The 57,530-nt window shown below is 73.2% G+C and carries 48 protein-coding genes, 2 pseudogenes and 1 riboswitch; of the genes and pseudogenes, 19 read left to right on the top strand and 31 right to left on the bottom strand.

The genetic code is table 11. The features are described from left to right. The first annotated feature begins 30 nt into the window (after positions 1-30). The gene (locus tag ACOTKD_RS32100; protein ID WP_424892512.1) at positions 31-1,956 is read left to right on the top strand and encodes an AAA family ATPase; all 1,926 of its coding nucleotides are present in this window, start codon (positions 31-33) and stop codon (positions 1,954-1,956) included. A 154-nt stretch (positions 1,957-2,110) separates the two neighbouring features. Here ACOTKD_RS32100 and ACOTKD_RS32095 read toward each other — a convergent pair whose 3' ends face one another. Next, positions 2,111-3,508 carry a uracil-xanthine permease family protein gene (locus ACOTKD_RS32095; RefSeq protein WP_424892511.1) on the bottom strand — a complete coding sequence of 466 codons (1,398 nt, stop codon included), beginning with the start codon at positions 3,506-3,508 and terminating at the stop codon, positions 2,111-2,113. Positions 3,509-3,729: 221 nt separating this feature from the next. Here ACOTKD_RS32095 and ACOTKD_RS32090 point away from each other — a divergent pair, with 221 nt between their 5' ends. Continuing rightward, positions 3,730-4,188, top strand: coding sequence for a hypothetical protein (locus ACOTKD_RS32090; protein WP_424892510.1), 459 nt, complete (start codon positions 3,730-3,732; stop codon positions 4,186-4,188). 239 nt (positions 4,189-4,427) lie between these two features. Here ACOTKD_RS32090 and ACOTKD_RS32085 read toward each other — a convergent pair whose 3' ends face one another. Both ACOTKD_RS32085 and ACOTKD_RS32080 read right to left on the bottom strand, forming a co-directional pair. Next, positions 4,428-5,645, bottom strand: a complete 1,218-nt coding sequence (locus tag ACOTKD_RS32085) for an MFS transporter (protein ID WP_424892509.1) — start codon at positions 5,643-5,645, stop codon at positions 4,428-4,430. Between the two features lie 74 nt (positions 5,646-5,719). Further along, entirely contained in the window at positions 5,720-8,086 is a 2,367-nt protein-coding gene (locus ACOTKD_RS32080) for a chitinase C-terminal domain-containing protein (protein ID WP_424892600.1), read from the bottom strand. Positions 8,087-8,457: 371 nt separating this feature from the next. Then, a riboswitch (FMN riboswitch) is annotated at positions 8,458-8,588 on the top strand. 164 nt (positions 8,589-8,752) lie between these two features. Here ACOTKD_RS32080 and ribD point away from each other — a divergent pair. The 15 genes from ribD to ACOTKD_RS32005 all read left to right on the top strand — a co-directional run bounded on the left by ribD (position 8,753) and on the right by ACOTKD_RS32005 (position 22,630). After that, positions 8,753-9,883 (top strand): bifunctional diaminohydroxyphosphoribosylaminopyrimidine deaminase/5-amino-6-(5-phosphoribosylamino)uracil reductase RibD, encoded by a 1,131-nt coding sequence (ribD, locus tag ACOTKD_RS32075; protein ID WP_424892508.1) that lies wholly within the window; start codon positions 8,753-8,755, stop codon positions 9,881-9,883. 2 nt (positions 9,884-9,885) lie between these two features. Further along, complete coding sequence (locus tag ACOTKD_RS32070; RefSeq protein ID WP_424892507.1) at positions 9,886-10,503, top strand: riboflavin synthase; 618 nt, start codon at positions 9,886-9,888, stop codon at positions 10,501-10,503. Continuing rightward, positions 10,500-11,150, top strand: a complete 651-nt coding sequence (locus tag ACOTKD_RS32065; protein ID WP_424892506.1) for a nicotinamide mononucleotide transporter family protein — start codon at positions 10,500-10,502, stop codon at positions 11,148-11,150. Before ACOTKD_RS32070 ends, ACOTKD_RS32065 begins: the two co-directional genes overlap by 4 nt. Continuing rightward, on the top strand, positions 11,147-12,460 hold the full coding sequence (locus ACOTKD_RS32060; RefSeq protein WP_424892505.1) for a bifunctional 3,4-dihydroxy-2-butanone-4-phosphate synthase/GTP cyclohydrolase II: 1,314 nt from the start codon (positions 11,147-11,149) through the stop codon (positions 12,458-12,460). The genes ACOTKD_RS32065 and ACOTKD_RS32060 overlap by 4 nt, the downstream gene beginning before the upstream one ends. Before the next feature lie 43 nt (positions 12,461-12,503). Further along, entirely contained in the window at positions 12,504-12,989 is a 486-nt protein-coding gene (gene ribH / locus ACOTKD_RS32055) for a 6,7-dimethyl-8-ribityllumazine synthase (RefSeq protein ID WP_106675004.1), read from the top strand. A 34-nt stretch (positions 12,990-13,023) separates the two neighbouring features. After that, a complete protein-coding gene (locus ACOTKD_RS32050; RefSeq protein WP_106675003.1) occupies positions 13,024-13,293 on the top strand; it encodes a phosphoribosyl-ATP diphosphatase in 270 nt (89 codons plus the stop codon). A 74-nt stretch (positions 13,294-13,367) separates the two neighbouring features. Continuing rightward, positions 13,368-14,216: an ATP phosphoribosyltransferase gene (hisG, locus tag ACOTKD_RS32045; RefSeq protein WP_424892504.1), complete on the top strand. Its 849-nt coding sequence runs from the start codon at positions 13,368-13,370 to the stop codon at positions 14,214-14,216. Between the two features lie 35 nt (positions 14,217-14,251). After that, positions 14,252-14,716 carry a PH domain-containing protein gene (locus tag ACOTKD_RS32040; protein ID WP_424892503.1) on the top strand — a complete coding sequence of 155 codons (465 nt, stop codon included), beginning with the start codon at positions 14,252-14,254 and terminating at the stop codon, positions 14,714-14,716. A 206-nt stretch (positions 14,717-14,922) separates the two neighbouring features. Continuing rightward, positions 14,923-16,260 (top strand): hemolysin family protein, encoded by a 1,338-nt coding sequence (locus ACOTKD_RS32035; RefSeq protein ID WP_424892502.1) that lies wholly within the window; start codon positions 14,923-14,925, stop codon positions 16,258-16,260. Next, positions 16,257-17,360, top strand: a complete 1,104-nt coding sequence (locus ACOTKD_RS32030; RefSeq protein ID WP_424892501.1) for a hemolysin family protein — start codon at positions 16,257-16,259, stop codon at positions 17,358-17,360. Before ACOTKD_RS32035 ends, ACOTKD_RS32030 begins: the two co-directional genes overlap by 4 nt. 118 nt (positions 17,361-17,478) lie before the next feature. Further along, on the top strand, positions 17,479-17,784 hold the full coding sequence (locus ACOTKD_RS32025; protein ID WP_424892500.1) for a CU044_2847 family protein: 306 nt from the start codon (positions 17,479-17,481) through the stop codon (positions 17,782-17,784). 10 nt (positions 17,785-17,794) lie between these two features. After that, positions 17,795-18,703 carry a S1 family peptidase gene (locus ACOTKD_RS32020; RefSeq protein WP_424892499.1) on the top strand — a complete coding sequence of 303 codons (909 nt, stop codon included), beginning with the start codon at positions 17,795-17,797 and terminating at the stop codon, positions 18,701-18,703. Next, entirely contained in the window at positions 18,700-21,102 is a 2,403-nt protein-coding gene (locus tag ACOTKD_RS32015) for a tetratricopeptide repeat protein (protein WP_424892498.1), read from the top strand. Before ACOTKD_RS32020 ends, ACOTKD_RS32015 begins: the two co-directional genes overlap by 4 nt. Continuing rightward, positions 21,099-21,941, top strand: a complete 843-nt coding sequence (locus tag ACOTKD_RS32010) for a polysaccharide deacetylase family protein (protein WP_424892497.1) — start codon at positions 21,099-21,101, stop codon at positions 21,939-21,941. Before ACOTKD_RS32015 ends, ACOTKD_RS32010 begins: the two co-directional genes overlap by 4 nt. Continuing rightward, positions 21,938-22,630, top strand: a complete 693-nt coding sequence (locus ACOTKD_RS32005) for a DUF5995 family protein (RefSeq protein ID WP_424892496.1) — start codon at positions 21,938-21,940, stop codon at positions 22,628-22,630. Before ACOTKD_RS32010 ends, ACOTKD_RS32005 begins: the two co-directional genes overlap by 4 nt. 46 nt (positions 22,631-22,676) lie before the next feature. Here the strand turns inward: ACOTKD_RS32005 and ACOTKD_RS32000 are convergent, their stop codons facing one another. The 10 genes and pseudogenes from ACOTKD_RS32000 to fmt all read right to left on the bottom strand — a co-directional run bounded on the left by ACOTKD_RS32000 (position 22,677) and on the right by fmt (position 35,848). After that, the gene (locus ACOTKD_RS32000; RefSeq protein WP_424892495.1) at positions 22,677-24,377 is read right to left on the bottom strand and encodes an FAD-dependent oxidoreductase; all 1,701 of its coding nucleotides are present in this window, start codon (positions 24,375-24,377) and stop codon (positions 22,677-22,679) included. A gap of 61 nt (positions 24,378-24,438) precedes the next feature. Next, entirely contained in the window at positions 24,439-25,248 is an 810-nt protein-coding gene (locus ACOTKD_RS31995) for a carbon-nitrogen hydrolase family protein (RefSeq protein WP_424892494.1), read from the bottom strand. Positions 25,249-25,646: 398 nt separating this feature from the next. Next, positions 25,647-26,597 carry a LysR family transcriptional regulator gene (locus ACOTKD_RS31990; RefSeq protein WP_424892493.1) on the bottom strand — a complete coding sequence of 317 codons (951 nt, stop codon included), beginning with the start codon at positions 26,595-26,597 and terminating at the stop codon, positions 25,647-25,649. 8 nt (positions 26,598-26,605) lie between these two features. Beyond that, positions 26,606-27,061 carry an Lrp/AsnC family transcriptional regulator gene (locus tag ACOTKD_RS31985; protein ID WP_030365350.1) on the bottom strand — a complete coding sequence of 152 codons (456 nt, stop codon included), beginning with the start codon at positions 27,059-27,061 and terminating at the stop codon, positions 26,606-26,608. Positions 27,062-27,554: 493 nt separating this feature from the next. Further along, a pseudogene (locus ACOTKD_RS31980) lies at positions 27,555-29,069 on the bottom strand (amino acid permease); the annotation flags it as partial. A gap of 333 nt (positions 29,070-29,402) precedes the next feature. Further along, a pseudogene (locus ACOTKD_RS31975) lies at positions 29,403-30,846 on the bottom strand (GuaB1 family IMP dehydrogenase-related protein). A gap of 386 nt (positions 30,847-31,232) precedes the next feature. Next, on the bottom strand, positions 31,233-32,222 hold the full coding sequence (locus tag ACOTKD_RS31970) for a sugar-binding transcriptional regulator (RefSeq protein WP_189382563.1): 990 nt from the start codon (positions 32,220-32,222) through the stop codon (positions 31,233-31,235). 152 nt (positions 32,223-32,374) lie between these two features. Further along, entirely contained in the window at positions 32,375-33,061 is a 687-nt protein-coding gene (rpe, locus tag ACOTKD_RS31965; protein ID WP_030365344.1) for a ribulose-phosphate 3-epimerase, read from the bottom strand. Between the two features lie 341 nt (positions 33,062-33,402). Further along, a complete protein-coding gene (locus tag ACOTKD_RS31960) occupies positions 33,403-34,827 on the bottom strand; it encodes an RsmB/NOP family class I SAM-dependent RNA methyltransferase (RefSeq protein ID WP_424892492.1) in 1,425 nt (474 codons plus the stop codon). Between the two features lie 85 nt (positions 34,828-34,912). Continuing rightward, on the bottom strand, positions 34,913-35,848 hold the full coding sequence (fmt, locus tag ACOTKD_RS31955) for a methionyl-tRNA formyltransferase (RefSeq protein WP_424892491.1): 936 nt from the start codon (positions 35,846-35,848) through the stop codon (positions 34,913-34,915). A 269-nt stretch (positions 35,849-36,117) separates the two neighbouring features. Here fmt and ACOTKD_RS31950 point away from each other — a divergent pair, with 269 nt between their 5' ends. Further along, positions 36,118-36,624 carry a hypothetical protein gene (locus ACOTKD_RS31950; RefSeq protein WP_359108581.1) on the top strand — a complete coding sequence of 169 codons (507 nt, stop codon included), beginning with the start codon at positions 36,118-36,120 and terminating at the stop codon, positions 36,622-36,624. A 338-nt stretch (positions 36,625-36,962) separates the two neighbouring features. On the opposite strand, the gene ACOTKD_RS31945 is transcribed toward ACOTKD_RS31950, so the two are convergent. The 14 genes from ACOTKD_RS31945 to pyrR form a co-directional block, all read right to left on the bottom strand. After that, entirely contained in the window at positions 36,963-39,119 is a 2,157-nt protein-coding gene (locus ACOTKD_RS31945) for a primosomal protein N' (protein ID WP_424892490.1), read from the bottom strand. A gap of 105 nt (positions 39,120-39,224) precedes the next feature. Next, positions 39,225-40,433, bottom strand: a complete 1,209-nt coding sequence (gene metK / locus ACOTKD_RS31940; protein WP_424892489.1) for a methionine adenosyltransferase — start codon at positions 40,431-40,433, stop codon at positions 39,225-39,227. A gap of 176 nt (positions 40,434-40,609) precedes the next feature. Further along, a complete protein-coding gene (gene coaBC, locus ACOTKD_RS31935; RefSeq protein WP_424892488.1) occupies positions 40,610-41,818 on the bottom strand; it encodes a bifunctional phosphopantothenoylcysteine decarboxylase/phosphopantothenate--cysteine ligase CoaBC in 1,209 nt (402 codons plus the stop codon). A 123-nt stretch (positions 41,819-41,941) separates the two neighbouring features. Next, entirely contained in the window at positions 41,942-42,214 is a 273-nt protein-coding gene (rpoZ, locus tag ACOTKD_RS31930) for a DNA-directed RNA polymerase subunit omega (RefSeq protein WP_004948662.1), read from the bottom strand. Positions 42,215-42,248: 34 nt separating this feature from the next. Continuing rightward, a complete protein-coding gene (gene gmk / locus ACOTKD_RS31925) occupies positions 42,249-42,839 on the bottom strand; it encodes a guanylate kinase (protein WP_078660007.1) in 591 nt (196 codons plus the stop codon). 38 nt (positions 42,840-42,877) lie between these two features. Then, entirely contained in the window at positions 42,878-43,201 is a 324-nt protein-coding gene (locus ACOTKD_RS31920; RefSeq protein WP_030365336.1) for an integration host factor, read from the bottom strand. A gap of 265 nt (positions 43,202-43,466) precedes the next feature. After that, positions 43,467-44,345 (bottom strand): orotidine-5'-phosphate decarboxylase, encoded by an 879-nt coding sequence (pyrF, locus tag ACOTKD_RS31915; protein ID WP_424892487.1) that lies wholly within the window; start codon positions 44,343-44,345, stop codon positions 43,467-43,469. A gap of 131 nt (positions 44,346-44,476) precedes the next feature. After that, positions 44,477-45,580, bottom strand: coding sequence for a quinone-dependent dihydroorotate dehydrogenase (locus tag ACOTKD_RS31910; protein WP_424892486.1), 1,104 nt, complete (start codon positions 45,578-45,580; stop codon positions 44,477-44,479). Between the two features lie 84 nt (positions 45,581-45,664). Continuing rightward, the gene (gene carB / locus ACOTKD_RS31905; RefSeq protein WP_424892485.1) at positions 45,665-48,973 is read right to left on the bottom strand and encodes a carbamoyl-phosphate synthase large subunit; all 3,309 of its coding nucleotides are present in this window, start codon (positions 48,971-48,973) and stop codon (positions 45,665-45,667) included. Then, the gene (gene carA / locus ACOTKD_RS31900; RefSeq protein ID WP_424892484.1) at positions 48,966-50,108 is read right to left on the bottom strand and encodes a glutamine-hydrolyzing carbamoyl-phosphate synthase small subunit; all 1,143 of its coding nucleotides are present in this window, start codon (positions 50,106-50,108) and stop codon (positions 48,966-48,968) included. The genes carB and carA overlap by 8 nt, the downstream gene beginning before the upstream one ends. After that, entirely contained in the window at positions 50,105-50,686 is a 582-nt protein-coding gene (locus tag ACOTKD_RS31895; RefSeq protein WP_424892483.1) for a hypothetical protein, read from the bottom strand. The genes carA and ACOTKD_RS31895 overlap by 4 nt, the downstream gene beginning before the upstream one ends. Beyond that, the gene (locus ACOTKD_RS31890) at positions 50,683-51,972 is read right to left on the bottom strand and encodes a dihydroorotase (protein WP_424892482.1); all 1,290 of its coding nucleotides are present in this window, start codon (positions 51,970-51,972) and stop codon (positions 50,683-50,685) included. Before ACOTKD_RS31890 ends, ACOTKD_RS31895 begins: the two co-directional genes overlap by 4 nt. Then, complete coding sequence (locus ACOTKD_RS31885; protein WP_106675761.1) at positions 51,972-52,952, bottom strand: aspartate carbamoyltransferase catalytic subunit; 981 nt, start codon at positions 52,950-52,952, stop codon at positions 51,972-51,974. Before ACOTKD_RS31885 ends, ACOTKD_RS31890 begins: the two co-directional genes overlap by 1 nt. Positions 52,953-53,046: 94 nt before the next feature. Further along, positions 53,047-53,616: a bifunctional pyr operon transcriptional regulator/uracil phosphoribosyltransferase PyrR gene (pyrR, locus tag ACOTKD_RS31880; protein ID WP_030365328.1), complete on the bottom strand. Its 570-nt coding sequence runs from the start codon at positions 53,614-53,616 to the stop codon at positions 53,047-53,049. Between the two features lie 234 nt (positions 53,617-53,850). Here pyrR and bldD point away from each other — a divergent pair, with 234 nt between their 5' ends. Beyond that, positions 53,851-54,351: a transcriptional regulator BldD gene (bldD, locus tag ACOTKD_RS31875; protein ID WP_004948690.1), complete on the top strand. Its 501-nt coding sequence runs from the start codon at positions 53,851-53,853 to the stop codon at positions 54,349-54,351. A 135-nt stretch (positions 54,352-54,486) separates the two neighbouring features. Here bldD and nusB read toward each other — a convergent pair whose 3' ends face one another. The 4 genes from nusB to ACOTKD_RS31855 form a co-directional block, all read right to left on the bottom strand. Continuing rightward, positions 54,487-54,921 (bottom strand): transcription antitermination factor NusB, encoded by a 435-nt coding sequence (nusB, locus tag ACOTKD_RS31870; protein ID WP_424892481.1) that lies wholly within the window; start codon positions 54,919-54,921, stop codon positions 54,487-54,489. 2 nt (positions 54,922-54,923) lie between these two features. Continuing rightward, positions 54,924-55,490 (bottom strand): elongation factor P, encoded by a 567-nt coding sequence (gene efp / locus ACOTKD_RS31865; RefSeq protein ID WP_106675758.1) that lies wholly within the window; start codon positions 55,488-55,490, stop codon positions 54,924-54,926. Positions 55,491-55,540: 50 nt separating this feature from the next. Then, the gene (locus ACOTKD_RS31860; protein WP_424892480.1) at positions 55,541-56,647 is read right to left on the bottom strand and encodes an aminopeptidase P family protein; all 1,107 of its coding nucleotides are present in this window, start codon (positions 56,645-56,647) and stop codon (positions 55,541-55,543) included. A gap of 82 nt (positions 56,648-56,729) precedes the next feature. Then, complete coding sequence (locus tag ACOTKD_RS31855; RefSeq protein WP_424892479.1) at positions 56,730-57,518, bottom strand: AAA family ATPase; 789 nt, start codon at positions 57,516-57,518, stop codon at positions 56,730-56,732. Between the last annotated feature and the right edge of the window lie 12 nt (positions 57,519-57,530).

Below are 57,530 nucleotides of genomic sequence, written 5' to 3'. Positions count from 1 at the left end.
GCTACGGGGGCACGGTTTGTGGGGGACGTGATGGATTTCGGCATGCAGGGCTCACCCGCCCCGGCCGATCTCGCCTGGCTGCGCGCCGTCGACGCCTACACCATGGGCGCGTACGCACAGGCCGAGGAGGAGTTCCGGGCGGCGGTCCGGGCGGATCCCGGCATGGCCGACGCCTGGCTGGGCCTGCACGCGCTGCGCGCCGACACCACGACCGCACTCCTGCGCATGTACCGCCACCGGGACCGCTTCGGCGAGCAGCGCACGCGCCACCGCCGCACCCTCAACTCCTGGTACTGGCTGGGCTGGTGGGTCCAGCCCGTGCTGGAGACCGGCCGCGACCTGCTCCTCGCGCACGCCTCGCACTGGCTCGACGGCCGGCACGTGCCCGAGCTGGACCGCGCGCTGGCCGGCTGCCCGCCCGTCGAGACCGACCCCCAGGCCCGCTTCCTGCACGCGTGCCGCGCCTATCTCGTCAAGGACTGGGAACAGCTGCTGCGGCACACCGAGCCGCTGCTGGACGATCCGCTGCTCGGCATCGAGGCCGGCCTGTTCGGCGGCATGGCCCGGGTGCGGCTGGAGATGTACGGGCAGGCCGAGCCGCTGCTGGCCGCCGCGCTGATGCGGTGCCGCAGCGAGCAGCCCCAGCGCAAGGAGCTGCGCTACTGGCTCGCGCGCGCCCACGAGGGCACCGGCCGCAGCGCCGCCGCGCTCCCCCTGTACCGCGCCGTGCACCGCGTCGACCCGGCGTTCATGGACACCTCGGCACGGCTCACCGCCATCGCCGACGGGGACGGCCTGGACCAGGAGCTGGGCCTGTCGCCGGTGCCGCTGGGCGGGCCCGGCGAGGAGCCGGCCGCCCCGCCCCCGCCCGCCGCCTCCGCCGACGCGGCGGCCGACGCCCCGGACGTCCTCGACGGCCGCGACGTGCTCACCGGCACGGACCCGGAGCCCGCCGGCACCGCGCAGGCGGACGCCGGGCCCGACGACGCGCGCCGGACGGCCCGGGTGCCCGCCCAGCCCACCGGGAAGGCCGTGGCCGGCCCCTCCGACCCCGTCCTGCTGGCCAAGGCCCTCGCCGAACTGGAGCGGATGGTCGGTCTCGAACCGGTCAAACGGCAGGTGCGGGCGCTCTCCGCGCAGCTGCACATGGCCCGGCTGCGGGCCGTCCAGGGCCTGCCCGTGCAGCCCCCCAAACGGCACTTCGTCTTCTCCGGCCCCTCGGGCACCGGCAAGACCACCGTCGCCCGGATCCTCGGCCGGGTCTTCTACGCCCTGGGGCTGCTCGGCGGGGACCACCTCGTGGAGGCCCAGCGCGCCGACCTCGTCGGCGAGTTCCTGGGCCAGACCGCGGTCAAGGCCAACGAGCTGATCGACTCCGCGCTCGGCGGCGTGCTCTTCGTGGACGAGGCCTACAGCCTCTCCAACTCGGGCTACACCAAGGGCGACGCCTACGGCGACGAGGCGCTGCAGGTGCTGCTCAAGCGCGCCGAGGACAACCGCGACCGCCTGGTGGTGATCCTCGCCGGCTACCCCGAGGGCATGGACCGGCTGCTGGCCACCAACCCCGGCCTCGGCTCCCGCTTCACCACCCGCGTCGACTTCCCCAGCTACCGCCCCGCCGAGCTCACCAGCATCGGCGAGGTGCTGGCCGCGGAGAACGGCGACAGCTGGGACGAGGAGGCCCTGGAGGAGCTGCGCAGCATCAGCTCCCACGTGGTCGCGCAGGGCTGGATCGACGAGCTGGGCAACGGCCGCTTCCTGCGCACCCTGTACGAGAAGAGCTGCGCCTACCGCGATCTGCGGCTGTCGGGCTATCCCGGCACGCCGACGCGCGACGACCTGGCCACGCTGCGGCTGCCGGACCTGATGCAGGCTTACGGGGAGGTGCTGTCGGGCCCGGGCTGGGGCGCGCGGCGGGACGGGTCTCGCGACCCGCAGGATCCGTCCGCCACGTGACGGTGGCGGCCGCCTCCGATTCCGCCGGACCCTCGCCGTGGGGGCGAGCCGCCGTGGCGGCGGGGGCAGTCCTGTTGCCGTCGCGGCCGGCACTTTTCTGCCGCCGCAGCGGCGAGGAACCACAACGGCGCAGACCGGCGGTGCCGGAACCGCCTTATCCGGCGTCCTTCTCCCCCGCGACAGCGGAGTCGTAGCTGCTCGTCCCCTCGTCCAGCAGGGGCTCCTGCGCCTTGAGGTGGGCCGGGGCCAGGGCGCGCAGGACGTGGTAGCCGGAGAGGACGACGATCGTGCCCAGGGCGATGCCGCTGAGCTCGAAGTTGGCGCTGATCTTCAGGCTGACGCCGCCGATGCCGATGATGACCCCGGCCGCGACGGGCACCAGGTTCAGCGGGTTGCGCAGGTCGACCTTGTTGTGGACCCAGATCTGCGCGCCGAGCAGGCCGATCATGCCGTAGAGGATGACGGTGATGCCGCCGAGCACACCGCCGGGGATCGCGGCGACGACGGCGCCGAACTTCGGGCAGACGCCGAAGAGCAGGGCGAAGCCGGCCGCGGCCCAGTACGCCGCGGTCGAGTAGACGCGGGTGGCCGCCATGACGCCGATGTTCTCGGAGTACGTGGTGTTGGCGGGGCCGCCGACGGCGGTGGAGAGCATGGTCGCGAAGCCGTCCGCGGAGATCGCCGTGCCCAGCTGGTCGTCCAGCCGGTCGCCGGTCATCTCGCCGACGGCCTTGACGTGGCCCGCGTTCTCGGCGATCAGTGCGATGACGACGGGCAGCGCCACCAGGGCGGCGGACCAGCCGAAGCTCGGCGCGTGCAGCGACGGCAGGCCGATCCAGTCGGCCTTGGAGACGCCGGACAGGTCCAGGCGCCAGTGGTCTGTGGCCTCCGGGCCGCCGTTCACCGAGTGGATCTTTCCGAAGACGCGGTCGAAGAGCCATGAGATCGCGTAGCCGAAGACCAGGCCGAGGAAGATCGCGACGCGCGACCAGAAGCCGCGCAGGCACACCACGGCGAGGCCGGTGAAGAGCATCGTCAGCAGCGCCGTCCACTGGTCCTGCGGCCAGTACGTACGGGCCGTGACCGGAGCCAGGTTGAAGCCGATCAGCATGACCACGGCGCCGGTCACCACCGGCGGCATCGCCGCGTGGATGATGCGCGCTCCGAACTTCTGTACGACCAGGCCGCTCAGCAGGAGCGCCACGCCGACCACGAAGATCGCGCCGGTGACGGCCGCACTGCCGCCGCCCTGCGCCCGGATGATCGCGGCGACGCCGACGAAGGAGAGGCTGCACCCCAGGTAGCTGGGCACCCGGCCGCGGGTCGCGAGGAGGAACAGGATCGTGGCGACGCCCGACATCATGATCGCGAGGTTCGGGTCCAGGCCCATGAGGACCGGGGCGACGAACGAGGCGCCGAACATCGCGACCACGTGCTGCGCGCCGAGGCCGGCGGTGCGCGGCCACGAGAGCCGCTCGTCGGGCCGGACGACGGCCCCAGGGGCGGGGGTGCGCCCGTCACCGTGCAGGGTCCAGCGCACGCCGAGGCCCATGGAAGCTCCCGAAAGGTCGTGTGGGGGGTGATGATCCGGTTCATGCTAAGCCGGGCCGGACGGTGCTCCGGTCCACACAGGCCCGGCCGCCGCCGCGGGGGTTTGCTGCAACCGGCGCAATCGGTCGCCCGTAGGACTGTATGACCGACTTCTCATGCTTTTCTCAGCTCTCCACACGGTATCGGTCTCATTGTCCGATTCCTGCAACTCAGGAGACACATATGCGTAAGCTCGCCGGCCGCGCAGCGGCCGCTGCCGTCATCGCCGCAGTCGCCATCGTCCCGGCCGCCGGGGTGGCGCAGGCCGCCCCGGCCACGCCGGCGGTCCAGGCCTGGGACCACGACCACGACCGCGACGATGACGACCACGGGCGCGACCACGGCCGTGACCACGGGCGCGACCACGGCCGCGACCGTGACTGCGACCACGGCCGCGACCACCACGGCCGAGGCCACGACCACCACGGCTGGGGCCACCACCGCGACTGCGACGACGACTGCGGCTGGGGCTGGGACGACTGGGGCTGGGGCGGCGGCTGGGGCGGCGGCTGGGGCCACCACCGCGGCGGCCACGGCGGCTGGGACGACTGCCACCGCAGCTGCGGCTGGGGCCACCACGGTGGCTGGGGCGGCTGGGGCGGCTGGGGCGGCGGCTGGGGCCTCCTCGGCGGCATCCTCTAACCGCAGCGGCACAGCACAACCACGGCACGGGCTGTGGCGACGGACCCTCGTGGTCCGCCGCCCGGCCCGTTCCGGCGTTCCGCCCTCCGGGGAAGGTCACGGCGACCGTACGGGGTGCCGCGACCGCCCCGTCCGCCGGACCCTCGCCACCGGGCTTCTCGCCGTTGCGGCGGGGGACGTCCCGGCCGAGGCTCCCGGGAACGTTCCCGGCACCGGCAACCGCCGCGGACGCTCCGGCGTCACTCCGCCTTCGACGGCGCCCGCACCTGCGCTGCCGCCGCCGTCCGTTCCGGGACGCGCAGCACCCCCGCCCCCGCCACCAGGCCCACCGCCAGGGCGGTCACCAGGCCGAACGACGTGACGAGCGAACTGGCCTCCGCGATCTGGCCGATGGCCGCCGGGGCGACGAGCCCCGAGGTGTAGGTGATCGTCGCGACGCCCGCGATGGCCTGGCTCGGCGCCGGCCCGCTGCGCCCCGCCGCCGCGAAGGCCAGCGGGACGACGACGGCGACGCCCACGCCGATGAGGGCGAACCCGGCGATCGCGGACGGCGCGCCCCCGGCCGTGACCACCAGCAGCCCGCCGGCCGCGGCCAGCACCCCGCTCGCGCGCACGGTCCGCACGGGCCCGAAGCGCCGCACGGCCGGGTCGCCCGCGAACCGGGCGAGGGCCATCGTGCACGTGAAGGCCGTGGTGCAGGCCGCCGCCACGCCCGGGTCGGAACCGACGACGTCCCGGAGGTAGACCGCCGACCAGTCCAGGCTCGCGCCCTCGGCGAAGACCGCGCAGAAGCCCACGACGCCGATGACCAGTGCCGCGCGCGGTGGCAGCGCGAACCGGGGCGGCGGGCGCTCGTCCCCGGCGGCGCGCAGGTCGAGGACCCCGTGGCAGGCCGCCGCGCCGAGCACGGCCAGGGCGGCGGCCGCGGCGCCCAGGTGGATCCGGGCGTCCAGGTCCGCGTGCGCGGCGGCCGTGCCGGCGGCCGATCCCACGAGCGTGCCCGCGCTCCACATCCCGTGCAGGCCCGACATGATCGAGCGGCCCAGCCGCTCCTCGGTCTCCACGCCGAGCGCGTTCATGGCGACGTCCGCCATGCCGGACGTCGCGCCGTAGACGGCGAGCGCCCCGCAGAGCGCGGGCAGCCCCGGCGACAGGGCGGGCAGCGCCACGGAGGCGCACCACAGCACGATGAGCAGGCGGAGCGCGGCCCGGGAGCCGAGGCGGTGGCTGACGCGGCCCGCGAGCGGCATGGCGCACGAGGAGCCGATGGCGGGGAGGACGAGCGCGAGGCCCAGCGCGCCGGAGCCGAGGTCCAGGTGGCTCTGGATCCAGGGGATGCGGGTGGCGAAGCTGCCGGTCACCGCGCCGTGCACGGCGAACACCGCGGCCACGGCGAGCCGTGCGCGGCGCAGCCGGCCGGCGTCGGTGCGGCCCGTGTCCCGCTCGCTGGCGCCCATGGGCTCCCATCCTTCCGGACGGGGCCCGCGCGGGTCGACCCCGCACGGGCCCGGTCGCCCTGCGGCCCGGGGGTTCAGCAGGCGCCCTGGTCCTGCCACACCCCCCATTCGCCGGTGGTGCCGGGCTCGTCGCCCTGGGTCCACCACTTGGCCTTCCAGGAGCGGGACTTCCAGGAGACGGTGGCGCCGCCGTTGTAGACGGCCGCCTTGTCCCACTGCGGTGCGGTGCAGGTGCCGCCGGTCGGCTTGCCGGTGGGGGTGCCGGTCGGCGTGCCCGTCGGGGTGGGGGTGGTGCCGCCGGGGTCGACGACGGTCGTGCCGCGGGCCAGGTCGCCGGCGAGGGCGTACGTCTTCCCGCCGAAGGTCACGCTCCAGTTCGAGGGGGTCGCCGCGGGCAGGTAGTAGACGTAGTCGAGGTCCGCCGAGGCGCCGGGGGCGAGCGGCTGGGAGGCCGGGAGCTTCACGGAGACCCGGTTGTAGTCGCCCTTGAGGCCGCCGATGTTGTCGCCGGCGGTGTGGTCGCTGCGGATGACCCTGAGGCCCCAGCCCGACTGGTCCTTGGCGTTTCCGGGCGCGGAGCTGCCGTAGTCGAACTGGAACTCCGTGCCGCCGGGGAGGGTGGCCTTGGTCCGGTTCGTGATGTGGATCTTCGGGTTGATCGGGTAGTTGCTGTCGCCGAGCGGGAAGTTCGTGAGGCTGATGTCCACGTCGAGGGCCTGGGCGGGCAGCTCGGTCGTCGCGCGCCGGGCCCCGTAGGCGGGTGCCGCCTTGAACGCGTCGTCCATCGCGGTGGTGAGCGTGGTGCCGGGTTCGTACTGGCCCTTGGCGGCGTTCCAGCCGTAGTCGCCGGCGAGTTCCCAGATCATGGTGCCGCCGAGGCCCTTGTCGACGACGTACTGGGCCTTGGCCCTGACCGACTGCTCGTCCTCGGTGGAGAGGAAGACCTTCTTCTCGGCGTTCCAGAGCCAGGGCGCGGTGAGCGTGGCGTCGTAGTTGCGGGCGTAGGTGCCGGTCAGCCTGGTGCCGGCCGGGAAGCCGTACTTCGCGGCGTAGTCGCCGACGACGCCCTTCTCCAGGTTCTTGGCGTGCCACATCGGGTTGGAGCCGGCCGGGGACTCCTTGCCGTCGTCGTCCTTGTCGTGCCAGAGGTTGTCGATGCCGACGGCCCCGTCGCCGCAGGTGGTGAGGCCGGACCCGGCCGGGCACGCGGTGGTCTTCGCGGTGCCCCACAGGCCGTTCGTGCCGCCGGTGACGTTCTTCCAGCCGCGCGTGTAGTAGGGCAGGCCGAGGTTGATGCGGCCGGGGGGCAGGGCGCCGCGGAAGTAGTGGTACGCCCAGTCGCCGTTGAGGTAGCCGGTGCCGCCGTACTGGGGAGTGGTGTAGACGCCCCATTTGGCGAGTTCGGCGTCCTTGCCGTCGTCGTAGAGCGCGGCATTGGGCCCGACGAATTCGTTCCAGGCGCCGTGCAGGTCGTACGACATCACGTTCACGTAGTCCAGGTACTGCGTGGCCTGATACGTCTCCATGCCGCGCAGCAGGTATCCGGAGGAGGGTGCGGCGACGGAGAGGAGGTAGTGCTTCCCGTCGGCCGCCCCGGCCCGGTCGAGCTTTTCCCGGAGCGTTTTCATGAGGGCCGCGTAACCCTTGTTGAGTCCGCCGCGGCGGGCGTTGGCGAGGGCCCAGTCCTTGGGGTTTCCGGCGTCCTTCATCGACGTCGGGTACTCGTAGTCGATGTCGACGCCGTTGAATCCGTAGGTCCTGAGGAACGCGACGGCCGATTCCGCGAAGGTGTCGATTCCGGCCTGGTTGACCGAGCCGTCGGCGTTCGTGGCCGTTTTGTAGAAGCCCCCGGAATCGACGCGCTTGCCGTTCTCGTCGAGGTAGCCGCCGGTCTCGGCCCAGCCGCCCACGGAGATGAGGGTCTTCACGTCCGGGTGCTGCTTCTTGTACGTGGTCAGGAGGTTGAAGTGGCCCTTGTACGGCAGGGCCGGGTCCATCTCGGCGCCGGCGGTGCCGGGCCAGGTCATGCCGGTCGCGGGGTTGTCCGGGCCGTCCGCACCGACGGAGATCTTGTCGTCGGGGCCGACGTGCGCGAAGGCGTAGTTGAGGTGGGTGACCTTGCCCCAGGGGATGTCGGGGACGAGGTAGGCGGGGGTGCCGTCCTTGCCGGTGCGCCAGCCGGTGAAGTAGCCGATGACGCGGCGCTGGTGGCCGGCGCCCATCTTCTCGCGGCCGGCGGAGTCGTAGACCGAGCAGTAGGGGACGTCGGTGCCGGGGGTGGCGTAGAGGCCGTCGGGGCGGCAGCCGGCGTTGTCCTCGGCGTGCGAGGTCGCCGCCGTGACGGTGCCGATCAGCAGCCCGGCCAGGGCGGTGCCGGCGGCGGCGAGGGTGATCCCGCGGCGGGTGCGGGAGCCGGTACAGGATCTCGCCCGGGACCGCAGCTCCCGGGTGGGCTTCTCTCGGAACAACACGATCAGGTCCTCCAGTGGGGCCCGGCACGGCCGGGCGGCGGGGGGTGTGTGCGTCGTGCTGTGGCCCGCCGGTGTGCGCCCACCGCCGGGCCGTACTCCTCGGAGGTGTGCCAGAGGTTAAAAGGACTAGACCAGTGCGTCAACAGGTACGGACCAAGTCCGGGAACCGGAGTCCGAGGCTCCGAGGCGGCCGCCCGCACGGACCCCTCGCCGCCGGTGCCCGGTGCGTCACATCGCCGTGGACACCGCGCCGCGGCCCGGCGTACGCTCGTCCCGTCGACCAGCGGTTTTGAGGAGCCGCCGGCCGACCGCATGTAGCATGACCTGAAATTACTGATACGCAGCGCACTCCGGGGTCGGTGAAATTCCGAACCGGCGGTTACAGTCCGCGACCCGTCCGCAGCCAGCGGCCGGTTGACCAGGTGAAATTCCTGGACCGACGGTTAAAGTCCGGATGGGAGGCAGTGCGCGGCGGGTACGCACCGGCACACCGTCGCAGGTGGCCGCCCCTCACCGGGCGCCCCTCCCGTACGGCTCCGTCAGGGGCCGTGGTGTCCCCCGTTGCGGTGTACCCGCTTCCTTCGTCGTCCCGTACGACAGCCCCGGAGTCCGTGCCCGAAGAGGCAGGAGGACCCGGTGGCCACCGCGACCGAAGCAGACGCGATGCGACGCGCCGTTGCGCTCGCCGCTCGCGCCCTTGGCGCGACGAGCCCCAACCCCGTCGTCGGCTGCGTGATCCTCGGCCCGCGGGGCACCGTCCTCGGCGAGGGATGGCACCGCCGGGCCGGCGGGCCGCACGCCGAGGTCGAAGCCCTCGCCGCGGCCTCCGCCGCGGGCCACGACGTGCGCGGCGGCACCGCCGTCGTCACCCTCGAACCCTGCAACCACACCGGTCGCACGGGCCCCTGCGCCCGGGCCCTGATCGACGCCGGCATCGCCCGCGTCGTCTACGCCGTCGCCGACCCCACGGACACCGCCACCGGCGGCGCGGCCACCCTGGCCGCCGCGGGTGTCGCCACCGAGGGCGGCCTCCTCCAGGACGAGGCCGCCGCCGGCAACGCCGCCTGGCTCACCTCGGTCCGCCGCGGGCGCCCCTTCGTGCTGTGGAAGTACGCCGCCACGCTCGACGGGCGCAGCGCGGCCGCCGACGGCACCAGCCGCTGGATCACCTCGGCCGCCTCCCGCGCCGACGTCCACCGGCTGCGCGCCGAGGCCGACGCGGTCGTGGTCGGCTCCGGCACCCTGCGCACCGACGACCCGCACCTCGCCGTACGGGGGCGTCTCGTCGAAAAGGGCGCCGCGGTGCAGCCGCTGCGCGTCGTCGTCGACACCCACGCCTCCGTCAAGCCCGGCGCGCGGGTCCTCGACGACGCGGCGCCGACCCTGATCGCCGTCGGCGAGGACGCGGACACCGGCCACCTGCCGGGCGTGGACGTCGTCCGCCTGCCCCGCGCCGGGGCCGGCCGCGGCGGGCTCGACGTGCCCGCGCTGCTCGCCGAGCTGTACGGGCGCGGCGTCCGCTCCGTCCTGCTCGAAGGCGGTCCCGCCCTCGCCGGCTCGTTCCTCGCGGCCGGTGCCGTCGACCGCGTCGTCGGCTATCTCGCTCCCGCCCTGCTCGGTGCCGGGCCGGCCGCCCTCGGCGACGCCGGCGTCGGCACGATCGCCGGGGCCCTGCGCCTGGACGTGACCGACGTCGCCCGGCTCGGGCCCGACCTGCGGATCACCGCAGTCCCCACCGCTTCCGCCACCGCCCCTGAGGAGAACTGACAGTGTTCACCGGAATCGTCGAAGAACTGGGCGAGGTCGTCTCCGTCGAGAACCTCGGCGACAGCTCCCTGTTCCGGCTCCGCGGCCCGATCGTCACCGAGGGCGCCAAGCACGGCGACTCGATCGCCGTCAACGGCGTGTGCCTCACCGTCGTGGAGACCGCCGGCGGCGAGTTCACCGCGGACGTGATGGCCGAGTCCCTCAAGCGCTCCAGCCTCGGCGCCCTCGTCCCGGGCTCGCGCGTCAACCTCGAACGCCCCATGGCGCTCGGCGGGCGCCTCGGCGGCCACCTCGTCCAGGGCCACGTCGACGGCACGGGCACGGTGCTGGAGCGGATCCCCGGCGAGCACTGGGAGATCGTGAAGATCGGCCTGCCGCGGGAGCTCGCCCGCTACGTCGTCGACAAGGGCTCCATCACCGTCGACGGCATCAGCCTCACCGTGGTCGAGGCCGGGGACGACTTCTTCACCGTCAGCCTCATCCCCACCACCCTCGAACTGACGACGCTCGGCATCAAGCAGCCCGGCGACCTCGTCAACCTGGAGGTGGACGTCCTCGCGAAGTACGTCGAGCGGCTGCTCGGCGGCGGCGCGGGCAAGGCCGGGGGTCCCGTCGCATGAGCGCCCTGGACCGGCTCACCGCCGAGGCGTTCAGCGTCTTCGGGCAGCACGTCATCTGGTCCGACCTGATCGGCAACAGCATCGGGCTCGCCGCCCTCGCCCTCGGCTGGCGGCGCTCCCTATGGACCTGGCCCGTGCAGTTCCTGTCGGGCGTCATCCTCGTCGCCGCGTACGCCTCCGCACACCTCAGCGGCGGGGTCGGCAAGCAGCTCCTCGTCATCGGCGTGGCCGTGTGGGGCTGGCGGCAGTGGCACCGCGGCAGGCAGGAGGCGCAGGACGGCTCCATCGCCGTGCGCTTCGCCACCTGGCGCGAGCGCGCGGCGCTGCTGGCCGGCACCGCGCTCGGCACCCTCGCCGTGGGCGGTCTGTTCACGGCCGTGCCGGAGCTGTCCTGGAACCCCTGGCCGGACGCGTACATCTTCGTCGGCACGCTCGCCGCGATGGTGGCCCAGGCCCGCGGGCTGATCGAGTTCTGGGTGGCCTGGCTGCTGGTCGACGTCGTGGGCGTCCCGCTCGCCTTCAGCAGCGGCCTCGCCTTCTCCGGCCTCGTCTACGTCTTCTACCTCGCCCTCGTCCTGTGGGGCATGCGCGACTGGTGGCTGCGCTCGCGCACGAGCACCGCCGCCCTGGAAGGAGCAGCAGCATGACCGTCCTCGACACCTTCGCCCCGGTCGGCGAACTCGCCCTCGACTCCGTCGAGCGCGCCGTCGCCGACATCGCCGCCGGCCGGCCCGTCGTCGTCGTGGACGACGAGAACCGCGAGAACGAGGGCGACCTCGTCGTCGCCGCGGAGAAGGTCACCACCGAGATCGTCGCCTTCATGATGAGCGAGTGCCGCGGGCTGATCTGCGTGCCGCTGGAGGAGGCGGACGTCGAGCGGCTCGACCTGCCGCAGATGGTGGCGGACAACACCGAGTCGATGCGCACCGCCTTCACCGTCTCAGTGGACGCCTCCCGCGCGCACGGCACGGACACGGGCATCTCCGCCGCGGACCGGGCCACCACCATCCGGCTGCTCGCCGACCCGGCCGCCGTCCCGGGCGACTTCGTCCGTCCGGGGCACGTCTTCCCGCTGCGCGCCAAGCCCGGCGGCGTGCTGGTCCGCAACGGCCACACCGAGGCCGGCGTCGACCTGGCCCGGATGGCCGGCCTGCGGCCCGCCGCCGCGATCGTGGAGATCGCCGGCGAGGACGGCGCGATGCTGCGGCTGCCGGAGCTGGTCCCGTTCGCCCGCAAGCACGGCCTCGCGATCATCTCCATCGAGGACCTGATCGCCCACCGCCGCGCCGCGGAGGCGGCCGCTCCCGGGGCGCCCGAGGCCCCCGAGGTGCCCGCCGTGCGCCGCGAGGCCGTGACGCGGCTGCCCACCGCCTTCGGCGACTTCCGCGCCCACGGCTACCGTTCGGCGGCCGACGGCGTCGAGCACATCGCGCTGGTGGCCGGTGACCTCGGCGACGGCGAGGACGTGCTGGTGCGCGTCCACTCCGAGTGCCTCACGGGCGACGTGTTCGGCTCGCTGCGCTGCGACTGCGGCCCGCAGCTGCAGGCGTCCATGGAGCGCATCGCCGCCGAGGGCGGCGTGGTCCTCTACCTGCGCGGGCACGAGGGCCGCGGCATCGGCCTGCTGCCCAAGCTGCGCGCCTACGAGCTGCAGGAGGACGGCCGCGACACGCTGGACGCCAACCTGGAGCTGGGCCTGCCCGCGGACGGCCGGGACTACGCGGCGGGCGCGGAGATCCTCGCCGACCTGGGGATCCGCTCGCTGCGCCTGATGACCAACAACCCCGACAAGAGCGCGGCCCTGGTCCGCCACGGACTGACCGTCACCGGCCGGGAGCCCGTGCCCGTCCAGGCCGGGGAGCACAATCTGCGGTACCTGCGCACGAAGCGGGACCGCATGGGCCACGACCTGCCCTGGCTGGACGGCGGGCCCGTGTCCGCCTGCGACAACCAGTGATCACCACACCCACCGATCCCCCACCGACCGAGGAGACGAGAACGTGAGCGGCAAGGGCGCCCCCGAGCTGAGTGTGAAGAACTGCCAGGACCTGCGGGTGGCCGTGATCGCCGCGCAGTGGCACGAGAAGGTCATGGACGGCCTGGTCGACGGCGCCCTGCGCGCGCTGCACGACCTCGGCATCGACGAGCCCACGCTGCTGCGGGTGCCCGGCAGCTGGGAGCTGCCGGTCGCCGCCAAGGTCCTCGCGGGCCGCGGCTACCACGCGATCGTCGCGCTCGGCGTCGTCATCCGCGGCGGCACGCCCCACTTCGACTACGTGTGCCAGGGCGTCACCCAGGGCCTCACCCAGGTGGCCGTGGACACGGGGGTCCCGGTGGGCTTCGGCGTCCTCACGTGCGACGACGACGCGCAGGCCCTGGACCGGGCCGGTCTGGAGGGCTCGAACGAGGACAAGGGCCACGAGGCCGTGACCGCCGCGGTCGCCACGGCGGTGCTCCTGCGCTCGGTGTCCGAGCCCTGGCACTGACGGCGGGGGCGGACCCCGTAGGGTAGGACGCACCATGTCCAAGAAGACGTTCGAGGAGCTCTTCGCCGAGCTCCAGCAGAAGGCCACCGGCGATCCCGCCGTCTCCCGCACCGCCGAGCTGGTGGGCAAGGGCGTCCATGCCATCGGCAAGAAGGTGGTCGAGGAGGCCGCCGAGGTGTGGATGGCCGCCGAGTACGAGGGCGCCGACGCCACCGCCGAGGAGATCTCCCAGCTGCTGTACCACGTTCAGGTGATGATGGTCGCCCGCGGGATCTCCCTGGACGACGTCTACGCCCACCTCTGATCAGCACCACCGCAGTACCGCATCACCCCGCACGCCCCCCGCACCATCCTCAACGCACGAAGGAAACCGACCTCATGCTGCGCATCGCCGTTCCCAACAAGGGTTCTCTCTCCGAGCCTGCGTCGGCGATGCTCCATGAGGCCGGCTACCGCCAGCGCAAGGACCGCAGGGAGCTCGTGCTGGTCGACTCGGCCAACGACGTCGAGTTCTTCTTCCTCCGCCCCCGCGACATCGCCGTCTACGTGGGCTCCGGCAAGCTCGACATCGGCATCACCGGCCGTGACCTGCTGCTGGACTCGGGCTCGCAGGCCGAGGAGATCATGCAGCTCGGCTTCGCCGGGTCCACCTTCCGCTACGCCACCCGGCCGGGCACGGCCAAGGACGTCAGCGAGTTCGGCGGCATGACGGTGGCCACGTCCTTCTCCGGCCTGGTCACCAAGCACCTCGCCGACAACGGCGTGGACGCCTCCGTCGTCCACCTCGACGGCGCCGTCGAGACGGCCATCCAGCTCGGCGTCGCGGAGATCATCGCGGACGTCGTGGAGACCGGCACCACCCTGCGCAACGCCGGCCTGGAGATCATCGGCGAGCCGATCCTGGAGTCCGAGGCCGTCGTCATCCGCCGCTCCGGCGCGCCGGCCGGCGACCCGAAGGTCCAGCAGTTCCTCCGCCGCATGCAGGGCGTCCTCGTCGCCCGCCGCTACGTGATGATGGACTACGACATCCGCGTGGAGCAGGTGGAGCGCGCCGTCGCCCTCACCCCCGGCCTGGAGTCGCCCACCGTCTCCCCGCTGCACCACGAGGGCTGGGTCGCGGTCCGTTCGATGGTCCCGTCCAGCGACGCCCAGCGCATCATGGACGAGCTGTACGAGCTGGGCGCCCGCGCCATCCTCACCACCAACATCCACGCCTGCCGCCTCTGACCGGCCCGGCCCACCCAGCGAGAGCCACCAGCGACGTGTCCACGCCCGTAACCCCGTCCGGCCCGCCCGCGCTCCCGGTCACCTTCCGCCCGGTCCGCACCCGGGTCGTGCTGATGAGCCTGGGCACCGCCCTGCTCGTCGTCCTCACGGCGGTGTCCTTCCTGCTCGACACGGCGACGGCCGGGGACCGGGCCTCCTTCATCGGCACCGGCCTGCTGGTCTTCGCGTTCCTCGGGCTGCTCAGCCGGCCCAAGGTGGTCGCCGCGCAGGACGGGGTCACGGTGGTGAACCTGACCACCAAGCGGCGGCTGGAGTGGGCCCAGATCGTCCGCGTCACGCTGCGCCCGGGCGACGCCTGGGTCCAGCTCGACCTGGCCGACGGCACGACCCTGGCGGCCATGGGCATCCAGCCCGGCATCGCCAAGGACCAGGCCATCGCCCACGCCCGGGCGCTGCGGGCCCTGGTGGAGGAGCACGGCACCGGGCACTCCACCACCTGACCGGCGGCAGGCAGGCCCGGCGGTGAGCGCGGTTCCTTGATTACTCTGGTGCCACGGGCACACACGTGCCCCGTCCCGCACGAGGAACCGGCCGTGGTTCGCGCACGGTCCGCGGGACACCTGCGACCCGAGGAGTGACTCCCTCCGGCAATGGACGGATCGTCCTGTAGTACCCGCGCCGCCGCCCACTTCGTGGAGGCGGCGGCATGAGCATCACCGTGTCCCTGCTGCTGCTCGCGGCAGCACTCCTCCTCATCCTGGCGAACGGCTTCTTCGTCGCCGCCGAGTTCGGCCTGGTGACCGTCGAGAAGCCGGAGGCCGAACGGGCCGCGGCCGGCGGCGACCGCCGGGCCCGCACCGTCGTCGCCTCCCTGCGCGAGCTCTCCTTCCAGCTCTCCGGGACCCAACTCGGCATCACCATCACCTCCTTGGTCGTCGGCATGCTGGCCGAGCCGGCCCTGGGCCGGCTGCTCACCGGGCCGCTGGCCGCCACCGGCCTGCCCGCCGGTGCCGCGCCCGGCGCCGCGGTCGTGACCGGCATGCTGGTGGCGTCCGCGGTGCAGATGGTCATCGGGGAGCTGGTGCCCAAGAACTGGGCGGTCTCCCGGCCCCTGCAGGTCGCGCGGTTCGTCGCCGGGCCGCAGCACGCCTTCGCCCACCTCTTCCGGCCCGTGATCACCCTGCTGAACGCGGTCGCCAACCGGCTCGTCCGGGCGCTCGGCGTCGAGCCCGCCGAGGAGCTGGCCTCCGCCCGCACCCCCGGCGAACTCGTCTCCCTGGCCCGGCACTCGGCGCGCGCCGGCGCCCTGGAGCAGGACACCGCGGACCTGTTCGTCCGCACCCTCTCCCTCGGCGACCTGACCGCGCAGCACGTGATGACGCCCCGCGTGAAGGTCAGCGCGCTGCAGTCCTCGGCGACCGCCGAGGACGTCCTCAACCTCACCCGTGCCACGGGGCTCTCGCGCTTCCCGGTCTACCGGGAGCGCCTGGACGACATCGTCGGCATGGTCCACCTCAAGGCCGCGCTGGCGGTCCCGTCCGGCGAGCGGCTGCGCACGCCGGTCGGGCGGATCTCCGTCCCGCCGGTGCTCGTGCCGGAGACGCTGCCGGTGCAGCCGCTCCTGGAGCAGCTGCGCAGCGAGCAGCCGATAGCCGTGGTCGTCGACGAGTACGGCGGCACGGCGGGGGTGGTGACCCTGGAGGACATCGTCGAGGAGCTCGTCGGCGAGGTCCGCGACGAGCACGACGCCGAGGACGCCGACCGGCCCGAACTGGCCCCCGTGGCCTGTGAGGACGGCCGGGCGGCGTGGGAGGCCGACGGCGGCTGCCGGCTCGACGCGCTGCGCCGCATAGGCCTGGAGGCGCCCGACGGGCCGTACGAGACCGTCGCCGGTCTCGTCGCGGACCTGCTGGGCCGCATCCCGGCGGCGGGCGACACCGCCGAGCTGCCCGGGTGGCGGATCTCGGTGCGCCTGGTCGCCCACCACCGGGCCGAGCGGGTGCGCTTCGCGCGCGCCCTCACGGTCAGGGGTGAGGCGCGATGAGCGTGCTGCAACTCCTCTTCGCGGCGCTGCTGGTGCTCGCCAACGGGTTCTTCGTGGGCGCCGAGTTCGCGCTGGTGTCCGTGCGCCGCAGCCAGATCGAGCCGAAGGCGGCCGAGGGCTCGGGGCGGGCCCGTACGGTCCTGACCGGCCTGGAGAGCCTGCCGCAGATGATGGCCGCCGCCCAGTTCGGCATCACGATCTGCTCGCTGACGCTGGGCGCGGTCGCCGAGCCGACGGTGGCGGCGCTGCTGGAGCCGGTGTTCGAGGCGGTGCGGATGCCCGCGGGGCTGATCCACCCGCTGGGGTACGTCATCGCGCTCGCGGTCGTGGTCTTCCTGCACCTGGTGATCGGCGAGATGGTGCCGAAGAACCTGGCCATGTCGGCGCCCGACCGGGCGGCGCTGTGGCTGGGGCCGGGGCTGGTGGCGTTCGCCCGGGTGTGCAGGCCGGTCACGCGGCTGCTGGGCGCGTGCGCGCACGGCGTGCTGCGGCTCTTCCGCGTCGAGCCCAAGGACGAGGTGGAGGCCGTGTTCACCAGCGAGCAGCTGACGCACCTGGTGGCGGACTCGCGCCAGGCGGGCCTGCTGGAGCGGGCCGAGCAGGAGCGCCTGGAGGACGCGCTGGAGCTGGGCAGCCGCCCGGTCACCGACGTCCTCCTCGACCCGGCGTCGCTGGTCACGGTCGACCCGTCCGTCACGCCCCGGCAGATCGAGGAGCTGACGGTGCGGACCGGCTACTCCCGCTTCCCGGTGTGCGCGGCGGGCGGCGCGGTCATGGGCTACCTGCACGTCAAGGACGTCCTGGACCTGGAGGACCGCGAGCGCGCGGTGCCGCAGCGGGTCTGGCGGCGCGTCGAGACCGTACGGGCCGAGCTGCCCCTGGACGACGCCCTGACCGTGATGCGCCGGGCCGCCGCCCACCTGGCCGCGGTCACGGACGCGTCGGGGCGGGTGCTGGGCCTGGTGGCGCTGGAGGACGTGCTGGAGAAACTGGTGGGCGAGGTGCGGGACCCGGCGCACCGGGAAGTCCCGGCGGCGCAGCCCGCGCGCGTGGCGGACCCCCGGGGCCCCCACGAGCGCGCCGGCGCACTGGCGAGCTGACCGGGCTCCGGCCCGTGCACTCCCCCGATTCCCCTGCCGCGAGGTGCTCGCGTGGCTAGGCTGAACGAGCCGCCGCATCACGGCCCGTGAAGCTCATGGAGGATCGGGGGAGCCCGCCATGTCCGAACCGCTGGTCCGCGTGGAAACGGTGGAGCTCGACGCGCAAGGGTCCCGGCAGATCAGCAGCCGGACCCGCCGCACCGCCTCCCTGGAGGAGCGCTCCGAGGAGCTGGAGCAGGCGATCGCCTCGGCGTCCTCGATCGCGCAGGCCGCCCTCGCGCGGATCCCGGAGCACAACGGCTGGCGGGTCGGCAGCCTGCAGGTCACCTTCGGGGTGACGCTCGCGGCCGAGGCCGGGGTGATCCTCTCGAAGGCGTCCGCGGAGGCGTCCTTCGAAGTGACACTGACGGTGGAACGCCCCTGAGGGGCCCGCTGTGCCCGGATCCGGCTACGCGGTCGACCTGTACCAGGCGGGCACGCCCTTGGGGGCGGGGCTCCTGCTCACGCGGTGCTTCGTGCTGACGGCGAATCACTGCCTGCGGTACCTGAGGGGCGACGAGGAGCGCGTCAGCGTACGTCTCGGCGACGGCACCGCGCTCGGAGGACGCGTCTGCCGGCGCGTCGAAGAGGCCGACCTCGCCCTGATCGAGGTCCTCGAACCGGAGCTGGTGCCGCCGGCCCTGCCCGTGGGGGACCTCCCCCGCCGCGGCGACCGCTGGCGCGGGCTGCACCGGCCTTCGCTGAGCGATCCCCACCTGAGCGGGCACGTGGACGAGCACTCCGTCGACTACACGTGCGTGGGCGGCGGGCGCATCCAGGCCATCCAGCTCCTGGCGGAGCAGACCCTGGGCGACTACTCGGGCTACTCGGGCGGGCCGGTCGAGCGGGAGAGCACGTTCGCGTGCGAGCCGGCCCTGCTCGGCGTCCTGATCGAGCAGTACCCCGACCGGCAGGCGCCCGAGCGGGCCGCGAACGTGCTGTTCGCCGTGCCCCTCAGGGAGGTGATGAGCCGCTTCCCCCACTTCCGCACGGACCACCTGCTGCGGGCGCTGGAGCCGCCGGCGAGCACCGCGGAACGGGCGGGACGGCAGGAGGAGCAGTCCGCTACGAGAGGGGTGGTGTCTCCACCGCCGGTCGTGGTGCCGGCGGACGGCGCTCCGGCTCCCGAAGCACCGTGCGTTCCCGTCTCCGTCGGCGCGGCAGTCGCCAAGGGCGAGGCGCTGCTGAGCGCGCTCAAGGAGTGGTCGGAGCGGGGGCTCATCGATCCGGCGCAGGTCGCGGGGTTGCAGGTGCACGTCGCGAAGAACGTCATCGATCTGGCGTTGGGGGGTGAGGGGGCATGACGGACGAACTGCGGTTGGCGATCGCGCGGGCGGAGGACGCCCTGACCGGCCGGGGCGACGCGCATGAGGTGGCCGTGGCGGCCGCAAGGGCCATGGTCCTCTTCTTGGGGCGCCCCGGCACCGTCGAGGACGTGTGTTACCTGTCGACGCTGCTCCTCGCGCTGGGGCAGCGCGGGCATGCCTTCGGGATTCTCGACACCGCCGTGCTCAGCGTCTCCGGCTCCCCGGTCCTCGGCAGCTCCGCCAAGGCCGCGGCGCTGAACAGGCTCGCGGCGAGGATGGCCGACCTGGGGAGGCTGGACCAGGCACGGCACGCGTTGGAGAGGGCGCGGGGGTTCGACGCCGAGCAGCACGTACGGGCCGAGACGCTCGCGAACCTCGCCGCCGTCCACGCGCGGGCCGGCGACTTCGAGAAGGCCGAGAGCGTCGTCGGGCTCGCGCGGCTCGCGCTCGCCGGGGGCGACGACCACGAGGTGCGCCGCCTGCTCAGCTCCGTCGACCTGGCGCTCGCGCGCTGGAGCAACGACCCGGTGCAGCTCAGCCAAGTGGCCGAAAACCTGCGCGAAACGGACCGGGAGGCGCTGGACACGCCGGGGACGCGGCAGGCCGCGGACCTCTCCGGGCTCCTCTTCCGGGCTGCCGTGGAGTTCGAATGGGCACGGTCGCTGAGCGCCCGCGAACGCATGGCGCAGATCACCGACGTGCTGGCCACCGTCGCGGCGCGGGCCGCGGCCGAGCTGGGCGCCCGCCACCCGCAGACCGTGACCGCCGTGATCGACCTCGCCTGCGCGGAGTTCGAGACGGCACGGCGGACGGGCCACGGGCCGCGGCTGCAGCATGCGGTACGGGCGCTGGAGGAAGCGGCGCTGCGCGCCTCGGACTGCTTCGGTGACCGCCACCCCCTCACGATCACCGCGCTGACGAACCACGCGTGCGCCGAACTCGACTTGGCGAGGGCCACGGAGTCGCCCGGACATCTGGAGCGCGCCGCGGAAGCCCTCGGTGCGGCTGACCGCATCACCACGGCCGGGGTCGGGGCGGAGCATCCCGCCGCGCTGCTGCTGAAGGGGGCCCTGAAGGCGTGCCGCCGGATGCAGGGCACGGACGGCATCCCGGTCGGCTACGGATCCCAGCTCACGCTGGTGCGCACCGCCGTCGGCGACGAGTGGCATCCCCGCGAGGAGCTCATGTCGCCGGACGTGGCTTCCCGGGTGCTGAGTGCGCCGCCACAGCCCGCCGCCGCCTCGCGGGAGTTGCTGGATCTCCTTGAGGAAAGCCACGAACTCGCGCTCCACCTCGGCGAACAGGGGTCCTGGACGGCGGCGCTCGGCACGCACCGGCGCGTCGCGGCGGCCCGCGAGAGGGTGCTCGGCCCGGACCACCCCGACACGCTCGCCAGCCGCTACGAGACCGCCTTCGCCCTGTCCAGGCTGGGCCGTCATGCCGACGCGCTGGGGATCTTCGGGCAGGTTGCCGGCGCCCGCGCCCGGGTGCTCGGCCCCGAACACGCCGACAGCCTCGCCGCCCGGCAGGAGATGGCGTTCGTCCTGGGCCGCCTGGGGCGGCACTTCGAGGCCTTCCAGGTGTACACCGAGGTGCTCGGCGCCCGGGAGCGCACGATGGGCGCGGAGCACCCGGACACCTTGCGCTGCCGGCACAACCTCGCGTTCTGCCTCGGCCGGCTGGGGCGCTGGGAGGAGTCCTACCGCATGGCGTGCGAGGTGGCGGAGGCCCGGTCCCGAAGGCTCGGCGCCGAGCACCCCGACACGCTGGCCACGCTGCACGAGATGGGCTACACGCTCGGGCAGCTCGGCCGGTGGGAGGAGGCCCTGGTGACGTACCGCGACGTCGCCGGTGCCCGCAGCCGGGCGCTGGGCCCCGACCACCCCGATGCGTTCACCGCCCGCTACGAGGTGGGCATCTGCCTCGGGCGCCTGGGGCGCAGCGCACAGGCCCTCTCGATCTACGACGCACTGGTCGCGGATCGTACGCGCGTCCAGGGTCCCGAAGACCCGGAAACCTTACGGGCCCGGCACGGTCGCGGGGTCAACCTCGGCCGGCTCGGCCGGTGGGAGGAGGCCCTGGCCGAGGCTCGTGCGGTGTGTGCCGTCCGTGAACGCGTCCTCGGACCGGCCCACCCCGACACGCTCGTCAGCCGCCGGGAGATCGCCGTGGCCCTGGGCTGGCTGGGCCGGTGGGAGGAGGCGCTGGCCTCGTACCGGCAGGTGGCGAGGGACCGCGAGGGCACCCTCGGCCCGGATCATCCGGACACTCTCGCCAGCCTCAACGACGAGGCTCACTGCCTGGAACAGCTCGGCCGTTCGGACGCGGCCGCCGAACTCTTCCGCCGCGCGGCCGCCCGTGCCGCCGCCCGCCCGCGCGGCGTTGACGGAGCATGAGACCACTCACCGCGTCCGCTTCCGTCTTCTTCAGGGCGCTGCTCGCCACCCTGCTCCTGGCACTCGCCTTCGCTCCTCTCCCCTCCCGCGCCGCCACCCCCTCCCCCGTCTCGGACCTCTTCGGCAAAGAGGTCAGGCTCCTGCCGGCCGAACGCCCCGTCGTCGCCCTGACGTTCAACGCGGCGTGGGACGAGGCCGGGATCGGGGACGTGCTGGCGGTGCTCCGGCGGGAAGGGGTGCCGGCGGCGTTCTTCCCGACGGGGCAGTTCGCCGAGCGGCATCCGGGGGCCGTGCGGGCGATGGCCGCGCAGGGGTTCGGGCTCGGCAGTCACTCGTACAGCCACCCGCACTTCGAGCGGCTGGACCCCGGGGAGGCGGCCGCGGAGGTGCTGCGGGCGGACCGGGCGATCCGGGCGGCGGGGCGCACGGAGCCGCTGCCGTTCTTCCGCTTCCCCTACAGCGAGACCACGCCGCGCGGGATCGAGACGGTCAACGCACTGGGCTTCGCGGACCTGGAGTTCACGGCCGACACCAAGGGCTATCTCGGCGCCTCGCGCGGCATGACGGTGGACCGGGCCGTCCGGCGGGCCCTGGACGCGCTGACGCCGGGCGCCGTCATCCAGATGCACGTGGGCAGCGACGACGGCGGTCCCGTGCTCGACGCGCTCGCGCTTCCACGGATCGTCGCGGGTGCGCGGGCACGGGGGTACGGCTTCGCGGACCTGCGCGCGTACGCGGGGAGGGCATATGCCGGGAGGCCCTGCCCGTTCATCCGTTCCGGTCAACTACCGCACCCGACCCCCTACTCTGCGTATTCACGTGTCACTCTGTGTACATGACGCTGACTTGGGCGAAGCCCGCGGCGCCGGCCGGGATCGAGGACGTGCTGGCGCAGATGCGGATGCTGGACGGAGCGCTCCCCCCGCGGGACGGGGTACATGTCTTCAACCGCGTGTATCTGACGGTCACGCAGCGGGTCGCGGAGCAGGCGGAGGCAGGGGGGTTCCTGGAGGGCGCGGCGGCCACGGAGCTCGTCGTGCGGTTCGCGGCGCGCTATCTGGCCGCCGTCGACCACGTGGCGGCGGGGCGCCGGCCGCCGGCGTGCTGGCAGCCGCTGTTCCAGCTGCGCGGCCACCCGGCCGTCCGGCCGCTGCAGTTCGCACTCGCGGGCATCAACGCCCACATCGGGCACGACCTCGCGCTGGCCCTCGTCGACACGTGCCGGGCGCTGCGCCTCCAGCCGTACGCGCTGGAGGCGGACTTCGACCGGGTGGGCGGCCTGCTGGTCGCCATGGAGGAGCGGATCCGCGAGGACCTCATGCCCGGGCCGGACCTGCTGGACGTCGCCGATCCGCTGACGCACCTGGTGGGTTCGTGGTCCCTGCAGGCGGCGCGGCGCGGGGCGTGGGCGTCCTTCCGCGCGCTGTGGGCGGTGCGCGGGCTGCCCGACGTGGCCGAGGATCTGACCGAGCGGATCGACTCGGGCATCGGGCTGGTGGGGCGCTGCCTGCTCACGCCCCTGGGGTGAGGCCCCCGGCTGGGGGGCCGGGGGCCTCGGTCAGGGGTGGCGGACCTCAGTCCTCCGGGAGCTCGACCGGCGCGAGCTCGTCGTAGCGGTCGCCGGGGCCCGGGTTCGTCGGGTCGGTCGCGCCGCCGAACTGGTGCATGACGCCCCACACGGCGTTGAGCGCGGTCTGCACGGCGCCCTCGGCCCAGCCCGCCGTCCAGGAGATGTCGTCGCCGGCGAGGAAGAGCCCGCGCTTGTCCTCCGGCAGGCGGTCCTGCATGAAGTGCGTGAACAGGCGCCGCTGGTAGCGGTAGTGGCCCGGCAGGTTCGCCTTGAACGCACCCATGAAGTAGGGCTCGTTCTCCCAGGAGACGGTGACCGGGTTGCCGATGATGTGCTTCCGGATGTCGACCTTGGGGTAGATCTCGCCGAGCGACTTCAGCATGACCTCCAGACGCTCGTTCGCCGACAGCGGCAGCCACTTGAGGCTGTCGTCGCACCAGGTGTACGAGAGGCAGATGACGGCCGGCTTGTCCGGGCCGTCGTCCAGGAGGTAGGTGCCGCGCGTCATCCGGTCGGTCAGCGTCATCGACATGACGTCCCGGCCGGTCTCCTCGTCCTTGTCCAGCCAGAACGGCCGGTCCACGGGCACGAACAGCTTGGAGGACTCCATGTAGTGGGTGCGCTCCATCGCCGTCCAGTGGTCGATGGGGAACAGCGAGTCGTCGCAGGCGATCTTCGACAGCAGCATCCACGACTGGGCGGTGAACACCGCCGCCTTGTACGTGCGGATGTCGCCGGTCGCGTCGGTGACCGTGATGTGGTTGCCCGCCGTGCGGTGCAGGCGGGTCACGGCCGGGCGGGGGTCGCCGCCGTGCAGGGAGGACAGCGAGGTGCCCGGCGCCCAGTGGATGATCTTCTGCGGCTCGCGCTCCCACAGCCGCACCGGGAGCTGCTGACTGCCGCCGACGATGCCGCGGTGGTGGTCGTCCGCCTCGGTGTAGACGACGCGCAGGATCTCCAGGATGGAGTTGGGGAAGTCGGTGTCCCAGCCGCCGGTGCCGAAGCCGACCTGGCCGAAGATCTCACGGTGCCGGAAGGACTTGAACGCCTCCGACTCGCACAGGAAGCCGTAGAAGGTCTGGTTGTCGAGCTTCTCGACCAGCTTCGCCCAGATCTCCCGGATGCGCGGCACGTCGCGCTCGCGCAGGGCGCGGTTCATGTCGGAGAAGTCCGCGCCCTCCTCCAGGCAGGCGCTCCACGCGTCGGCGACCTCGCGGTAGACCGGCGGCAGGTCGTCGATGGTCTTCGCGTAGTGCGACTCGCCCTTGAGGTCGACGACGGTCGACGGGGTGTCGGGGGCCAGCGGGTTGGGGAACGGCTTGGTCTCCAGGCCGACGAGGTCGATGTAGTGCTGCAGCGCCGTGGAGCTCGGGGGGAAGCGCATCGCGCCCATCTCGGCGGTCAGCGAGGGGTCGCAGCCCTCGAAGCCGACGGTGCGCAGCCGGCCGCCGATCTTGTCGGCCTCGTAGACGACCGGCTTGAGGCCCATCTTCATCAGCTCGTACGCGGCGATGATGCCCGACAGGCCGCCGCCGATGACGGCGACCTCGGTGCCGTGCTCGGTCGCCGGTATCTGGCCGAGCCCCGCGGGGTGGGCGAGGAAGTCGTCGTAGGGGAACGGGAAGTCCGGGCCGACCATCGTGATCGGCGGCAGGACCGGCTCCGACGGCTCGTCGTGGGCGGCGGTGGGCACCATGGACGTCATCGGCTGAACTCTCCTGCGGAAGTGGGGGCTTGCGGCTCTGGGGGGCGGGGCGGGGCGGGGGTCAGGCGAGCGAGGCGTACAGCTCCGGCCGTCGGTCGCTCAGGTAGGTGTTCTCGGCGCGCGAGGCCTTCAGCAGCGCCGGGTCCACGTCGGCGGTGATCAGGTCCTCGCCGTGGCCGGCCCGCGCCCGTACGGTCCCGTCGGGGGCGGCGAGACAGCTGAGGCCGGCGAAGGAGAAGTCCCCCTCGTCGCCGCAGCGGTTGGCGTAGGCGATGTACAGCTGGCTCTCCCAGGCGCGCACCGGGACCACGCTCTGCGGCACGATCTCGTACGGGCGCATCAGCGCGGTGGGCGCGAGCAGCAGCTCGGTGCCGGCCAGGGCGTGGGCCCGCACGGGCTCGGGGAACTCGACGTCGTAGCAGATCAGCAGGCCGAGGCGGAGGCCGTCGAAGTCCGCCTGCACGACGGGGTCGCCGCCGGGCCGGAACTGCTCGGTCTCGTACGCGCCGAAGAGGTGGGTCTTGCGGTAGTTCGCGAGCCGGGCGCCGTCGGGGGCGATGAGCTGCAGCGCGTTGTAGACCGTGGCCGGGTCGTCCGCGTCGCGCTCGGGGTAGCCGTAGGCGACGGCCAGGCCGTGCTCGGCGGCGATCCGCGCGACGGCGCGGGCGCCGGGGCCGTCGGCCGTCTCGGCGCGGTCGGCGACCGTGGCGCCGAGGGCGTAGCCGGTGAGGAACAGCTCGTTGGTGAGCAGCAGCCGGGCGCCCGCGGCGGCGGCCCGGCGGGCGGCGCCGTCGAGGGCGGCGAGGCTGTCCGAGGTGGAGGAGGGAACGCCGGCGGGGCCCTGGTACAGCGCGATACGCGACGGCGTCATGCGGCCTCACTTCACCTGGTCGGAGGGGGTGGTGCGGGTGCCCCTGCGAGGGGCGCGCGTTAAGACGCCTTGACGGTACGGTCCGCCGTCCTGACCGGACAAGGCTCCTCCGTTGCGTGAGGGTGAGCGATTCGTTGCGCCTTTCCAGCGATTCGGCGCGATTCGTTGCGTGGCCCTTACCGGGGGGTAGGTCAGGGTCCGTCGCTGAGGCGAGTCCGGCACCGCCGGACCGCACCACGGGGGTTGATCGCCGTGGCGGCGGACGGTGAAGGGCGGGACCCTTCACGGTCCGGGCGCCGACGCACGTGCGCCGGGCCGCACGCCCTCTTCCGCCGCAGCGGCGCACCACCGCCGCAGCGCGGCCCGGCGGTGCCGGACCCACCGTGAGCCGCGGAGGCTCAAGCCGTGCCGCAGGCAGTCTCGCGGACGACGCCGCGGAGCCAGCGATGCCCGCTGTCCTCCTCGTGGCGGGGGTGCCAGGCCATGGAGAAGCGCAGGGGCGGAAGATCGAGCGGGACCTCGAAGGTCACGAGGCCGAGGGCGGCCGCGGCCGGCCGGGCGGCCCGCTCCGGGACGAGGCCGACGGCGTCGCTGCCCGCGATGACGAACAGGGCCGCGGCGAAGGTGGGGGCCGTGCCGACGACCCGGCGGCGCAGCCCGTGCGCGGCGAGGGCCTCGTCCACGGGCCCGGAGAGGCGGCCGCGCCGGGAGTCGAGGAGGTGGCGGGCCGCGGCGTACCGGCGCGGGGTGACGGCCCCGTCGAGGAGCGGGTGGCCGGGCCGGGCGACGCCGACCATGCGGTCCGTCAGGAGGGTTTCGACGCGTATCTCGGGTTCGCTGCGGTCGATGACGCCGATCTCCAGGTCGAGGGTGCCGTCGCGCAGGGAGGGGACGCCGGTGGCGCCCTCGGTGAGGAAGCGGAGGGTGACGCCGGGGGCCTCGCGGGCGGCGCGGCCGAGGAGCGGGGCGCCGAAGGCCAGCACCTGGCTGTCGTGGGCGCTGAGGGTGAAGACGCGCTCCAGGGAGGCCGGGTCGCAGGGGGCCGGGGCGGTGAAGAGGGCGCGGGCGTCGGCGAGGACGCGCCGCACCTCGGCCCGCATGGCCAGGGCGCGCGGGGTGGGCACCATGTGGCGGCCGGCCCGGACGAGCACGGGGTCGCCGAGGACGCGCCGGATGCGGCCGAGGGCGCGGCTCATGGCGGGGCCGGACAGGCCGAGGCGGTCGGCGGCGGCCGTGACGCTCTCCTCGTCGAGGAGGGCGTCGAGGGCCACGAGCAGGTTCAGGTCGACCTTGGCCAGTGGGCCGGCGAACGATCCCGGTACGGGTCCGCCGGCTGGTTCGTCCTGCACGGCGGGGCTCAGGAGGGCGCGCCGGAGCTGAAGCGGCGCAGCAGCGGGGAGAGGACGAGCACCGACTTGGTGCGCTCGACGAACGGCTCTCCGGCGATGCGCTCCAGCACGCGCTCGAAGTGCCGCATGTCGGAGGCGAAGACCTGGACGAGGGCGTCCGCCTCGCCAGTGACGGTGGACGCCGAGGCCACTTCGGGGTAGCGGGACAGGCCTCGGTGGATCGCCTCGGGCGAGGTGTTGCGGCGGCAGTAGATCTCGATGAAGCCCTCCGTCTCCCAGCCGAGGGCCGCGGGGTCCACGCGGACGGTGAAGCCGGTGATGGCGCCCTCGGCGCGCAGCCTGTCCACGCGCCGCTTCACGGCCGGCGCGGACAGGCCGACCTCCGCGCCGATGTCGGCGTAGGAGCGCCTGGCGTCCTCGGCCAGGGCATGCACGATGCGTTCGTCGAGCTCATTCAATCGCACGGCGGGTGGATCACTTTTCTACGGGTAACCAGCTGCTGCTATGAGCAGTAGATCACGTCCCCGGCCGTGTTCCCGACCCGAACGCCGGCGCCACCGCCCCCGGGCGGCCGGGGGCGGTGGCGCGGTCCCCTCGCGGTGAGGGGTCACTCGGTCGGCGCGGAGAAGATCACTTCTTCTCGTCGGGCTTCGCCTGGGCCTTCGGCTCCGCCTTGGCGGCGGGCTTCGCGGCGGGCTTCGCCTGGGCCTGCTTGCCGCGCGCCTTCTTCTGCGGCTTCGGCCGGCCCTTGCCGGCGGCCTTCGCGCCGGGCGTGCCCGCGGAGGCGGACGCGTTCCCGGACTTGGCGGCCGGGCCGGCGGCCTTCTTCGCCGTCGCGGCGGCGGTCTTCGCGCCGGCCTTCGTGCCGGCCTTGGTGCCGGTCCCGGCCCCTGCCTTCGCACCGGTCTTCGCGCCGGCCGCGGCAGGCGCCTGCTTCACCATCGTGACGGCCTCGGCCGCGCCGCCGGTGGCCAGGCGCGAGCGGCGCATGCCGTAGGCGAAGTAGATCACCAGGCCGACGAGCATCCAGCCGCCGAAGACCTCCCAGGTGATGACGTCGAGGCTGAGCATCATGTAGACGCACATCGCGAAGCCCAGGACCGGGAAGACCAGGCCGAGCGGGATCTTCGCCCCGAAGGCGCTGATGCGCAGGCCCGAGAGCGGCACCTGGAAGCTGCGGTGCATGTCGGGGCGGGTGAAGCGCAGCACGATGACGGCGATGTTCACCAGGGCGAAGGCGAAGAGCGTGCCGATGCTGGTGGCGTCGGCGAGCTGGCCGAGCGGGATCGCGGCGGCCAGGATGCCGCAGAACAGCGAGACGATCACGGTGTTCGCCATCGGCACGCCCTTGCGGTTGACCTTGGCGAAGGACTTGGGGACCAGGCCGTCGCGGGACATCGCGAAGAGGATGCGGGTCTGCCCGTAGAGGACGGTGAGGACGACGCTGGCGATGGCGATGACGGCGCCGGCGGCGAGCAGCACGGCCCAGAAGCTCTGGCCGGTGACGTCCTTCATGATCCCGGCGAGCGCGGCCTCGGAGCCCTGGAAGTCGCCCCACGGCATGGCGCCGACCGCGACGGCCGCGACCAGCACGTACAGCACCGTGACGATCAGCAGCGACAGCATGATCGCCTTGGGCAGGTCCTTCTTCGGGTTCTTGGCCTCCTCACCGGCGGTGGAGGCGGCGTCGAAGCCGATGTACGAGAAGAAGAGCGTGGCGCCCGCGGCGCTGACGCCGCCGAGGCCGAGCGGCATGAAGGGCGTGTAGTTGCCGGCGCGGATGCCGGTGAAGGCCACGGCGCAGAAGAGCAGCAGGGCCACGATCTTCACGCCGACCATGATCGTGTTGGCGCGGGCGCTCTCCTTGGCGCCGCCGATCAGGAAGGCCATGCACAGCAGCACGACGAGCAGGGCGGGCAGGTTGAAGATGCCGCCGTCGGTGCCGGGCGGGTTGGCCAGGGCGGCCGGGATGGTGACGCCGATGGTGCCGTCGAGGAGCTCGTTGAGGTACTGGCCCCAGCCGACGGCCACGGCCGCGACGGAGACCCCGTACTCCAGGATCAGGCACCAGCCGCAGACCCAGGCGATGATCTCGCCCAGGGTGGCGTAGGCGTAGGAGTACGAGGAGCCGGAGACCGGGATGGTGCCGGCCAGCTCGGCGTAGGACAGGGCCGAGAACAGCGCCGTGACGCCGGCGAGCACGAAGGAGATCACGACGGCCGGGCCGGCGTCGGGAACGGCCTCGCCGAGGACGACGAAGATGCCGGTGCCGAGGGTGGCGCCGATGCTGATCATGGTCAGCTGCCACATGCCGAGCGAACGGCGCAGGGTGCCGCCCTCGCCCTGGCCGCCCTCGGCGACCAGTCGCTCGACGGGCTTGCGGCGCATCAGGCGGGCGCCGAAGCCGGCGGCGGGCGGCGGGGTGGGCCGCTTGTCACCGGTGACGGGGGGCGCGATGCCTTGGTCCAACACGGGGGTGCTCCGTTCATGACTGCCGGTCGGGGGATGCCGGTCAGGAAGCGGCGGCCCACGGCGGTACCGGGGCACGCGGGCATGACAGAGCAAACCCGTAGCGAGGGGGTACCGCCGAGCAAGCGGTACCCGCCACTCCACGTTCTGCGCAGACCCTACGAGGTCAGGGCCCGCGCTCGTAATGCACCATTCTTGCGTATGCCCGGCTGATCATTGCGTCCGGGGTTCCGAAACGGGCGATCGTTGCACGTCGCGTTATGAATCGGTACATGGGCAGCAAAAAAGGGGCGTGACCCGGCGCACCGGGTCACGCCCCTTTCAGAGGGTGAGGGGTTACAGCCAGCTGGCGTGCACCGGCGTTGCCCTCGGCGTAGCCGGCGGCGCTCTGGACGCCGACGACGGCACGCTCGGCGAACTCGGTCAGGGAGCCGGCGCCCGCGTAGGTGCAGGAGGAGCGGACGCCCGCGATGATCGAGTCGATCAGGTCCTCGACGCCCGGGCGGGCCGGGTCGAGGAACATGCGCGAGGTGGAGATGCCCTCCTCGAACAGGCCCTTGCGGGCGCGGTCGTAGGCGGACTCCGTGGAGGTGCGGTTCTGCACGGCGCGGGCGGAGGCCATGCCGAAGGACTCCTTGTAGGAGCGGCCGTCGGCGGTCTGCTGCAGGTCGCCCGGGGACTCGTAGGTGCCGGCGAACCAGGAGCCGATCATCACGTTGGACGCGCCGGCCGCGAGGGCCATGGCCACGTCGCGCGGGTGACGGACGCCGCCGTCGGCCCACACGTGCTTGCCGTACTTCTTCGCCTCGGCGGCGCACTCCAGGACGGCGGAGAACTGCGGGCGGCCCACGCCGGTCATCATGCGGGTGGTGCACATGGCGCCCGGGCCCACACCGACCTTGATGATGTCCGCGCCGGCCTCGATGAGGTCGCGCACGCCCTCGGCGGCGACGATGTTGCCCGCGACGATCGGGACCTGCGGGTCGAGGCCGCGGACGGCCTTGATCGCGGCGATCATCGTCTCCTGGTGGCCGTGCGCGGTGTCGACGACGATCGTGTCGGCGCCGGCCTCCAGCAGGGCCTTGGCCTTGCCCGCCACGTCGCCGTTGATGCCGACGGCGGCGGCGATGCGCAGCTTGCCGTCCGCGTCGGTGGCGGGGGTGTAGAGGGTCGCGCGCAGGGCGCCCTTGCGGGTCAGGATGCCGGCGAGCTTGCCGTCCTTGTCGACCGCGGGGGCGAGCTTGCGGTGGGCGGCGTCGAGCTGGTTGAACGCCTCGCGCGGGTCGATGTCCGCGTCGAGGAGCAGCAGCTCGGTGGACATGACCTCGGACAGCTGGGTGAAGCGGTCCACGCCGGTCAGGTCGTGCTCGGTGACGACGCCGACGGGGCGGTGGTCCGCGTCGACGACGACGCCGGCGCCGTGGGCCCGCTTGGGCAGCAGGGACAGCGCGTCGGCGACGGTCTGGGAGGGGCTGAGGACGATCGGGGTGTCGAGCACGAGGTGGCGGCTCTTGACCCAGGAGATGACGTCGGTGACGACCTCGATCGGGATGTCCTGCGGGATGACGACGATGCCACCGCGGCGGGCGACGGTCTCGGCCATGCGGCGGCCGGCGATCGCGGTCATGTTGGCGACGACGAGGGGGATGGTGGTCCCGGTCCCGTCCTGCGCGGAGAGGTCCACCGCCTGGCGGGAGCCGACCGCGGAGCGGCTCGGCACCATGAACACATCGTCGTACGTAAGGTCGTACGGCGGCTTCTGGTCGTTAAGGAAACGCATACTGGCTCTCTCACCTGCGATTTTACGTACAGAGCGGGTGGGGAGTCAGACCGGGCCGACACCGGAACGGGCTGAGGTTCCTGGACCCATCATCCATGATTCCGAGCCGTTGTGGCGAACCCGCGTCGCATTCTGTGACTTCGGCCAAGCGTCCGGGACGAGCCCTGTGGCATCGCCCGAGGCGTCCGGCTTGCCTGCTTTTACACCGAACCGGGGATCTCCGCCCCCGCGGGGTCCCCGTGCGGCAGGCCACGCGCCGAGCGCGAGCGCCCGCGCAGGCGACCGCGCGCTCTGCCCACTGACGTCCGCGCGTCGCCCGGCGTTCGGGGATCGCGTTCGAGGAGACTGCCGGTGCTACGGCTCCCCCGCCGCAGCGGGGTGCGCGGCTACGACCCGTCCGGGTCCGCCCGGTCGAGTGCGGGGCGGGGGCCCGGGCCCGTCTCGTTGAGGAGGTAGTCCGCGGCCGTGGTGTCCGTGACCAGGCTCGTGACCAGCCCGGACCGCAGCACCGCGCCGATCGCCGCCGCCTTGCGCCGGCCGCCCGCGATCGCGACGACCTCCGGTATCCGGCGCAGCCGGTCTGCCTCGACTGTGATGCAGCGCTCGCCCAGGTCCCGGCCGATCCGGCGGCCCTCGGCGTCGAAGAGGTGCGCGGACATCTCCGCGGCGGCGCCCAGGGAGGCGTAGTGGGCCCGCTCCTCCTCGGTCAGCATGTCGTAGACCGTCGAGATGCCCGGCGCCCACGAGCCGATGGAGACCGCCGCGACCGTCACCTTGTCGAAGTAGTCGAAGGCGCGCGCGATGCCCGTCTGGCCGCGCAGCGCGGCGGCCGTGGCCGGGTCCGGCAGCAGCATCGGCGCGTAGATCGGGTGCGCCTCGCCGCCGGAGACCTGCGCGGCGCGGCGCACGGCCTCCACCGAGCCGCGCTCCGCCGTGCCCGCGTCGTAGACGCCCGTGAGCTGGACGACGGTGCACGGGGGCAGCCGGTGCAGCGCCGCCGCCATGTGGATGGTCGAGCGGCCCCAGGCGAGGCCCAGCACGTCGCCCTCGTGCACCAGCTCGCCGAGCAGGTCCGCGGCCACCTCGCCCAGGTTCTCGGGGTCGGGCGCGTCGTCCGCGGCATCGGCGGGGGACTCGACGACCACCGCGTGGCGCAGGCCGTAGCGGGCGCGCAGCGCGTCGGAGCGCTCCGCGTCCAGCTCGGCGGGGACCCGGATCTCGATCCGCACGAGATCGCGTTCGAGCGCCGTCTCCAGCACCCGGGCGACCTTGAAGCGGCTCACGCCGAACTCCTCGGCAATCTGGATCTTCGATTTGCCCTCGAGGTAGAAGCGGCGGGCCATGGCCGCCGCCTGCACCAGCTCGGCGGGCCCCATCGGCGTGGCTGAACGGCCCGTCGACACCACCGTCTCCTCACTGTTCTCACACTGTTCGAGCTTGGACTCCACCGTCATCCTGTCAGAAACGGCGGTCCTTGATCAGACCCTGACCTTCGCGCTCAGCATTTCGGGCGAGCGCGGCACCCCGCTCAGTGCCCGCAGGCCCAGGCCGCACCGGCCGTGACGCGCTCCGCCTGGGCGCGCAGCGCACGTACGGTCGCCGCCGGGTCCTCCGTACCGTAGACGGCGGATCCGGCCACGAACACGTCCGCGCCGGCCTCCGCGCACCGCTCGATGGTCTCCGCCGAGACGCCGCCGTCGACCTGCAGCCACATCTGCAGGCCGTGCCGCGAGATCAGCTCCCGGGTACGGCGGATCTTGGGCAGCATGATGTCGAGGAACGCCTGGCCGCCGAAGCCGGGCTCGACCGTCATGATCAGCAGCATGTCCAGCTCGGGCAGCAGGTCCTCGTACGGCTCGATCGGCGTCGCCGGCTTCAGCGCCATCGACGCGCGCGCGCCCTTCGCCCGGATCTCCCGCGCGAGCCGCACCGGCGCGGCGGCGGCCTCCGCGTGGAAGGTCACCGACCCGGCGCCGGCCTCCACGTACTGCGGCGCCCAGCGGTCCGGGTCCTCGATCATCAGGTGGCAGTCCAGCGGGGTGTCCGTGGCCCGGCTCAGCGACTCGACGATCGGCACGCCGAGGGTGAGGTTGGGGACGAAGTGGTTGTCCATGACGTCGACGTGGAGCCAGTCGGCGCCCTTGACCGCTTCGGCCTCGTCGGCGAGACGGGCGAAATCGGCGGACAGGATGCTGGGATTGATCTGCGCGGCCATGCCTTAAGCCTGCCATGTCCGCTGCGCTCAGTTGTGCGGGGGCCTGCTTGAAGGGGCGCGGCCCCTCCGCTTCCGTGCCGCTGTTGCCGCCGCGGCGGTCGGCCGACGAGGCGTGGCCGGTCCGGCGAAGGGGCTCCGCCCTCTTCGTTTCCGCCGCGGCGAGTGACCACCGCGGCGCGAGCTGGCGGTGCCGGACCGGCCTCAGGCTGTGCGGCACCGCCGGACGGCGCCGCGGTGGCTGATCACCGCGGCGGCGGAAACGAAGAGGCGAGGCCTCTTCACTGCTGGGCCGGCCGCAGACGCCACGCGCTCCGGGCCCGGGCGAGCCCCGTAAGCCTCCGCTAGGCGGTGCGCCGCAGGAGCGCCAAGTACATCGCGTCCGTGCCGTGCAGGTGCGGCCACAGCTGTACGTCCGGGCCGTCGCCCAGCGCCGGGACGCCCTGCATGTACGGGCGCGCGTCGATCCACTCCGCGCTCACGCCGTCCCGCTTGAGGACGTCGTCCACGACGGCCTTCGTCTCCGCCGGGTGCGGCGAGCACGTCGCGTAGCCGACGACGCCGCCCACCCGCACGGCGCGCAGCGCCTCCCGCAGCAGGTCGCGCTGGAGCGGGGCGAAGCCCGCCACGTCCTCCGGGCGGCGGCGCCAGCGGGCCTCCGGGCGGCGGCGCAGGGCGCCGAGACCGGTGCAGGGCACGTCGACGAGGACCCGGTCGAAGACGCCCTCGCGCCACGGCGGCCGCGTCCCGTCCGCGGCGATGACCTCGTACGGCCCGGGGTTCCCGGCGAGCGCGCGCCCGACCAGGCGGGCCCGGTGCGGCTGCTTCTCGGAGGCCAGCAGCGCCGCCCCCCGCTCGGCGGCCAGCGCGCCCAGGAGCGCCGCCTTGCCGCCGGGGCCGGCGCAGCCGTCGAGCCAGCGGGCGTCCGGCCCGTCCACCGGCACGGACGCGAGGGCGAGCGCGACCAGCTGGCTGCCCTCGTCCTGGACACCGGCCCGGCCCTCCTTGACCGCGTCCAGCGCGCCCGGCTCGCCGCCCTCGGCGAGCCGCACGGCGTACGGCGACCAGCGGCCCGGCAGCGCCGAGTCCTCGCCGACGGCCGCCAGCAGCTCCTCCGGGGTGGAGCGGCCCGGCCGGGCGACCAGCGTGACCTCCGGCCGCTCGTTGTCGGCCTCCAGCAGGTCCTCGATGCCGGCGCGGCCGCCGCCGAGCGCGTCCCACAGGGCGGAGACGACCCAGCGCGGGTGCGCGTGCACCACGGCGAGGTGCTCCTCGGGGTCGTCCTCGTACGGCGGGGCGACCTTTTCCAGCCACTCCTCCAGGTCGTGCGCGGTGATCTTCCGCAGCACGGCGTTCACGAACTTCGCCCGGCCGTCGCCGAGGACGACGCGCGCCAGCTCCACGCTGGCGGACACCGCCGCGTGCGGCGGGATGCGCGTGCCGAGCAACTGGTGGGCGCCGAGGCTCAGGACGTCCAGGACCGGCGGGTCCACCTCGCGCAGCGGCCGGTCGACGCACGCCGCGATGATCGCGTCGTACGTCCCCTGGCGGCGCAGCGTGCCGTAGACCAGCTCCGTGGCGAGCGCGGCGTCGCGCGCGTCGAAGTCGCCCTTCTCCCGGGCCTTGCGCAGCAGCGGCGGCAGGACCAGGTTCGCGTACGCGTCCCGCTCGTCGACCGCCCGCAGCGCCTCGAAGGCGAGGATCCGCACCGGGTCCTTCTTGGGCCGGCGGTAGGGCTTTGCGGGGCGGCGGGCGGGACGGTCGTTCACGAAAGGTGCTCCGGGGCAGGCTGGGTGGCGAAGGTGTCCAGCCTACGCTCTGCGCTCCGCGATGCTCTGCCCTGATGCCCTGCCCTCAGGCCTCGCCGAGCCGCTCGCCGGGGGCGATGCGGACGCCGCGGGCCCAGTCGGCGGCCTTCATCGGCTTCTTGCCCTGCGGCTGGACCCACTGCAGCTCGACCGCGTGGGAGCCCGTACCGACGTGCACGGAGTTCTTGGCGGCGGCGATCTCGCCGGGGGCGAGGCCGGCCCGGTCGGGGGCGGGCGGCGCGGACATGACCTTCAGGCGCTCGCCGCGGAAGAGCGTCCAGGCGCCCGGCGCCGGGGCGCACCCGCGGACCACGCGGTCCACGCGCAGGGCGGGCGCGGACCAGTCGATCCGGGCGTCCTCGACGTTGATCTTCGGGGCGAGGGAGACGCCCTCGGCCGGCTGCGGCACGGCCTTGAGCGAGCCGTCCTCGATGCCGTCCATCGTGGCGGCGAGCAGCCCGGAGCCGGCGAACGCCAGCCGGGTCAGCAGGTCGCCGCTGGTGTCGGTGGGCCGCACCTCCTCGGTGACCACGCCGAAGACCGGACCCGAGTCCAGGCCCTCCTCGATCAGGAAGGTGGACGCGCCGGTGACCTCGTCGCCCGCGAGGATCGCGTGCTGGACCGGGGCCGCGCCGCGCCACGCGGGCAGCAGGGAGAAGTGCAGGTTGACCCAGCCGTGCGCGGGGATGTCCAGGGCGGCCTTGGGCAGCAGCGCGCCGTAGGCGACGACCGGGCAGCAGTCCGGGGCGATCTCGCGCAGCCGGGCGAGGAAGTCCTCGTCGCGCGGGCGGGCCGGCTTGAGCACCTCGATGCCGGCCTCCTCCGCGCGCTCGGCGACGGGGCTCGCGACCAGGCGGCGGCCGCGGCCCGCGGGGGCGTCGGGCCGGGTGACGACGGCGACGACCTCGTGGCGGTCCGAGGCGAGCAGGGCGTCGAGGGCGGGGACGGCGACCTCGGGGGTACCGGCGAAGACGAGCCTCATGGGTGGCGAACTACCTCTCCTCGAGCGCCGAGCGGAACGGCCCACCAGTCTAAAGGTCCTTTGGCCCGGGGGGCGTACGGACAGTCACGCGCCTCATTCCGGCGGATGTGCGCCCCCATACCGTGACCCGGTGGCCCATGGCGCGTTGTGGTCAAGAGAGATTGACCGAATCGGGCCGCCGCCGCGGGACTCTTCCGTCGTTCGTCGCCCGTCGCGTCAACTCTCGTCATTTTCCGTCCTTTTACCCCGCCGGTCCGAGAGGCTTCTTCATGGCCGACCACGCAACCCACGACGCCCAGGCACGGGCCAGCCTGCATCTGTTGGTCCGGGACATCGAGCGGGTCCGCAGGCAGGTGGACGCCCTGCGCACCCTCACCGCTCAGCTGGGCAACGTCTACCGCCCGCGGCGCACCGGCCCCTCGGCCGGCTTCGTCGTCTACGGGCGGGCTCCCGCGCCGACCGTACGGCTGGCGCAGGAGCTGCGGGACAGCGTCGAGACCCTGGTGACGGCCGCGGTCGACTTCGACCGCTCGCTCGGCTTCTCGTGGGACGCGGTGGGCTCGGCGCTCGGGGTCACCAAGCAGGCGGTGCACCGGCGTTACGGGGCGCGCCGCACGAACGGGGCCGCGTCCGCGGAGGCCCCGGAGGCGGTCCGGACGGCGGAGCCGGCACCGGTCCCGGTCGTTCCGGCCGCCCGTACCGTCCCGGGCCAGACCCCGCCCCCGTCCCACCGAGAAGAACGCCCCCCGGCCTTCCCGGGCCCCCGCAACGGCTAGCCCTGCGGGCGGCGGACCGGGCATACGCGGTGCCGGGCATACGCGGTGCCGGGCACGTCACTTCCGCTGCGGGGCGGGTCGCTGTCGCGGCGGGTCCAAGAGCCCCGGCACCGCGGCCCGCATACGCCCTGCCGGGCACCGCACTCCCGCCGCAACGGCGAGCAACCGAGCACAACGTCATCGGCGGTGCCGAGCCCACCCAGGTCGGTACGGCACCGCCGGAATCCGCCGCGGGGGCCAAGCACCGTCGCGGCGGATCCAAGGGCCGCAGCGCTGGGCGAGCAATCCGACCGGCAGTGCCCCGTACCGGAGCGCGGACACCCCGCCGAGGCGGCCCGTCAGCCGATGTCCGGGGGGTCGATCCGCAGCCGTACCGGTTCGCCGTCGCGGCGGGCGAGGCGCGCCGCCTGGGCGGTCTTGAGGGCCGCGGCCAGCACCGCACCCCGCCCGGGCCGCACCCGGAGCAGGGCCCGCTCCCACCGCTCCCCCGGCGGCGGGTCGCCGGGCCGCCGCGGGCGGCCCGGGACCGTGACCGGCAGGGGCACCGGCCCGAGCACCTCCGCGTCCTCCGGGAGCTCAGCCGCGGCGAGCAGGTCGGCGACATCCTCCGGGGGGCCGGAGACCGACGCCATCCGGGACACCGGGGGGAAGCCGAGCTCGGCCCGGTCGGCGAGCTCCCGCATCGCGTGCCCGGCGGGATCCCAGCGCACGAGCGCCTGCACGGGCCGCAGCGTGGGCTCCGCGACCACGACGACGACCCCGCCGTCCGCCTGCCCGCGGACGAGCGCCGCCGCGGACAGCCAGCGCCGCAGCGCCTCCTCCCCCGCCCGCAGGTCGGGGAGGCCGAGCAGCGCCCAGCCGTCGAGCAGCAGGGCCGCGGCGTAGCCGCCTTCGGCGACGGGCTCCGCGCCGGGGGTGGAGACGACGATCGCGGGCCGGTCGGGCACGGTGTCGAGGATGTGATCCCGCCCGGAGGTCCGTACGGGCACGGACGGGAAGGCCCGCCCGAGCTCCTCGGCGGTGCGCCCCGCGCCCACGACCCGGGCCCGCAGCCGGGAACCGCCGCACTCCGCGCAGTGCCAGCCCGGGGGCGCCTCCTGCCCGCACCAGCCGCACCGCAGCGCGCCGTCGGCGCCGCCGGCCTCCAGGGGGCCGGCGCAGTGCCCGCACCGGGCGGGCTCGCGGCAGCGCTCGCAGCCGAGGCGGGGCACGTAGCCGCGGCGGGGCACCTGGACGAGCACCGGCCCGTGCTTGAGCCCCTCGCGGGCGGCCTGCCAGGCGTGGCTGGGCAGCCGGGCGGCGCGCGCCGCCGCGTCGCGGGCCTCGTCGGAGTCGCCGACGGTCCGCACGGCGGGGGCGACGGCGCGCACGGTCTCGCGGGCGGCGGCCAGCGGCAGGGCCCATCCCGTGTTCACCAGCTGGGCGGCCTCCACCGTGCAGCCGAAGCCGCCGAGCAGGAAGGCGGCCTTCTCATGCACCGCGCGCTGCACGAGCACCTCGCGGGAGTGCGGGTGCGGAGCGTTCTGCGCGCTGTGGCTGCCGTCCCCGTCGTCCCAGACGGCGACGAGTCCGAGGTCCCGCACGGGCGCGAACATCGCCGCCCGCGTGCCGACCACGGCCCGCACCGAACCCCGGCTGACCGCGAGCCAGCGGCGGTACCGCTCCTCGGGCCCGAGCTCGGCCGTCAGCAGCACATGCCGGCCCTCCCCCAGGATCTCCCCGAGGGCGGCGTCGACGCGCGCCGCGTCCCGCCCGTCCGGCACGACGACCAGCGCACCGCGCCCGGACGACAGCGCCGCCGCCGCGGCCCGCGCGAGCTCGTGCGGCCAGTGCGGGCCGGGCAGCGCCGTCCACACGGCCCGCGGGGTGTCCCCCCGGGCCACGGCGTCGAGGAAGGCGGGCCCGGTGGGATACCGCGCCCAGCTCCCGGGCTCCGGCACCCCCGGCGGGGGCAGCGGCGCGGGCGACGGCTCGGCCTCGATGCGGGCGTGCCGGGGCGGCACGGCCAGCTGCAGCACGTCGGCGAGCGAACCGGCGTAGCGGTCGGCGACCGCACGGCAGAGCTCGTAGAGCGCAGGGCTGAGCACCGGCTCCGGCGAGAGCACCTGGGCGATCGCGGCGAGCGGTCCCTGGTAGTCGGACTCGGCCACCCGGTCGACGATGTAGCCGTCGAGGAGCCCGCCGCCTTCCCGGCGCCCCCCGCGCACATTGCGCGTCCCGGCGCCGAACCGCACCCGCACCCGCACGCCCGGCCGGGCGTCGGCGTCGAGCTCCTCGGGCACGGCGTAGTCCCACAGCCGGTCCAGGTGGACGGGGCCCTTGTCGACGAGCACGCGCGCGACGGGCAGCGTCTTGGCCAGCGGCGCCCCCCGCCACGTCCGCGGCTTGGCCTTGGGCGCCTTCGCCTTGGCCTCGCGCACGCTCTCCCGTATGAGCGCGAGCTGCTCCCCGTGCTCCGGAGGCTTGCCCTGGGACCGCCCGTTCTCGCTGCTCACAGCCACAGTCCTACCAGACCCCACTGACAACGCCGGGCGGACTGGATCTCCAGTCCGCCCGGCGTCAGGACAGCGGTGCCCGGGGCGCGTGCGCCCCGGAGGTGCTTACAGGCCCGCGGCCTTCCGCAGCGCCTCCACGCGGTCCGTGCGCTCCCACGTGAAGTCGGGCAGCTCACGGCCGAAGTGGCCGTACGCGGCGGTCTGCGCGTAGATCGGGCGCAGCAGGTCGAGGTCGCGGATGATCGCGGCCGGGCGGAGGTCGAAGACCTCGGCGATGGCGTTCTCGATCTTGTCGGTGTCGATGGTGTTCGTGCCGAAGGTCTCGACGAACAGGCCCACCGGCTCGGCCTTGCCGATCGCGTAGGCGACCTGGACCTCGCAGCGCGAGGCCAGACCGGCCGCGACGACGTTCTTCGCGACCCAGCGCATCGCGTAGGCGGCGGAGCGGTCGACCTTGGACGGGTCCTTGCCGGAGAAGGCGCCGCCGCCGTGGCGGGCCATGCCGCCGTACGTGTCGATGATGATCTTGCGGCCGGTGAGGCCGGCGTCGCCCATCGGGCCGCCGATCTCGAAGCGGCCGGTCGGGTTCACCAGGAGGCGGTAGCCGTCGGTGTCGAGCTTGATGCCGTCCTCGACGAGCTCCTTGAGGACGTGCTCGACGACGAACTCGCGGATGTCGGGCGCGAGCAGCGAGTCGAGGTCGATGTCCGACGCGTGCTGCGACGAGACGACGACGGTGTCGAGGCGGACGGCCTTGTTGCCGTCGTACTCGATGGTGACCTGCGTCTTGCCGTCGGGGCGCAGGTAGGGGATGGTGCCGTTCTTGCGGACCTCCGACAGGCGGCGCGAGAGGCGGTGCGCCAGCTCGATCGGCAGCGGCATGAGGTTCGGCGTCTCGTCGCAGGCGAAGCCGAACATCAGGCCCTGGTCGCCCGCGCCCTGCTTGTCGAGCTCGTCCTCATCGCCCTCGACGCGGGCCTCGTAGGCGGCGTCGACACCCTGGGCGATGTCCGGCGACTGGGCGCCGATGGAGACCGAGACGCCGCAGGAGGAGCCGTCGAAGCCCTTCTTGGACGAGTCGTAACCGATCTCGAGGATCTTGTTGCGCACGAGCGTGGCGATCGGCGCGTAGGCCTTGGTCGTCACCTCACCGGCGACGTGGACGAGGCCCGTGGTGATGAGGGTCTCAACGGCGACACGAGACGTGGGGTCCTCGCGCAGCAGGGCGTCGAGGACGGTGTCGCTGATCTGGTCAGCGATCTTGTCGGGGTGACCCTCGGTCACGGACTCCGAGGTGAACAGGCGGCGGGACACATCGCTCCCTGGGGTTGCAGCGGCTGCTGGCTGATCATTGACGGACCCGGCCGAGAGCTGCGCTCGGCGCTGGGTCCTCGGTCAGTTTATCCGGCGTTCTCGTGGTTGGGACATCCTGTCTCGTATCACCGGCCTCTGTGACCTGCGGCACCCGCGCGCTCCGGCGCGCGGAGGGCTCAGGAGAAGCGCCGTACGACGAGGTCCCAGACGGTGTCCGCGAGGTCGTCCTTGGGGCCGTAGGGAACGGGGGTCTCGGAGCCGTCGGGGGCCAGGACGACGGCCTCGTTCGCCTCCGAACCGAAGGTCTTCCGCTCCCCCACCTCATTGACAACCAGCAGGTCACAGCCCTTGCGGGCGAGCTTGGCGCGACCGTTGGCGAGGACGTCGTCGGTCTCGGCGGCGAAGCCCACGACGATCTGTCCGGGGCGCGGCCGGCTCGCGGAGAGCTCGGCGAGGACGTCGGGGTTCCGGACGAGCTCGACGGGCGCCGGCTCCTCGCCGTCCCGCTTCTTGATTTTGCCCTCGGCATAATGCGAAGGGCGGAAATCGGCCACCGCGGCGGCCATCACGACGGCGTCCGCGTCCTCGGCGGCCTTCAGAACGGCCTCCCGCAGCTGCACGGCCGTGCCCACCCGTATGACGTCGGCGCCGGCCGGGTCGGGCAGCTCGCTGTTGGCGGCGACGAGCGTGACGCGGGCGCCGCGCGCGACGGCGGTACGGGCCAGGGCGTACCCCTGCTTGCCGGAGGAGCGGTTGCCGAGGAAGCGGACGGGGTCGAGCGGCTCGCGGGTGCCGCCGGCGCTGATGACCACGTGCCGGCCGGCGAGGTCGGCGACCGGGGCCGCGGCCCCGCGGGCCAGTACCCGGCGGCAGACCTCGAAGATCTCCTCGGGGTCGGGGAGCCGGCCCTTGCCCGTGTCGACGCCGGTGAGGCGGCCGACGGCGGGCTCGATGACGATCGCGCCGCGGCGGCGCAGCGTCGCCACGTTCTCCCGGGTGGCCGGGTTCTCCCACATCTCGGTGTGCATGGCGGGCGCGAAGACGACCGGGCAGCGGGCGGTGAGCAGCGTGTTGGTCAGCAGGTCGTCGGCGAGGCCGTGGGCGGCCTTGGCCAGCATGTCGGCCGTGGCGGGCGCGACCACGACGAGCCGGGCCTCCTGGCCGATGCGCACGTGCGGCACCTCGTGGACGCTCTCCCAGACCTCGGTGCCGGCGGGGTGCCCGGACAGTGCCGACCAGGTCGCCTCGCCGACGAAGTGCAGGGCCGAGGCGGTCGGCACCACGCGGACGTCATGGCCGGACTCGGTGAGCCGGCGCAGCAGCTCGCACGCCTTGTAGGCGGCGATGCCGCCACTGACCCCCAGGACGACCTTGGGCTTGTCCATCGCTCGCGCTCTCCCCATCCATCGGTTGCGTACAGGTCCCATGACACACCAAGGGTCCGGCAGCGGCGCTACCGGACCCGTGGTGACGAAAACAGACGAAGACGGCGAGGACGCCGCCCCGCTTTACTGCGCCGGGGCCTCGATGGCCTCGGAGGTCAGCAGACCCGCGTTGATCTCGCGGAGCGCGATGGAGAGCGGCTTCTCGTGGACGTGGGTGTCCACCAGCGGGCCGACGTACTCCAGCAGGCCCTCGCCGAGCTGCGAGTAGTACGCGTTGATCTGACGGGCGCGCTTGGCGGCGTAGATCACCAGGCTGTACTTCGAGTCGGTGGCCTCGAGCAGCTCATCAATCGGCGGGTTGATGATGCCCTCGGGCGCGGTGATGGAAGAGGACACTCTCTGCCTTCCGAAGGGGGGTGAAGAAAGATGGTCAACGGAGCAAGGCTAGCAGTTCACGCGCAACGTCCTCGACGGAGGTGTTGACCAGCGTGACGTCGAACTCCGACTCCGCGGCGAGCTCGACCTTGGCCGCGGCGAGGCGGCGCTCGATCACCTCGGGCGACTCGGTGCCCCGGCCGGTGAGCCGGCGGACCAGCTCGTCCCAGCTCGGGGGCGCCAGGAAGACCAGCTGGGCCTCCGGCATGGTCTCGCGGACCTGCCGGGCGCCCTGCAGGTCGATCTCCAGCAGCACGGGCTCGCCGGCCTCCAGGCGGTCGAGGACCGCCTGGCGCGGCGTGCCGTAGCGGTTGCCGGCGAACTCGGCCCACTCCAGCAGCTCACCGTTGGCGATGAGCTTGTCGAACTCCTCGTCGTCCACGAAGAAGTACTGGACACCGTCCTGCTCGCCGGGGCGCGGCTTGCGGGTGGTGGCCGAGACCGAGAGCCACACCTCGGGGTGCGCCTTGCGCATATGGGCGACGACCGTGCTCTTGCCGACCCCGGAGGGGCCGGAGAGCACGGTCAGCCGCGGTTGTCTGGCCGGGGGTACGGGGGACGTCCCCCGGGAGACTGCAGTACTCATGCAGCGATTATCCCGGTTCGCGGGAGTGCCTGGGAACGTCAGGCGGCCTTGCCGCCGAACTCACGCTCCAAGGATGCGATCTGGTTCGAGCCGAGCCCGCGCACACGACGGCTCTCGGAGATCCCGAGCCGCTCCATGATCTGCTTGGCGCGGACCTTGCCCACGCCCGGCAGGCTCTCCAGGAGTGCGCTGACCTTCATCTTGCCGATCACTTCGTTCGTCTGGCCCTGCGCGATGACATCGTGCAGCGAGGCTCCGGAGTGCTTGAGCCGATTCTTGACCTCGGCGCGCTCCCGGCGAGCCGCGGCGGCCTTTTCGAGCGCGGCAGCGCGCTGTTCAGGGGTAAGGGGCGGAAGAGCCACGCCTACGTCACCTCGGATATCGAACTGTCGGATAACGGACCGGTGAGGAACCTAGTCGGCCCACACCTGGGGAGCAACGAGCAACGCGCTTGCACGTTCGCTCTCGTCGGAGACTAGCGGCCGATTCCGCTCCAGTCAGCGAGAACAAGCGAAAAGTCCTGGTCAGACTCGCTCGACCAGGACTTTTCCGGACATATAGACCAACAATTTTGACGCTTCCGCGGCGGACGCCGGCACCGCCGGCCGTTCCGCGGGCCCCCGGCGGCTACCCGGCCGACGGATCCGCGGCGCTCACGGCCTCCCGCACCTCGGCGGCGAACCGCTCGGCGCTCGCCCGCAGCGCCGTGGCGTCCGGCCCGTGCCGGAGCACGCCGCGGCTGACGTTCGGCACCACGTCGCGCACGGCCGCGCCGAAGACCTTCGGCAGGTCGGCGGCGGTCGCGCCCTGGGCGCCGATGCCGGGCGCGAGCAGCGGGCCGTTGATGTCCAGATCCGCGCGCGCCGCGCCGAGGCTGGCGCCCAGGGTGGCGCCGACGACCGCGCCGAACGAGCCCATGGGCGCGGCGTCCGCGTTCTCGGCCCGCAGGTGGTTCAGCATGGTCGCGGCGACGCTCGCCCCGTCGGCGCGCACGGCGTGCTGCACCTCGGCGCCCTCCGGGTTCGAGGTGAGCGCGAGCACGAACACGCCGGTGCCGCTCTCGCGCGCCAGCTCCAGCGCCGGGCGCAGCGAGCCGTAGCCGAGGTACGGGCTCACGGTCACGGCGTCGGAGAAGAGCGGCGAGGAGGGGTCGAGGTAGGTGGCGGCGTACGCGGCCATGGTCGAGCCGATGTCGCCGCGCTTGGCGTCCATCAGGACCAGCGCGCCGGCCTCCCGGGAGTCGGCGACGGCCTGCTCCAGGACGGCGATGCCGCGCGAGCCGAAGCGCTCGAAGAAGGCGGACTGGGGCTTGAGGACGGCCACGCGGTCGGCGAGCGCCTCCACGACGGTGCGGGTGAAGCGCTCCAGGCCGTCGATGGTGTCGGGGAGGCCCCAGTCGGCGAGGAGGGAGGCGTGGGGGTCGATGCCGACGCAGAGCGGACCCCTGGTGTCCATGGCACGGCGCAGCCGGGCGCCGAAGGGCTCGGGGGTGGTGGTCTCGGTCATGGTTCCTCCGGTCATGGGTCGGGTGCGGGCCGGTGGTCGGTTGTGCCCACCCGTTCCGCCCTGCGGAACGCCTGCCCACAACCTGAGCGGGAAGCGGGTGGGCACCGCCGGCGCGTCGGGCCCACAACCAGTCAGCGGGCGGCGGCCCCCACCGCCTCCGCGAGGGTCTTGTACGGGCTGGCCGCGAGCCGCTCCGCCAGGCCCTTGTGGATCTTGCGGCACCAGAACGGGCCCTCGTAGATGAACGCGCTGTAGCCCTGGACCAGCGTGGCGCCCGCCAGGATCCGCTCCCAGGCGTCGTCGGCGGTCTCGATGCCGCCGACACCGACGAGGGTGATCCGGTCGCCCACGCGGGCGTACAGGCGGCTCAGGACCTCCAGCGAGCGGGCCTTGAGCGGGGCACCGGACAGGCCGCCGGCGCCGATGGCCTCGACGGTGCGCTTCGGGGTGCGCAGGCCGAGCCCCTCGCGGGCGATCGTCGTGTTGGTGGCGATGATGCCGTCCAAGCCGAGCTCGACGGCGAGGTCGGCGACGGCGTCGACGTCCTCGTCGGCGAGGTCGGGGGCGATCTTCACCAGCAGCGGGACGCGGCGCGAGGTGACCGTGCGGTCGGCGGCCTCGCGGACGGCGGCGAGCAGCGGGCGCAGCGCCTCGGTGGCCTGGAGGTTGCGCAGCCCGGGCGTGTTGGGCGAGGAGACGTTGACGACGAGGTAGTCGGCGTGGGCGGCGAGGCGCTCGGTGGAGGTGACGTAGTCGGCGACGGCCTCGTCCTCCGGCACGACCTTCGTCTTGCCGATGTTCACGCCCACGGTGGTCCGGAAGACCGCCTTGCGGGCCGCCAGGCGCTCCGCCACGGCCGCCGAGCCGTCGTTGTTGAAGCCCATGCGGTTGATCAGCGCGCGGTCCGCGACGAGGCGGAAGAGGCGCTTCTTGGGGTTGCCGGGCTGCGGCTGCGCGGTGACGGTGCCGATCTCGACGTGGTCGAAGCCGAGCATGCTCATGCCGTCGATGGCGGCGGCGTTCTTGTCGAAGCCGGCGGCGAGCCCGAAGGGGCCGTGCATGCGCAGGCCGAGGGCCTCGGTGCGCAGCGCCTTGTGGCGGGGCGCGAGGACGGCCGCGACGAAGGTGCGCAGGACCGGCACGCGGGCCGCGGCGCGGATCCAGGCGAAGGCGAGGTGGTGGGCCTTCTCGGGGTCCATCCGCTGGAAGATCAGTCGGAAGAAGAGGGAGTACATGGGGGCCGGGCCTTCCGCGGGCGAGGAGGGGGGTTCCAGGGAACCGCCCGCCCGCCCCGTGGCGGGGCGGGCGGGCGGCCCCGGTCAGGCGCGGGCGGCGGGCAGGTGCTCCGCGTGCTCCTGCAGGGAGCGCACCCCGACGTCGCCGCGGCTGAACGCCTCGATGCCCTGCACGGCGGCCGCGAGGGCCTGGACCGTGGTCAGGCACGGCACCGCGCGGGCGACCGCGGCCGTACGGATCTCGTAGCCGTCGAGCCGGCCGCCGGTGCCGTACGGGGTGTTGACGATGAGGTCGACCTGGCCGTCGTGGATGAGCTGGACGATGGTCTTCTCGCCGTTCGGGCCCTCGCCCTCGCTCTGCTTGCGCACGACGGTGGCGTTGATGCCGTTGCGCTTGAGGACCTCGGCGGTGCCGGAGGTGGCCAGCAGCTCGAAGCCGTGGGCGACCAGCTCGCGGGCCGGGAAGATCATCGAGCGCTTGTCGCGGTTGGCGACCGAGACGAACGCGCGGCCCTTGGTCGGCAGCGCGCCGTAGGCGCCGGCCTGCGACTTCGCGTAGGCCGTGCCGAAGACGCTGTCGATGCCCATGACCTCGCCGGTGGAGCGCATCTCCGGGCCGAGGACGGTGTCCACGCCGCGGCCGTGGATGTCGCGGAAGCGCGACCACGGCATCACGGCCTCCTTGACGGAGATCGGCGCGTCCATCGGGAGCGTGCCGCCGTCGCCCTCCTTGGGCAGCATGCCCTCGGCGCGCAGCTCGGCGATGGTCGCGCCCAGCGAGATGCGGGCGGCGGCCTTGGCGAGCGGCACGGCGGTCGCCTTCGAGGTGAAGGGGACCGTGCGGGAGGCGCGCGGGTTGGCCTCCAGGACGTAGAGGATGTCCCCGGCCATGGCGAACTGGATGTTGATCAGGCCGCGGACGCCGACGCCCTTGGCGATGGCCTCGGTGGAGGCGCGCAGCCGCTTGATGTCGAAGCCGCCGAGGGTGATCGGGGGCAGGGCGCAGGCGGAGTCGCCGGAGTGGATGCCGGCCTCCTCGATGTGCTCCATGACGCCGCCGAGGTAGAGCTCGTGGCCGTCGTAGAGCGCGTCGACGTCGATCTCGATGGCGTCGTCGAGGAAGCGGTCGATGAGGACCGGGTGCTCGGAGATCAGGCCGGCGTGGCGCTCCAGGTACTCGCCGAGGGAGGGCTCGTCGTAGACGATCTCCATGCCGCGGCCGCCGAGCACGTAGGACGGGCGGACCATGACCGGGTAGCCGATCTCGGCGGCGATGCCCTTGGCCTCCTCGAAGGAGAAGGCGGTGCCGTACTTGGGCGCGGGCAGGCCGGCCTCGGTGAGCACGCGGCCGAAGGCGCCGCGCTCCTCGGCGAGGTCGATGGCCTCGGGCGAGGTGCCGACGACCGGCACGCCGTTGTCCTTGAGCGCCTGGGCGAGGCCGAGCGGGGTCTGGCCGCCGAGCTGGACGACGACGCCCGCGACGGGGCCGGCCTCCTGCTCGGCGTGGACGATCTCCAGGACGTCCTCCAGGGTGAGCGGCTCGAAGTAGAGCCGGTCGGAGGTGTCGTAGTCGGTGGAGACGGTCTCGGGGTTGCAGTTGACCATCACGGTCTCGTAGCCGGCCTCGCTGAGCGCGAAGGAGGCGTGGACGCAGGAGTAGTCGAACTCGATGCCCTGGCCGATGCGGTTCGGGCCCGAGCCCAGGATGATCACCGCGGGCTTCTCGCGGCGCGCGACCTCGGTCTCCTCGTCGTAGGAGGAGTAGAAGTACGGGGTCTTCGCGGCGAACTCGGCGGCGCAGGTGTCGACCGTCTTGTAGACCGGGCGGACGCCGAGGGCGTGCCGGACCTCGCGGACGACGGCCTCGGGCAGGCTGCGGATGGCGCCGATCTGGGCGTCGGAGAAGCCGTGCCGCTTGGCCTCGGCCAGCAGCTCGGGCTCCAGCCGGACGGCGGCGGCCAGGTCGTCGGCGACCTCCTTGAGCAGGAAGAGCTGGTCGACGAACCACGGGTCGATCTTCGTGGCGTCGAAGACCTCCTCCGGCGTCGCCCCGGCGCGGATCGCGGCCATGACCGTGTTGATGCGGCCGTCCGTGGGGACGACGGCCTTCGCCAGCAGCTCCGCCTTGTCGCCGGGCGCGGAGACGAAGTCGAACTGCGAGCCCTTCTTCTCCAGCGAGCGCAGGGCCTTCTGCAGCGCCTCGGTGAAGTTGCGGCCGATGGCCATGGCCTCGCCCACCGACTTCATGGTGGTGGTGAGGGTGGCGTCGGCGGCCGGGAACTTCTCGAAGGCGAAGCGGGGCGCCTTGACCACGACGTAGTCGAGCGTGGGCTCGAAGGACGCCGGGGTCTTCTCGGTGATGTCGTTGGGGATCTCGTCCAGCGTGTAGCCCACGGCGAGGCGAGCCGCGATCTTGGCGATCGGGAAGCCGGTGGCCTTGGAGGCGAGCGCGGAGGAGCGGGAGACGCGCGGGTTCATCTCGATGACGATGACCCGGCCGTCCTCGGGGTTGACCGCGAACTGGATGTTGCAGCCGCCGGTGTCGACGCCGACCTCGCGGATGATCGCGATGCCGACGTCGCGAAGGATCTGGTACTCGCGGTCGGTGAGCGTCATCGCCGGGGCGACGGTGATCGAGTCACCGGTGTGCACGCCCATGGGGTCGAAGTTCTCGATGGAGCAGACGACCACGACGTTGTCGTGCTTGTCGCGCATCAGCTCCAGCTCGTACTCCTTCCAGCCGAGGATGGACTCCTCCAGGAGCACCTCGGTGGTCGGGGAGAGCGTGAGGCCCTGGCCGGCGATGCGGCGCAGCTCCTCCTCGTCGTGCGCGAAGCCGGAGCCGGCGCCGCCCATGGTGAAGGAGGGGCGGACGACGACGGGGTAGCCGCCGAGCGTCTCGACGCCCGCGAGGACCTCGTCCATGGTGTGGCAGATGACCGAGCGGGCGGACTCGCCGTGGCCGGTCTTGGCGCGGACGGCCTCGACGACGCCCTTGAACAGGTCGCGGTCCTCGCCCTTGTGGATGGCCTCGACGTTGGCGCCGATGAGCTCCACGCCGTACTTCTCCAGCACGCCGTTCTCGTGCATGGAGATGGCGGTGTTGAGCGCGGTCTGGCCGCCGAGGGTGGGCAGGAGGGCGTCGGGGCGCTCCTTGGCGATGATCTTCTCGACGAACTCGGGGGTGATCGGCTCGACGTACGTGGCGTCGGCGATCTCCGGGTCGGTCATGATCGTGGCCGGGTTGGAGTTGACGAGGATGACCCGCAGGCCCTCGGACTTCAGCACGCGGCAGGCCTGGGTGCCGGAGTAGTCGAACTCCGCGGCCTGGCCGATGACGATCGGGCCGGAGCCGATGACCAGAACGGACTGGATGTCGGTGCGCTTAGGCACGCTGGCCCTCCATCAGGGAGACGAAGCGGTCGAACAGGTACGCGGCGTCGTGCGGGCCTGCGGCTGCCTCGGGGTGGTACTGGACGCTGAATGCCGGCTGGTCGAGCAACTGGAGGCCTTCCACCACGTCGTCGTTCAGACACACGTGGGAGACCTCGACCCGGCCGTACGGCGTGTCGGTCGCCCGGTCGAGCGGGGCGTCGACGGCGAAGCCGTGGTTGTGCGCGGTGACCTCGACCTTGCCGGTCGTGCGGTCCTGCACGGGCTGGTTGATGCCGCGGTGGCCGTACTTCAGCTTGTACGTGCCGAAGCCGAGCGCGCGGCCGAGGATCTGGTTGCCGAAGCAGATGCCGAACAGCGGCGTCTTGCGGGAGAGGACCTCGCGCATGACGGCGACGGGGTGGTCGGCGGTGGACGGGTCGCCCGGACCGTTCGAGAAGAACACGCCGTCGGGGTTCACGGCGTAGACGTCCTCGGCGGTGGCCGTGGCCGGCAGGACGTGCACCTCGATGCCGCGCTCGGCCATCCGGTGCGGGGTCATGCCCTTGATGCCCAGGTCGATCGCGGCGACGGTGAACTTCTTCTCGCCGATCGCGGGGACGACGTAGGTCTCCTTGGTGGCGACCTCGGCGGAGAGGTCGGCGCCCTTCATCTCGGGGGCCTGGCGCACCTCGGCGAGCATGGTGCCCTCGTCGGGCAGGGAGTGCCCGGAGAAGATGCCGACGCGCATGGCGCCGCGTTCGCGCAGGTGGCGGGTGAGGGCGCGGGTGTCGATGCCGCAGATGCCGACGACGCCCTGCTTGGCCAGCTCCTCGTCCAGGGACCGGCGCGAGCGCCAGTTGGACGGGACACGGGCGGGGTCGCGCACCACGTAGCCGGCGACCCAGATGCGCGCCGACTCGGAGTCCTCGTCGTTGACGCCGGTGTTGCCCACGTGGGGGGCGGTCATCACGACGACCTGGCGGTGGTACGACGGGTCGGTCAGGGTCTCCTGGTAGCCGGTCATGCCGGTGGAGAACACGGCCTCGCCGAAGGTCTCCCCCACGGCCCCGTAGGCCCGGCCGCGGAAGATCCGGCCGTCCTCCAGGACGAGTACGGCGGGGATCTTGGCAGTCCCCCTGGTGGAGGTCGTCATCGTGCGCCTTCCGTGTCGCTGTTCAGGTGGTGCGGGTGGGTGAGGGCCTCGACCCAGGCGGAGTGCTCGGCCGCCTGGTCGGAGCGGAAACCGGAATCGATCTCGCGGTCCCCGTGCACCCAGGTGATCACCAGCAGGCCGCCCTCGGTGAGGACCTTGCCGGCGATTCCTTTGTCGAGCCGGGCGCCGCGCACCCGGTCCGCGGGGATGAAGAAGTCCTGGGCGCCCGGGCGCACGACGGTGACGCCCTGCTCCGTCAGGGTGAGCTCGGCGCGGCTGCGGGTGCCGAGGCCGTGCGCGACGATGCGGTCGAGCCACTGGCCGGCCGTGGTGGAGCCGTGGTAGCGGCCCTTCATCGTCAGGGTGGGGTCACCCTGCCCGGTGGGCGCTTCGGGGAGCTGCGGCAGGTCGCCCTGGAGCGTGCCGCGCCACTTCCAGCCCTCGCGCATCAGCCAGTAGAGCAGCGCGACGAAGAGCAGCAGCCCCACGACCCAGCCGACGCGCGCGGCCCAGTCGGTGACGGCGGCAGACTTCTGCTCGCCCGCCAGGATGATCAGTGCAGATGGTGCAGATGTCACGCCAGATTCCCGTCCACGACCGTTGCCCGGCCCCGCAGGAAGGTGTGGGTGACGCGACCCGGCAGCTCGCGGCCCTCGTAGGGGGTGTTGCGGCTGCGGGAGGCGAAGCCCGCGGGGTCCACGACACCACGGTAAGCGGAATCGACCAGGGTGAGGTTGGCGGGCTCACCGGCGGCGATGGGGCGGCCGTGGCCGTCGAGGCTGCCGATGCGGGCGGGCTTCACGGACATGCGCTCGGCGACGCCGGCCCAGTCCAGCAGCCCGGTCTCGACCATCGTCTGCTGGACGACGGACAGCGCGGTCTCCAGGCCCACCATGCCCATGGCGGCCGCGGCCCACTCGCAGTCCTTGTCCTCGTGCGGGTGCGGGGCGTGGTCGGTGGCGACGATGTCGATCGTGCCGTCGGCCAGGGCCTCGCGCAGGGCCATCACGTCGCGCTCGGTGCGCAGCGGCGGGTTCACCTTGTAGACCGGGTTGTACGACCGGACGAGCTCGTCGGTGAGGAGCAGGTGGTGCGGGGTGACCTCGGCGGTGACGTCGATGCCGCGGGACTTGGCCCAGCGGACGATCTCGACGGAGCCGGCCGTGGACAGGTGGCAGATGTGCACCCGGGAGCCGACGTGCTCGGCGAGCAGGACGTCGCGGGCGATGACCGACTCCTCGGCGACGGCGGGCCAGCCGCCCAGGCCGAGCTCGGCGGAGACGATGCCCTCGTTCATCTGGGCGCCCTCGGTGAGCCGGGGCTCCTGGGCGTGCTGGGCGACGACGCCGCCGAAGGCCTTCACGTACTCCAGCGCGCGGCGCATGATCACGGCGTCGTCGACGCACTTGCCGTCGTCGGAGAAGACGGTGACGCCGGCGGCGGAGTCGTGCATGGCGCCGAGCTCGGAGAGCTGCTTGCCCTCCAGGCCGACGGTGACGGCGCCGATCGGCTGCACGTCGCAGTAGCCGGACTCCTTGCCCAGGCGCCAGACCTGCTCGACGACGCCGGCGGTGTCGGCGACGGGGAAGGTGTTGGCCATGGCGAAGACGGCCGTGTAGCCGCCGCTGGCGGCGGCGCGGGTGCCGGTCAGGACGGTCTCGGAGTCCTCGCGGCCGGGCTCGCGCAGGTGGGTGTGGAGGTCGACCAGGCCGGGCAGCAGGATCTTGCCGTCGGCCTCGATGACCTGGGCGCCCTCGGGGGCGGTCAGGCCCGTGCCCACCTCGGCGATGGTCTCGCCGTCGATCAGCACGTCCTGCGGCTCGCCGCCGAGGACCTTCGCACCACGGATCAGGATCTTGGACATCAGTTGTTCTCCTCGGTGCGGGCGGTGGTGACGGCGGGCTCGGAACCGCCGAGCAGCAGGTAGAGGACGGCCATGCGCGTGCTGACGCCGTTGGCGACCTGCTCGACGGCCGTGCAGCGGTCGGAGTCGGCGACCTCGGCGGTGATCTCCATGCCGCGGTTCATCGGGCCGGGGTGCATCACGACGGCGTGCTCGGGCATCTTCGCCATGCGGTCCCCGTCCAGGCCGTAGCGGCGGGAGTACTCGCGCTCGGTCGGGAAGAACGCGGCGTTCATGCGCTCGCGCTGCACGCGCAGCATCATCACGGCGTCGGACTTCGGCAGGACGGCGTCGAGGTCGTAGGAGACCTCGCAGGGCCAGTTCTCGACGCCGACGGGCACCAGCGTGGGCGGGGCGACGAGGGTGACCTCGGCGCCGAGGGTGGTCAGCAGGTGGACGTTGGAGCGGGCCACGCGGCTGTGCAGCACGTCGCCGACGATCGTGATGCGGCGCCCGGAGAGGTCCTGGCCGATCCCGGCGTCCCGGCCGACCAGGCGGCGGCGCATGGTGAAGGCGTCCAGCAGGGCCTGGGTGGGGTGCTCGTGGGTGCCGTCGCCGGCGTTGACGACGGCCCCGTCGATCCAGCCGGAGTTCGCCAGCCGGTAGGGGGCGCCGGAGGCGTGGTGGCGGATGACGACGGCGTCCGCGCCCATGGCCTCCAGGGTCAGGGCGGTGTCCTTCAGCGACTCGCCCTTGGAGACCGAGGAGCCCTTGGCGGAGAAGTTGATGACGTCGGCGGACAGGCGCTTCGCCGCGGCTTCGAAGGAGATGCGGGTACGGGTCGAGTCCTCGAAGAAGAGGTTGACGACGGTGCGGCCGCGCAGGGTGGGCAGTTTCTTGATCGGCCGGTCGGCGACCCGGGCCATCTCCTCGGCGGTGTCGAGGATCAGGACGGCGTCGTCGCGGGTGAGGTCGGCGGCCGAGATGAGGTGGCGCTTCATCCGGTTCTCCGTGGGTGAGGAGGTGTGCGAGGCGGGGGCCGGGCATGCGGCGGCACGGTCCCGGAGGCTCACCGGGTCCGCGGGGAGGAGGGTGCTACTGCCCGTCGGCCGGGGCGGTCGTGCCCGCGCCGAGGAGCACGCTGTCGCGGCCGTCCTCCTCGGTGAGGTGGACCTTGACCGTCTCCCGCAGCGACGTCGGGAGGTTCTTGCCGACGTAGTCGGCGCGGATGGGAAGTTCGCGGTGGCCGCGGTCGACGAGGACCGCGAGCTGGACGGCGCGGGGGCGGCCGAGGTCGTTCATCGCGTCGAGCGCGGCGCGGATGGTGCGGCCGGAGAAGAGCACGTCGTCGACGAGGATGACGAGCCTGCCGTCGATGCCCTCGCCGGGGATCTCCGTGCGGGCGAGCGCACGGGCCGGGCGGAGCCGCAGGTCGTCGCGGTACATGGTGATGTCGAGGGAGCCGACCGGGGTCTTGCCTCCGGTGATCTCCTCGAGCTTGGCGGCCAGCCGGCGGGCGAGGAAGACGCCGCGGGTGGGGATGCCGAGGAGCACGACGTCGTCGGCGCCCTTGGCGCGCTCGACGATCTCGTGGGCGATGCGGGTGAGGACCCGGGCGATGTCCGGTGCTTCGAGCACGGGACGCGCGCTGGGAAATGCGTCCATACGAAACGGACCTCCTTCTCCGCCTCACGGGACGGACATTAAAGGACGTCGGATTTACTCCCTCACCGTACCAGGCCCGGTGCGCGGCGCTCACCGCCCCCCTCCTGGCGGACGGTATGGACCATTCGGCTTGACGAAGTCAGATTACGCTGCGTAACCTCACAGTGAGTTACCAGACACGCGGCAGTCTTCAGAAGACGCCGTCGCACGTCGATACAGCGTCCGGGGAGCTTTATGTCCAGCGAATACGCCAAACAGCTCGGGGCCAAGCTCCGCGCCATCCGCACCCAGCAGGGCCTCTCCCTTCACGGCGTGGAGGAGAAGTCCCAGGGCCGCTGGAAGGCCGTCGTAGTGGGTTCGTACGAGCGCGGCGACCGTGCCGTGACCGTGCAGCGCCTGGCCGAGCTGGCCGACTTCTACGGGGTTCCCGTGCAGGAGCTGCTGCCCGGCACCACGCCGGGCGGCGCCGCCGAGCCGCCGCCGAAGCTGGTTCTGGACCTTGAGCGCCTGGCCCACGTGCCGGCCGAGAAGGCCGGCCCGCTCCAGCGTTACGCGGCCACCATCCAGAGCCAGCGCGGCGACTACAACGGCAAGGTCCTCTCGATCCGCCAGGACGACCTGCGGACCCTTGCCGTCATCTACGACCAGTCGCCCTCGGTGCTCACCGAGCAGCTGATCAGCTGGGGCGTGCTCGACGCGGATGCGCGCCGCGCGGTCCAGCACGAGGACGCCTGACGGCCGGCCCTCTTTCCTCACCACGACAACCGCCCGGGGGCGGGGAGACCTTGCGGTCTCCCCGCCCCCGGGCGGTTTGGTCTGTGTGCGGTCACAGCCGCGCGTGCCCGGGCCGGGCAGTCGCGAGCGGGCTCGCTACTGCTCGTCCCGGCGCAGGCTCGGCTTGAGCTCCTTGAAGCGGCCGAGCAGACCGTTGACGAAGGCCGGCGAGTCGTCCGTGGAGAACTCCTTGGCGAGCTGCACCGCCTCGTCGATCGCCACCGCGTCCGGAGTGCCGTCCTCCCAGATCAGCTCGTAGGCACCGAGCCGCACGATGTTCCGGTCCACGACCGGCATCCGGTCCAGATCCCAGTCGACCGCGTAGGTGGAGATCAGCTCGTCGATCCGGGCCACGTGCTCGGCGTACCCCTCGACCAGCTGCATCGTGTATTCGTTCACCGGCGGCTGGCGGTCGTCGGACCGGGAGTGCCGGATCCAGTCCGCGAGCACGTTCTGCACGGTGACGCCGCGCTGGTCGGCCTCGAAGAGGATCTGGAAAGCGCGCTTACGGGCCTTGCTGCGGGCAGCCACGGTTAGCTGTTCACCCGGCCGAGGTAATCGCCGGTGCGCGTGTCGACCTTGATCTTCTCGCCGGTGGTGACGAAGAGCGGGACCTGGATCTCGTAGCCCGTCTCCAGCTTGGCGGGCTTGGTGCCACCGGTGGAGCGGTCGCCCTGGACGCCCGGGTCGGTGTGCTCGATGACCAGCTCGACGGCGGCCGGCAGCTCGACGTAGAGCACCTCGCCCTCGTGCGTGGCGACGGTGGCCTCGAAGCCCTCGATCAGGAAGTTCGCGGCGTCGCCGACGGCCTTCCGGTCGATCATGAGCTGGTCGTAGTCCTTCATGTCCATGAAGACGAAGTAGTCGCCGTCCATGTAGGAGAACTGCATGTCGCGGCGGTCGACGGTGGCCGTCTCGACCTTCACGCCGGCGTTGAAGGTCTTGTCGACGACCTTGCCGGAGAGCACGTTCTTCAGCTTCGTACGGACGAAGGCGGGGCCCTTGCCGGGCTTGACGTGCTGGAACTCGACGACGGACCAGAGCTGGCCGCCTTCGAGCTTGAGCACCATGCCGTTCTTGAGGTCGTTCGTGGATGCCACGGTTGCGGTATCTCCTGGACTGGTGGAACCAGAAAGTGCGGTGCGCCCCGCTAGAGCGCGAGCAGCTCTTTGGTCGTGATGGTGAGTAGCTCGGGTCCGCCGTCCGCCTCGGGGCGGACGACGAGCGTGTCATCGATCCGGACTCCGCCGCGGCCCGGGAGGTGTACCCCCGGATCTACGGTGACCGGCACGCAAGCGTCCAGTTTACCCATTGCCGAAGGTGTCAGCCGAGGGTCCTCGTCGTTTTCGAGCCCCACGCCGTGTCCGATCCGCGGCCCGACCCGCTCGCCGTGCCCGGCGGCCTCCAGCACCACGCGCGCGGCACGGTCCACGTCCCGGTACGGGGTGCCCGGCGCGAGCGCCTCCCGGCCGGCCCGCTGGGCGGCGAACACCTGGTCGTAGAGCTCGATCTGCCAGTCCGCCGGGCTGGTGCCGATCACGAACGTCCGGCCGATCTCGCTGCGGTAGCCGCGGTAGTCGGCGCCCACGCACACGCTGAGGAAGTCGCCCTCCTCCACCCGGCGGTCGCCCGGCAGGTGCCCGGCCAGCCCCGAGTTCGGGCCCGTGCCGACCGAGGTGGGGAACGCCGGGCCCGTGGCGCCGTGGTCGACCAGCCGGCGCTCCAGCTCCAGCGCCAGGTGCCGCTCGGTGCGCCCGACCAGGATCGACTCCAGGAGCTCCCCCAGGGCCTGGTCGGCGATCTCCGCGGCGATGCGCAGGGAGGAGATCTCCTCGTCGTCCTTGACGAGCCGCTGCTGCTCCACGGCGGGGCCGAGGTCGGTCAGGCGCAGCCGGGGCGCGACGGACCGCAGGGCGCGGTGCCGGGAGACCGTGAGGTGGTGCTCCTCGACGGCGAGCGAGCCGGCTCCGGCGGCCGCGGCGCGCTCGGCACCGGCGACGGCGGGGTCGCCGTCCGCCTCGGCCAGCAGGAGGACCTGCAGGTCCTCAGCGGCCCGGGGGCCGCCGGCCTCGCCGCAGGGGTCGCAGGGGCACAGCAGGACGTCCTGGCCGGGGCACACGAGCAGCGCCGCCCCGGCCGGGGCGGTGCCGGCCAGGTAGCGGACGTTGGCGTTCCCGGAGACCAGGGCGGCCTCGCTCCCGGCCGCGTGGCAGCGCTCGCGCAGCCGGTCGCGGCGCGCCGCGTACACCTCGGACATGTCTTTGAGCCTACGGCCGGGTGCCGCGGGCGGCCGTCCGGGCGCGTCCGACCGGGCACCGGCTCCGGGCGCCCCGGGCCTCTCACCAGCTGGGCGGGCTGGCCAGCGAGCGGGCGACGACCTCGTCGAGGAGGCGGGCGGTGGTGGTGACGTCCTGCTGGGAGTTGTCGATGATCGGCAGGCCGGAGCCGTACCAGCCGGCCATCCGGCCGTGGATCCGGGCCACCTCCTCGTCGCCGAGGCGGCGGTTGCCCGTGCGCTCGGCGTTGCGCTCCAGGACGACCTCCAGTCCGGGCAGCAGGACGACGGGGAGCAGGCCGGGGCCCACGTGGCGCTTCCAGCCGCCGAGGCCGACGACGGGCCGGTCGGGGAAGACGGCGTCGTCGAGGATGCAGGAGATGCCGTTGGCGAGGAAGTTGCGGGCGGCGAAGCCGCAGGTGCGGCGGGCGAGGCGGTACTGGGCCTCGGAGTGGTCGTTCCAGCCGGACTGGGGGTCGGCGAAGCCCGAGCGCACCCACTCGCGGACGTCGTCCAGGCTGATGTGGGCGGTGGGCACGCGGCGGGTGTCCGCCCAGTGCCGGGCCACGGTCGTCTTCCCCGCGCCGGCCGGGCCGATGAGGATCACCGCGACGGCGGCGTGGGCGGGGTCGGCCGGCGGCATGCCGGGCACCGCTCCCGGCGCGGGCGCGCCCTGCGGGACCATGAGGTGGCCGGTCGGGTCGGCCGGCGGCGGTGGCGCACCCGGCATCGGGGGGTGGGCCGGCGGCAGCGGCGGTCCGACGGGGTACTGCATGCGGTGGCACTCCGTCTCGTGAGGGCGCGGGGCGGCGGGGGGCGCCCCGGGGGGGGGGGAAATTGGGACCCAAACCAAAACACACCCCCC

Origin of the sequence: Streptomyces sp. XH2 (assembly GCF_049725035.1) — a bacterium.
GTDB lineage: Bacteria > Actinomycetota > Actinomycetes > Streptomycetales > Streptomycetaceae > Streptomyces > Streptomyces roseoverticillatus.
The sequence above is the reverse complement of the archived record's forward strand: the minus strand, read 5'-3'. Positions and strand labels throughout refer to the sequence as shown.

Coding starts and splice junctions, on each gene's coding strand:
- ACOTKD_RS32100 (WP_424892512.1), top strand. CDS start 31: ATGGATTTCGGCATGCAGGGCTCACCCGCCCCGGCCGATCTCGCCTGG.
- ACOTKD_RS32095 (WP_424892511.1), bottom strand. CDS start 3,508: ATGGGCCTCGGCGTGCGCTGGACCCTGCACGGTGACGGGCGCACCCCC.
- ACOTKD_RS32090 (WP_424892510.1), top strand. CDS start 3,730: ATGCGTAAGCTCGCCGGCCGCGCAGCGGCCGCTGCCGTCATCGCCGCA.
- ACOTKD_RS32085 (WP_424892509.1), bottom strand. CDS start 5,645: ATGGGCGCCAGCGAGCGGGACACGGGCCGCACCGACGCCGGCCGGCTG.
- ACOTKD_RS32065 (WP_424892506.1), top strand. CDS start 10,500: ATGAGCGCCCTGGACCGGCTCACCGCCGAGGCGTTCAGCGTCTTCGGG.
- ACOTKD_RS32060 (WP_424892505.1), top strand. CDS start 11,147: ATGACCGTCCTCGACACCTTCGCCCCGGTCGGCGAACTCGCCCTCGAC.
- ACOTKD_RS32050 (WP_106675003.1), top strand. CDS start 13,024: ATGTCCAAGAAGACGTTCGAGGAGCTCTTCGCCGAGCTCCAGCAGAAG.
- hisG (WP_424892504.1), top strand. CDS start 13,368: ATGCTGCGCATCGCCGTTCCCAACAAGGGTTCTCTCTCCGAGCCTGCG.
- ACOTKD_RS32035 (WP_424892502.1), top strand. CDS start 14,923: ATGAGCATCACCGTGTCCCTGCTGCTGCTCGCGGCAGCACTCCTCCTC.
- ACOTKD_RS32030 (WP_424892501.1), top strand. CDS start 16,257: ATGAGCGTGCTGCAACTCCTCTTCGCGGCGCTGCTGGTGCTCGCCAAC.
- ACOTKD_RS32025 (WP_424892500.1), top strand. CDS start 17,479: ATGTCCGAACCGCTGGTCCGCGTGGAAACGGTGGAGCTCGACGCGCAA.
- ACOTKD_RS32015 (WP_424892498.1), top strand. CDS start 18,700: ATGACGGACGAACTGCGGTTGGCGATCGCGCGGGCGGAGGACGCCCTG.
- ACOTKD_RS32010 (WP_424892497.1), top strand. CDS start 21,099: ATGAGACCACTCACCGCGTCCGCTTCCGTCTTCTTCAGGGCGCTGCTC.
- ACOTKD_RS32005 (WP_424892496.1), top strand. CDS start 21,938: ATGACGCTGACTTGGGCGAAGCCCGCGGCGCCGGCCGGGATCGAGGAC.
- ACOTKD_RS32000 (WP_424892495.1), bottom strand. CDS start 24,377: ATGACGTCCATGGTGCCCACCGCCGCCCACGACGAGCCGTCGGAGCCG.
- ACOTKD_RS31995 (WP_424892494.1), bottom strand. CDS start 25,248: ATGACGCCGTCGCGTATCGCGCTGTACCAGGGCCCCGCCGGCGTTCCC.
- ACOTKD_RS31970 (WP_189382563.1), bottom strand. CDS start 32,222: ATGGGGCCCGCCGAGCTGGTGCAGGCGGCGGCCATGGCCCGCCGCTTC.
- rpe (WP_030365344.1), bottom strand. CDS start 33,061: ATGGCCGCGCAGATCAATCCCAGCATCCTGTCCGCCGATTTCGCCCGT.
- fmt (WP_424892491.1), bottom strand. CDS start 35,848: ATGAGGCTCGTCTTCGCCGGTACCCCCGAGGTCGCCGTCCCCGCCCTC.
- ACOTKD_RS31950 (WP_359108581.1), top strand. CDS start 36,118: ATGGCCGACCACGCAACCCACGACGCCCAGGCACGGGCCAGCCTGCAT.
- coaBC (WP_424892488.1), bottom strand. CDS start 41,818: ATGGACAAGCCCAAGGTCGTCCTGGGGGTCAGTGGCGGCATCGCCGCC.
- gmk (WP_078660007.1), bottom strand. CDS start 42,839: ATGAGTACTGCAGTCTCCCGGGGGACGTCCCCCGTACCCCCGGCCAGA.
- pyrF (WP_424892487.1), bottom strand. CDS start 44,345: ATGACCGAGACCACCACCCCCGAGCCCTTCGGCGCCCGGCTGCGCCGT.
- ACOTKD_RS31910 (WP_424892486.1), bottom strand. CDS start 45,580: ATGTACTCCCTCTTCTTCCGACTGATCTTCCAGCGGATGGACCCCGAG.
- carA (WP_424892484.1), bottom strand. CDS start 50,108: ATGACGACCTCCACCAGGGGGACTGCCAAGATCCCCGCCGTACTCGTC.
- ACOTKD_RS31890 (WP_424892482.1), bottom strand. CDS start 51,972: ATGTCCAAGATCCTGATCCGTGGTGCGAAGGTCCTCGGCGGCGAGCCG.
- ACOTKD_RS31885 (WP_106675761.1), bottom strand. CDS start 52,952: ATGAAGCGCCACCTCATCTCGGCCGCCGACCTCACCCGCGACGACGCC.
- pyrR (WP_030365328.1), bottom strand. CDS start 53,616: ATGGACGCATTTCCCAGCGCGCGTCCCGTGCTCGAAGCACCGGACATC.
- bldD (WP_004948690.1), top strand. CDS start 53,851: ATGTCCAGCGAATACGCCAAACAGCTCGGGGCCAAGCTCCGCGCCATC.
- ACOTKD_RS31860 (WP_424892480.1), bottom strand. CDS start 56,647: ATGTCCGAGGTGTACGCGGCGCGCCGCGACCGGCTGCGCGAGCGCTGC.